46 protein-coding genes (1 of these 46 running past the window's edge) are annotated in these 57,671 nt (G+C 44.8%); 5 read left to right on the plus strand and 41 right to left on the minus strand.

Annotation, left to right across the window (positions count from 1 at the left end; all coding sequences use genetic code 11):
- Positions 1-27: 27 nt before the first annotated feature.
- A complete protein-coding gene (locus CXF82_RS18010) occupies positions 28-207 on the plus strand; it encodes a hypothetical protein (protein ID WP_101089856.1) in 180 nt (59 codons plus the stop codon).
- 68 nt (positions 208-275) lie between these two features.
- On the opposite strand, the gene CXF82_RS18015 is transcribed toward CXF82_RS18010, so the two are convergent.
- The 6 genes from CXF82_RS18015 to pmbA all read right to left on the minus strand — a co-directional run bounded on the left by CXF82_RS18015 (position 276) and on the right by pmbA (position 7,979).
- A complete protein-coding gene (locus tag CXF82_RS18015; RefSeq protein WP_101089855.1) occupies positions 276-1,646 on the minus strand; it encodes an alanine/glycine:cation symporter family protein in 1,371 nt (456 codons plus the stop codon).
- 410 nt (positions 1,647-2,056) lie between these two features.
- On the minus strand, positions 2,057-3,283 hold the full coding sequence (gene arsJ, locus CXF82_RS18020; protein WP_101089854.1) for an organoarsenical effux MFS transporter ArsJ: 1,227 nt from the start codon (positions 3,281-3,283) through the stop codon (positions 2,057-2,059).
- A 161-nt stretch (positions 3,284-3,444) separates the two neighbouring features.
- On the minus strand, positions 3,445-4,452 hold the full coding sequence (locus tag CXF82_RS18025) for an ArsJ-associated glyceraldehyde-3-phosphate dehydrogenase (protein ID WP_101089853.1): 1,008 nt from the start codon (positions 4,450-4,452) through the stop codon (positions 3,445-3,447).
- Positions 4,453-4,638: 186 nt separating this feature from the next.
- Positions 4,639-5,676 (minus strand): ACR3 family arsenite efflux transporter, encoded by a 1,038-nt coding sequence (gene arsB / locus CXF82_RS18030; protein ID WP_101089852.1) that lies wholly within the window; start codon positions 5,674-5,676, stop codon positions 4,639-4,641.
- 33 nt (positions 5,677-5,709) lie between these two features.
- Positions 5,710-6,054, minus strand: coding sequence for a metalloregulator ArsR/SmtB family transcription factor (locus tag CXF82_RS18035; protein ID WP_101089851.1), 345 nt, complete (start codon positions 6,052-6,054; stop codon positions 5,710-5,712).
- Between the two features lie 584 nt (positions 6,055-6,638).
- Positions 6,639-7,979: a metalloprotease PmbA gene (pmbA, locus tag CXF82_RS18040; protein ID WP_102044693.1), complete on the minus strand. Its 1,341-nt coding sequence runs from the start codon at positions 7,977-7,979 to the stop codon at positions 6,639-6,641.
- A 693-nt stretch (positions 7,980-8,672) separates the two neighbouring features.
- Here pmbA and yjgA point away from each other — a divergent pair.
- Both yjgA and CXF82_RS18055 read left to right on the plus strand, forming a co-directional pair.
- Complete coding sequence (yjgA, locus tag CXF82_RS18050; protein WP_101089848.1) at positions 8,673-9,215, plus strand: ribosome biogenesis factor YjgA; 543 nt, start codon at positions 8,673-8,675, stop codon at positions 9,213-9,215.
- Between the two features lie 151 nt (positions 9,216-9,366).
- Positions 9,367-12,225: an Ig-like domain-containing protein gene (locus CXF82_RS18055; protein WP_102044694.1), complete on the plus strand. Its 2,859-nt coding sequence runs from the start codon at positions 9,367-9,369 to the stop codon at positions 12,223-12,225.
- A gap of 158 nt (positions 12,226-12,383) precedes the next feature.
- Here the strand turns inward: CXF82_RS18055 and CXF82_RS18060 are convergent, their stop codons facing one another.
- The 35 genes from CXF82_RS18060 to CXF82_RS18230 form a co-directional block, all read right to left on the minus strand.
- Positions 12,384-13,553: an ABC transporter permease gene (locus tag CXF82_RS18060; protein WP_102044695.1), complete on the minus strand. Its 1,170-nt coding sequence runs from the start codon at positions 13,551-13,553 to the stop codon at positions 12,384-12,386.
- Position 13,554: 1 nt separating this feature from the next.
- Positions 13,555-14,709, minus strand: coding sequence for an ABC transporter permease (locus CXF82_RS18065; RefSeq protein WP_180961230.1), 1,155 nt, complete (start codon positions 14,707-14,709; stop codon positions 13,555-13,557).
- Between the two features lie 34 nt (positions 14,710-14,743).
- On the minus strand, positions 14,744-15,715 hold the full coding sequence (locus tag CXF82_RS18070; protein WP_101089844.1) for an HlyD family secretion protein: 972 nt from the start codon (positions 15,713-15,715) through the stop codon (positions 14,744-14,746).
- Positions 15,705-17,096: a TolC family protein gene (locus CXF82_RS18075; RefSeq protein WP_102044697.1), complete on the minus strand. Its 1,392-nt coding sequence runs from the start codon at positions 17,094-17,096 to the stop codon at positions 15,705-15,707. Before CXF82_RS18075 ends, CXF82_RS18070 begins: the two co-directional genes overlap by 11 nt.
- Before the next feature lie 143 nt (positions 17,097-17,239).
- Positions 17,240-18,688, minus strand: a complete 1,449-nt coding sequence (gene tldD / locus CXF82_RS18080) for a metalloprotease TldD (RefSeq protein ID WP_102038883.1) — start codon at positions 18,686-18,688, stop codon at positions 17,240-17,242.
- Positions 18,689-18,834: 146 nt separating this feature from the next.
- Positions 18,835-19,668, minus strand: coding sequence for a carbon-nitrogen hydrolase family protein (locus CXF82_RS18085; protein ID WP_101089841.1), 834 nt, complete (start codon positions 19,666-19,668; stop codon positions 18,835-18,837).
- On the minus strand, positions 19,592-23,833 hold the full coding sequence (locus tag CXF82_RS18090) for a YhdP family protein (RefSeq protein WP_257982814.1): 4,242 nt from the start codon (positions 23,831-23,833) through the stop codon (positions 19,592-19,594). The genes CXF82_RS18085 and CXF82_RS18090 overlap by 77 nt, the downstream gene beginning before the upstream one ends.
- Positions 23,833-25,299 carry a ribonuclease G gene (rng, locus tag CXF82_RS18095; protein ID WP_374702335.1) on the minus strand — a complete coding sequence of 489 codons (1,467 nt, stop codon included), beginning with the start codon at positions 25,297-25,299 and terminating at the stop codon, positions 23,833-23,835. The genes CXF82_RS18090 and rng overlap by 1 nt, the downstream gene beginning before the upstream one ends.
- Positions 25,300-25,432: 133 nt before the next feature.
- On the minus strand, positions 25,433-26,029 hold the full coding sequence (locus CXF82_RS18100; protein ID WP_102044699.1) for a Maf family protein: 597 nt from the start codon (positions 26,027-26,029) through the stop codon (positions 25,433-25,435).
- Between the two features lie 87 nt (positions 26,030-26,116).
- Entirely contained in the window at positions 26,117-26,605 is a 489-nt protein-coding gene (gene mreD, locus CXF82_RS18105; protein WP_101089837.1) for a rod shape-determining protein MreD, read from the minus strand.
- Positions 26,602-27,489, minus strand: a complete 888-nt coding sequence (gene mreC / locus CXF82_RS18110) for a rod shape-determining protein MreC (protein WP_101089836.1) — start codon at positions 27,487-27,489, stop codon at positions 26,602-26,604. Before mreC ends, mreD begins: the two co-directional genes overlap by 4 nt.
- Before the next feature lie 39 nt (positions 27,490-27,528).
- Positions 27,529-28,578, minus strand: coding sequence for a rod shape-determining protein (locus tag CXF82_RS18115; protein ID WP_101089835.1), 1,050 nt, complete (start codon positions 28,576-28,578; stop codon positions 27,529-27,531).
- Between the two features lie 173 nt (positions 28,579-28,751).
- Positions 28,752-33,392 (minus strand): DUF6701 domain-containing protein, encoded by a 4,641-nt coding sequence (locus CXF82_RS18120; protein WP_257982815.1) that lies wholly within the window; start codon positions 33,390-33,392, stop codon positions 28,752-28,754.
- Positions 33,385-33,903 (minus strand): MSHA biogenesis protein MshP, encoded by a 519-nt coding sequence (locus CXF82_RS18125; RefSeq protein WP_102044700.1) that lies wholly within the window; start codon positions 33,901-33,903, stop codon positions 33,385-33,387. The genes CXF82_RS18120 and CXF82_RS18125 overlap by 8 nt, the downstream gene beginning before the upstream one ends.
- Complete coding sequence (locus CXF82_RS18130; RefSeq protein ID WP_102044701.1) at positions 33,893-34,771, minus strand: PilW family protein; 879 nt, start codon at positions 34,769-34,771, stop codon at positions 33,893-33,895. Before CXF82_RS18130 ends, CXF82_RS18125 begins: the two co-directional genes overlap by 11 nt.
- Positions 34,771-35,385: a type IV pilus modification PilV family protein gene (locus CXF82_RS18135; RefSeq protein WP_102038888.1), complete on the minus strand. Its 615-nt coding sequence runs from the start codon at positions 35,383-35,385 to the stop codon at positions 34,771-34,773. The genes CXF82_RS18130 and CXF82_RS18135 overlap by 1 nt, the downstream gene beginning before the upstream one ends.
- A complete protein-coding gene (locus CXF82_RS18140; protein WP_101089830.1) occupies positions 35,375-35,842 on the minus strand; it encodes a pilus assembly FimT family protein in 468 nt (155 codons plus the stop codon). Before CXF82_RS18140 ends, CXF82_RS18135 begins: the two co-directional genes overlap by 11 nt.
- A 281-nt stretch (positions 35,843-36,123) precedes the next feature.
- Positions 36,124-36,645 carry a type II secretion system protein gene (locus tag CXF82_RS18145; protein ID WP_102044715.1) on the minus strand — a complete coding sequence of 174 codons (522 nt, stop codon included), beginning with the start codon at positions 36,643-36,645 and terminating at the stop codon, positions 36,124-36,126.
- 18 nt (positions 36,646-36,663) lie between these two features.
- Positions 36,664-37,185 carry a type II secretion system protein gene (locus CXF82_RS18150; protein WP_102044716.1) on the minus strand — a complete coding sequence of 174 codons (522 nt, stop codon included), beginning with the start codon at positions 37,183-37,185 and terminating at the stop codon, positions 36,664-36,666.
- Between the two features lie 78 nt (positions 37,186-37,263).
- A complete protein-coding gene (locus CXF82_RS18155) occupies positions 37,264-37,869 on the minus strand; it encodes a pilin (RefSeq protein WP_102044717.1) in 606 nt (201 codons plus the stop codon).
- 73 nt (positions 37,870-37,942) lie between these two features.
- On the minus strand, positions 37,943-38,434 hold the full coding sequence (locus tag CXF82_RS18160; protein ID WP_257982816.1) for a hypothetical protein: 492 nt from the start codon (positions 38,432-38,434) through the stop codon (positions 37,943-37,945).
- Between the two features lie 21 nt (positions 38,435-38,455).
- The gene (locus CXF82_RS18165; protein WP_102038890.1) at positions 38,456-39,676 is read right to left on the minus strand and encodes a type II secretion system F family protein; all 1,221 of its coding nucleotides are present in this window, start codon (positions 39,674-39,676) and stop codon (positions 38,456-38,458) included.
- Complete coding sequence (locus CXF82_RS18170; RefSeq protein ID WP_101089827.1) at positions 39,676-41,412, minus strand: GspE/PulE family protein; 1,737 nt, start codon at positions 41,410-41,412, stop codon at positions 39,676-39,678. The genes CXF82_RS18165 and CXF82_RS18170 overlap by 1 nt, the downstream gene beginning before the upstream one ends.
- The gene (locus CXF82_RS18175) at positions 41,409-42,617 is read right to left on the minus strand and encodes a tetratricopeptide repeat protein (RefSeq protein ID WP_102044702.1); all 1,209 of its coding nucleotides are present in this window, start codon (positions 42,615-42,617) and stop codon (positions 41,409-41,411) included. Before CXF82_RS18175 ends, CXF82_RS18170 begins: the two co-directional genes overlap by 4 nt.
- Positions 42,614-43,522: an ExeA family protein gene (locus tag CXF82_RS18180; protein ID WP_102044703.1), complete on the minus strand. Its 909-nt coding sequence runs from the start codon at positions 43,520-43,522 to the stop codon at positions 42,614-42,616. The genes CXF82_RS18175 and CXF82_RS18180 overlap by 4 nt, the downstream gene beginning before the upstream one ends.
- A gap of 2 nt (positions 43,523-43,524) precedes the next feature.
- Positions 43,525-45,201: a pilus (MSHA type) biogenesis protein MshL gene (mshL, locus tag CXF82_RS18185; RefSeq protein ID WP_101089824.1), complete on the minus strand. Its 1,677-nt coding sequence runs from the start codon at positions 45,199-45,201 to the stop codon at positions 43,525-43,527.
- A 4-nt stretch (positions 45,202-45,205) separates the two neighbouring features.
- The gene (locus tag CXF82_RS18190) at positions 45,206-45,541 is read right to left on the minus strand and encodes an MSHA biogenesis protein MshK (RefSeq protein WP_308303180.1); all 336 of its coding nucleotides are present in this window, start codon (positions 45,539-45,541) and stop codon (positions 45,206-45,208) included.
- The gene (locus CXF82_RS18195; protein ID WP_101089823.1) at positions 45,522-46,178 is read right to left on the minus strand and encodes an MSHA biogenesis protein MshJ; all 657 of its coding nucleotides are present in this window, start codon (positions 46,176-46,178) and stop codon (positions 45,522-45,524) included. Before CXF82_RS18195 ends, CXF82_RS18190 begins: the two co-directional genes overlap by 20 nt.
- The gene (locus CXF82_RS18200; RefSeq protein ID WP_102038894.1) at positions 46,175-46,789 is read right to left on the minus strand and encodes a PilN domain-containing protein; all 615 of its coding nucleotides are present in this window, start codon (positions 46,787-46,789) and stop codon (positions 46,175-46,177) included. The genes CXF82_RS18195 and CXF82_RS18200 overlap by 4 nt, the downstream gene beginning before the upstream one ends.
- Positions 46,786-47,667 (minus strand): type IV pilus biogenesis protein PilM, encoded by an 882-nt coding sequence (locus CXF82_RS18205; protein ID WP_102038895.1) that lies wholly within the window; start codon positions 47,665-47,667, stop codon positions 46,786-46,788. Before CXF82_RS18205 ends, CXF82_RS18200 begins: the two co-directional genes overlap by 4 nt.
- Before the next feature lie 223 nt (positions 47,668-47,890).
- Complete coding sequence (gene csrD / locus CXF82_RS18210) at positions 47,891-49,807, minus strand: RNase E specificity factor CsrD (protein WP_101089820.1); 1,917 nt, start codon at positions 49,805-49,807, stop codon at positions 47,891-47,893.
- A 426-nt stretch (positions 49,808-50,233) separates the two neighbouring features.
- Positions 50,234-51,484 (minus strand): malic enzyme-like NAD(P)-binding protein, encoded by a 1,251-nt coding sequence (locus CXF82_RS18215; RefSeq protein WP_101089819.1) that lies wholly within the window; start codon positions 51,482-51,484, stop codon positions 50,234-50,236.
- A 194-nt stretch (positions 51,485-51,678) separates the two neighbouring features.
- The gene (locus tag CXF82_RS18220) at positions 51,679-52,458 is read right to left on the minus strand and encodes a thermonuclease family protein (protein ID WP_102044704.1); all 780 of its coding nucleotides are present in this window, start codon (positions 52,456-52,458) and stop codon (positions 51,679-51,681) included.
- Between the two features lie 117 nt (positions 52,459-52,575).
- Complete coding sequence (gene rpmE / locus CXF82_RS18225; RefSeq protein WP_101089817.1) at positions 52,576-52,788, minus strand: 50S ribosomal protein L31; 213 nt, start codon at positions 52,786-52,788, stop codon at positions 52,576-52,578.
- A 183-nt stretch (positions 52,789-52,971) separates the two neighbouring features.
- Positions 52,972-53,697 carry a FimV/HubP family polar landmark protein gene (locus CXF82_RS18230; RefSeq protein ID WP_102044719.1) on the minus strand — a complete coding sequence of 242 codons (726 nt, stop codon included), beginning with the start codon at positions 53,695-53,697 and terminating at the stop codon, positions 52,972-52,974.
- Between the two features lie 100 nt (positions 53,698-53,797).
- On the opposite strand from CXF82_RS18230, the gene priA reads away from it, so the two are divergent.
- Positions 53,798-55,993: a primosomal protein N' gene (gene priA, locus CXF82_RS18235; RefSeq protein WP_102044705.1), complete on the plus strand. Its 2,196-nt coding sequence runs from the start codon at positions 53,798-53,800 to the stop codon at positions 55,991-55,993.
- Positions 55,994-56,117: 124 nt separating this feature from the next.
- A protein-coding gene (argS, locus tag CXF82_RS18240) for an arginine--tRNA ligase (RefSeq protein ID WP_101089815.1) crosses the window boundary here: on the plus strand, positions 56,118-57,671 show its 5' portion. The gene runs 192 nt beyond the window's last position; the window shows 1,554 of its 1,746 coding nt (coding positions 1-1,554); the start codon lies at positions 56,118-56,120; its stop codon lies beyond the right edge, outside the window.

The following is a 57,671-nucleotide window of genomic DNA, read 5'->3' on the forward strand; positions in this document are numbered from 1 at the left end:
TAGGTACTCAATTGAGAGGAATTCGTGATGGCTCAGATACTAGATTTTGTGCCCAACGATGCAGAGATGGAATCATTTACAGCGCCAAAAAATAAAAAGGCTGCTGATGATTTAGCGCATAAAAAAGATGTGAAAAAACGCTTAGAAGCGTATTTAGAAAGAACCCAGCTCAGTCGAGCGATGGGCGAAGATGAATTTTGGGCTTAATTCATTGGTATAAGCGCAAAAAAAGCTCCTGAATCAATTCCAGGAGCTTACAAAGCTAATTAGAAAGCTTACTGCTCTGCGGCCTCTGTTTCACGCTTCTTGAGAAAGTATTCTTTGGTCAACGCAAATACCACCGGACTCAGCAATGCCAATGCGATTAAGTTCGGTATTGCCATCATCGCATTCAGCGTATCCGCTAACAGCCAAATAAACTCTAATGAGCTTACAGCGCCTAATGGCACTACCAGTGTCCAAAGAATTCTAAAGGGCTTAATCGCCTTTACACCAAACAAGAACTGCACACACTTCTCACAGTAAAAGCTCCAACCTAAGATGGTTGTAAACGCAAACACACTCAAGGCTATAGCCACGACATAATTGCCTAATGGGAACGCTTGAGAGAAGGCAAAAGAGGTCAATGCAGCCCCATTTTCACCCGAAGTCCAAGCGCCGGACACTATAATCGCTAAGCCAGTAATAGTACAAACGATTAAGGTATCAATGAACGTCCCCAACATCGCCACTAATCCTTGAGCAACTGGGTTATTTGTTTGCGCTGCAGCGTGCGCTATTGGCGCGCTACCAAGACCCGCTTCGTTAGAAAACACACCACGTGCCACACCAAAGCGAATCGCGGCCCAAACTGCTGCCCCCGCAAAACCGCCTTGAGCCGCGACAGGGTTAAAGGCACTGTGGATAATCAGTTCGAATGCTGCTGGGATTTCAGAAGCATAAACCACCAGTACTGCGATGCCAGCGCCTATATAGAATATCGTCATAATCGGCACGAGTTTACCGGCAACATCAGCGATACGTTTAATACCGCCCATCAATACCGCACCAACTAAGACCATCAGCACCACACCGGTAACCCAACTTGGTACGCCAAAATTACTGCTTAACGCATCAGCCACTGAGTTAGCCTGTACGGTGTTACCAATACCAAACCCAGCCAGTGCACCAAACAACGCAAATGCGGTGCCTAACCAAGCCCACTTAGAGCTAAGGCCGTTCTTGATGTAATACATTGGGCCACCGACGTGGTTACCATTGTCATCCACTTCACGGTATTTAACCGCTAATACCGCTTCTGCGAATTTGGTTGCCATACCGACTAATGCCGTACACCACATCCAAAAAAGCGCACCTGGGCCACCAATAAAAATAGCGGTAGCAACACCCGCAATATTACCCGTACCGATCGTTGCGGAGAGCGACGTCATTAGCGCGTTAAACGGGCTAATCTCACCTTTCATGTTCTTATCTTTGTCAGGAATACGACCTGACCATAACAATTTAAAACCAGTGCCCAGCTTTAAAATCGGCATAAAACGCAAACCAACAGTGAGGAATAACCCTACCCCTAGGATCAAGACCAGCATAGGAGTCCCCCACACTACACCGTTAATCATGCCAATAAATTCAGTAATAGCTTCCATTCAGACCTCGTAGATACAGATTATTTATAGTTATTTTTTATAATTTTATTCTAAGTGTTTAGGGCTTTTTGATCTTCCCTATGAGAGCAAGGTCAAAAGGTCCTCACCGATTGCGCTAGCTCAAACAATACGCATCGGGTCAAACAGAGTACAACGAAATGTTAACCTTTGAAAAGGCTACACGAGAGAAAGGCACTTGAAGAAAGTGACAATAGCGCCCAAAGACGCTAGAAGGTGTTGAATTTTATTAATATTTATAATTGTGTTGCTTGGTTTTTTTACCAACGCGGAGGCTATACAGCTTAGTTACCACCCACAAATAGCCTACAAAAAAGCAACAATACCCAGCAGTGCAGTAACAACAGCCAACAAGCGTGGCTTCGGACTTGTTTCAAAACGGCTATTATTTATCACAAAGCAGGATCTGTTCTGGGTAGCTTAAAAGAGATGATATAAGTAAGGAGTAAAAAGATCGTTGAAACCGCCAAACAAGCCCCAAGCCCTGCAATTTGATACACCCAACCAGACAGTATGGTCCCGATAAGCCTACCCATTGCATTCGCCATATAGTAAAAACCAATGTCGAGTGAGACACCGTCATCACCAGCGTAACTCACTATAAGGTAGCTGTGCAGAGAAGAGTTTATGGCAAACACCGCACCAAACAGCATCAAACCTGTGATTAATGCAAACTGTAGATCAGTCCAGCCGGTAAACATCACAACGGCTAATATTGCTGTCACCAATGTCAATAATCCGGCCCATACCGTTGCACTCGCGCCATCAGGCGTCTTTGCGCTATTGCGTCCAGTGATTAACGGCGCCGCGGACTGAACCACACCATAACCAATGACCCACAATGCTAAAAAGGCGCCAACACTACTATGCTCCCAACCTAATTGACTGGCTAAAAACACTGGCAGAGCAATAACAAACCACACATCTCTAGCTGCAAATAAGAACAAACGTGCTGCTGAAAGGATATTAACTCGGCGACTTTTTGAAAATATTTCGGTAAATTTAGGCTTAGACTTCGCTTTACCTAAATCCGCTTTTAAATTGAATATGCTACATAACCAAACAATGCACAGTAGCGTCGCCATGATGGCCACCGCCCCCGTAAAGCCTACAAGTGTTAATAACACGCCACCTAAAAAGAACCCTGCCCCCTTAAGTGCATTTTTAGAACCTGTAAGCATCGCAACCCAACGATACAGCTTATCTTCGGCATCTTTGGGGACTAAGGTTTTAATCGCACTTTTAGCACTCATTTTGTTGAGATCTTTTGCTATCCCAGAAAGCGCCTGAGCAGCCATTACCCAAGGTACCACCAACATAGCACTCGGTAGTAATAACATCGACAGCGCGACTATCTGCAAGCCTAAACCTATGTTCATGGTGCGATTCAGGCCGAGCCTAGCGCCTAGCCAGCCACCGACTAGGTTAGTGATAACCCCAAAAATCTCATAAAACAGAAACAACATGGCAATTGCTAGCGGCGTATAACCTAAATCATAAAAATGCAGCACCACCAGCATGCGCAGCGCGCCATCGGTCAAGGTAAACGCCCAGTAGTTCCCCGTCACCAGCAAATACTGACGAATACTCTCAGGTAAAGCACGATATTTTGCTAACACAGATCACCAACCTAAATATTATCAATACAGCAGAACGCTATCAGGCAAAGCATGCTCTATTACCGCCTTAGCTATTACCGTCTTAGCCATTACCGTCCCAGCTCTTCCCGGCTTTATCCGGCTTTATCCGGCTCTTCCTGCTTTCCCCTGCTTTCTCTGCCTTACTTATCTAGCTTACCGACCATAATTGCCAGTTCAGCAGTGCGGTTGGCATAGCCCCACTCATTGTCATACCACACATACAGCTTCACTTGCGTGCCATTAACTACCATAGTAGAGAGTGCATCGATGATGCTTGAGCGCGGGTCAGTTTTATAATCAACCGACACTAATGGACGCTCCTCAAAACCAAGAATATCTTTCAACTCTCCTGCAGCCGCAGCTTTTAGCAAGGCGTTAACTTCCACTTCAGTTGTTTCACGCACTAACTCAAACACGCAATCTGTGAGTGAGGCGTTAGCAAGTGGAATGCGCACGGCATGGCCATTGAGCTTACCTTTTAGCTCTGGAAAAATATGAGTAATAGCGGTAGCACTGCCGGTGGTCGTTGGTATTAGGCTTAAACCACAGGCGCGGGCACGCCTTAGGTCTTTGTGCGGCGCATCAAGAATGGTTTGAGTATTGGTAATGTCATGTATGGTGGTCATCGAGCCATGCTTAATCCCAATTTTTTCATGGATCACTTTCACCACAGGCGCAAGGCAGTTAGTAGTGCATGACGCTGCCGTCACAATAGGGTGGATATCCTTATTGTAAAGATGCTGGTTAACGCCCATGACCACATTAAGTACACCATCCTCTTTGACTGGCGCGGTGACAACCACTCTTTTGACGCCTTGATCAAGATAAGCTTGCAACAGCGCTTTGGTTTTCATGACACCAGAAGCCTCAATCACCACATCGCAATTTGACCAGTCAGTCGCGGCAATGGTTTTATTGCGAGTGGTCACTATGCGACGTTGACCAATAACAATGTCATCACCTTCGGCGATAGCCTCTTCAGTCCAACGACCGTGCACCGAATCAAATGTCAGCAGGTGCGCTAATGTCGCTGCATCACCTGCTGGGTCATTAATTTGTACAAACTCGACATCCTGATTCTGCCACGCAGCTCTTAATGCCAAGCGCCCCATTCTGCCGAAGCCATTAATCCCAATTTTGATTGTCATTGTCGTTTCCCAACCTTAAATTCTTTAAATACAAATAGACTTTTCACACTAAAAAAGATATTACTTTCGCCTTACAATTGTCATTGATTTTTAACGGTTTTCCATAACCCTTCGAGTGCTTATCAATACTGCTTCTTTAATATAAAAAGAGACCGACACAAACTCAGCAAGAGAGATAAACAGCCCCTAAGTTGCAGATGCTTCGTCCGCAACGAACAAATGTCTATTGCGATTGCATATTGCCACCAGCGATAACATCACTGGTACTTCAACCAACACTCCCACCACAGTGGCGAGCGCTGCTCCTGAGTGCAAGCCAAACAATGATATAGCGACCGCGACGGCCAACTCGAAAAAGTTAGAGGTTGCAATCATACAGGCTGGAGCCGCAATTTTATGGCTTAGCTTCATCTTCTTTGCCGCATAAAAAGCGATAAAGAAAATGCCGTAAGTTTGGATCAATAATGGAATTGCGATTAGAAAAATATCTTGAGGTTGACTCATAATGGTTTCCGCTTGGAAACCAAACAGCAATACCACAGTGGCCAGTAAGCCAACCATAGACCAAGGTTTAAGCTTAGCCACAAATGCATTTAATTGGCTATCATCGCCCTTTCTCTGCAACAAATAGCGTGTAGCCGCCCCCACAACTAACGGCAGCACCACGTAAAGCACAACGGATGACAGCAATGTCTCCCAGGGGACTTGAATGTCACTCACACCTAGCAACAACGCCGTGATGGGCGCAAAAGCCACGACCATAATCAAGTCATTCACAGACACCTGCACGAGTGTGTAATTTGGGTCACCTTTAGTTAATTGGCTCCAAACAAATACCATTGCAGTACAAGGTGCTACGCCGAGTAAAATCATCCCTGCGATATATTCACTCGCCGTTTGTGGATCAACAAAATTAACAAAGAAAACTTTAAAGAACAGCCAACCCAGCGCCGCCATCGTAAACGGTTTAATCAGCCAATTGATCACCAATGTAAGCACCAGCCCCTTTGGACTCTTACCGACATCTTTTATTGCGGAAAAATCTATCTGTACCATCATGGGGTAGATCATTACCCAGATTAAAACCGCAATAACCAAATTGACATGCGCGTACTCAAGCCCAGCAATTTGCGTGAACCCACCCGGCATCACATTGCCTAAAAACACACCCACAACGATGGCTAAGCCAACCCACACACTTAAATAACGTTCAAAAATACCCATAATCTAAAACCTATAATAGTGATCATTGTTTAATTAACAGCAGCGCAATACTCTTTCTGGGCGATCGCCCATTTGTAACAGCCTTGCCAAATTAATCTCGATTAACTCTGGTTGTTGCTGCGCTAGTGTCTGCAAAATATCGCTTGCCCATAACGGCAACTCTGGATTAATACGATAAAAAACCCATTGTCCCTGACGTCGGTCAACTAACATTCCCAGTTTTCTCAATTGCGCCAAATGGCGAGAGATTTTAGGTTGGATGTCATCGAGTGCCGTCATCAATTCACAAACGCACAATTCTGATTCCGATTGGATCAGCAATAAACTGCGTAGTCGAGTATCGTCGGCGAGTGCTTTAAAAAAAGCTAATGGAGTCATATTGTGCTCTTCGCAAAAGGTGTCTATAAAACCAGATTAGCCATGGTTTTTTGCACACATAGGATATATGAAAAATAATATATATGTTTTTCCATATATTCAAGTGGAGATTTAAAAATATTATTCACTCTGAAAAATACGCTGCAGACAGGTTAATGTTTGACTAAGTCATTATAAGTTTAGTATCTGGATGATTTACATAATGATAGGTCGAAAATTAAGGCAGGTGAAAACAATGCAAAAAATTGAAAGTAGCGGTTTGTAGGTAGTAAACCCACTCCACCTCATCTATTGATTTTTGGCTATCAAAATCTACAAAGCTGTGATGGGGTGATTAGCTTAAGCTGCCAATTCAGTGATAAAGCGCAAGCTAATGCCAAGCAAAGTTACGGTATTAATGCCGATCATTTGAGTATTTAAAGTCAGCAACCCCGAGTACAATTACCGAGCACTTTTTTGGCGTGAGTCTGGACTTAAACATAAGAGTGAAGCCGTAAACCATCACTAAGCGGTGACAACGCCGGATAAAAAAACCATAAAAAAGGCTTCCGAAGAAGCCTTATATTAAAATATACGATAGTGCGTTAGCTACCCGCAATCTTCATTTTGTCCATCAAGATCCCACCAGTACGGATCGACGAGCGTAAATCTCTGTCTTTCGCAACCGCAACAATATTGCTATACATATCTTTTAGATTGCCAGCAATGGTGATCTCTTCAACTGGATATAAGATAACGCCATTTTCAACATAAAAACCTGCGGCGCCGCGTGAGTAGTCACCCGTTACGGTATTAACCCCTTGCCCCATCACCTCGGTAATAATCAATCCTGTGCCCATCTCTTTGACGAGCTCATCAAATGTTTGCCCCGTTGATGACAACGTCCAATTATAGATCCCACCCGCATGGCCAGTGTTTGTCAGGCCTAATTTTCTGGCTGAGTAACTCGTTAGTAAATAAGTGGCCAATCGACCATTATCAATAATCTTACGATTTTGAGTCGCGACACCTTCGCTGTCATAAGCTGAACTGGCTAGTGCACCGACTAATTGCGGTTGCTCATCAATACTAAACCAATCCGGAAAAACCTGAGTGTCGATGGCATCCAACAAGAAGCTAGATTTACGATAAATGCTACCGCCACTAATCGCACCGACTAAGTGCCCCATCAATCCGGTCGCTATCTCTGGAGAAAATAAAATTGGTAATTCAGTGGTCGCAATCTTTCGGCCGCCTAAACGGCCTGCCGTTTTTTGGGCCGCTGAAGCTCCAACCAACTCTGGCGCTAACAGCTCGCTGTATTTTCTGGCGATGGTGTAGTCATAATCGCGCTGCATGCCACCATCAACCTCACCAATAGCCACACAACTTAAGCTATATCGAGAACTACAATATCCATGTAAAAAACCATGGCTGTTGCCGTATACCTTGACACTTGAATGCGCACTGGCGCTGGCGCCATCAGAGGTTTGCACCCGCTTATCGGTGTCGAGTGCGGCCTCTTCGGCCAAAATCGAGATGCGAGTTAACTCTTCAGGTGAAATGTTCTGCGGATGATATAGATCTAAATCAGGAAACTTTGTCGCCATCAGTGATTTATCGGCTAGACCATTATAAGGATCTGCTGACGTAAAACGGGCAATATCATCGGCCGCTTTTACCGCTTGTTTAATGGCTGCAGGACTGAGATCTGAAGTCGAGGAGCTGCCTTTACAACCCCCTCTAAAGAGTGTGATCCCCAGTGCACCATCTTTATTAAACTCTACCGTCTCAACTTCTTTCATACGAGTTGAAACAGATAGCCCTTGCTGCTTACTAATCGCAACTTCAGCACCAGAAGTGCCTAAGGTTTTTGCATATTCCAGTGCCATTGAAACGGCGTCTTGTAGGGAATCTAATTCGATATCAATGCTAGGTGAGGACACAAATCTACTCTTCAATAATCGGTAATGACTTAAGCATAACAAACCCAAAAAACAATCACATTAAATAATACCAATCTCATTAAATATCTGGTCACTTCAGAGCCGCTCAGACTTTTCAATGCAAGGCTCACTGATGAAGAAATGCTTATTCCCTTTCAAGTCAATGTAACGCAGAAGTGGAACACCTGAGAGGCTCACGTAGTGCGGCTGATGTTCAATGCGATGGCAAAGCCCTTTAAGCTTCGTTGTGGGCTTTGGATATACGACTATGTTCCATACAAAATAAGACATTCCCGCCCTCCTTGGCGGTCAGATTTAGGAGGTACGAGTCCACGGATGGACGAAGGTAGAATAATGCAGGAGCAATTATCGAGAGCGAAGCACGACTAAAGGGATTTAGGAGGTAGAGTCATGCATGGAGCAATTACCGAAGATGCCAGAGCTGAGAATAACGATTAGCTTCAATCATCCGCTAGCCACATGGATGTGGCGAATGTCTGTATTGCAGGAGCAAATACAATCCTTACCTACAGGGCTTTGAACACCCGCTGAGTGATCACCTATTTATTTAAATTAGTATAATTGCGCCAGTTTACTTATTAGTGTGCTTTCGATTCACCTAGATAAAATATGGCAGGTCAACTGGCTTTATAAATGTTATTATTAAATCAGTATTTGTAAGAGATTTTAGATATGAAGATTGTCGGTGACTCAGAACATTTCCACCAGCCCTATGACAAAGATGATGACTACGAAAGCAGAGCTGAAGCTAAGCGTGGTATCGCCATCTACCAAGAAATTGGTAACGAATTGACTTTACTAAGTAAAAGTCAGATTGAAAGACTCAATCTTGATGAAATTATTTATGACAACGTGTTAAAAGCTAAGACGATTAAGAGCAACACTGAAGCTTATCGTCGCCATTTGCAATATATTGGCAAGTTAATGCGCTACGTTGATATTGAAGAGCTACAGCTCGCAATAAAAAACGTATTGAATAAAAACAGCAATGAAAGCGCCAAGAGTAATGTTGCGGATAAGACTCGCGACCAACTGCTCAACGATGGTGACACTGCGATTCAAGCGTTGATCGAGAAGCACCCAGATTTAGACAGACAAAAGTTGCGTCAATTTGTCCGTCAAACTAAGAAAGAACTCACTAAAAATGCTGATATTGAGCTATCAAAAACAGCAAAAGAGTTCAGTAAATATATACGTAACGGAATCCCAGAATAATCGTTACCAATCTAGATATTAGCTCTCTGCATAAGTCGTTTATTCAGAGAGCTATTTTTTTGATCAATGATAAATACTCATAGTATCGTTGTGATCAAATTAACTAACCCCTTCAAACAGTACTGTTCATACTTGCACAAGGAATTTGTGAATGCGCCTCACCAAGAAGCTGGCCGCCATCCCTTTTACTCTTTTATGTTTATCTCTATTAAGCGGCTGTAATGGCGCCTCTGGTGATAACGAAGACACCGATAATGGAGGCAGTTACAGCCTCGCGTTAAGCTTTAAAACCTTTGAGAATGGAGTATGTACAGCAGCGACCGACGCCCAAAGTTTTGATGCCTCAGAGTCTTTTTGTGCCGTAGCACATCTAAAACAAGATGGCAGTAATAGAAATGGGAAACTCATCGCATTTACGGCCTCTTTTGGTGAATTATCAGCGACAAGTAAGCTAACGGACACTAACGGCTTAGCCGAAGTCATTATCAGCAATGCTGCTGGTACTGAAAATGCGGGCACATTAACCGCCAGCTTTACTGAGGGTGAAACCACAGTTAATAGCAGCCGAAACTATCAATTCACTCCGTCAACTAGCCCAAGCACTTATACGCTAACCAGCGCTATAATCAATGGCGATACCGTCGTGACTCAGTTTAAAGCGGAAGATACCGTAAAACTTCAAGCCAAGTTTATTGACCAACAAGGCCAAGGTGTTGCAGGCCAAATAGTTACATTCACTGCGGGTAGCGCAACGCTAGCACCGAACACTGCGTTAACCGACGTTAGTGGCATCGCACAGGTTAACTACACTCCAACAGATTCAGAGCTTGGTGCTACAACCATGTCAGTTTCTATCAACTACTTGAGCAAAGATTATCAAAGTTCGATGCCATATGAGGTACTCGCGAAAGATACTACTCCAGATGGACCATCTTACACTCTCAATACAGCGATTATTAACGGCAGTACTATCGTCACTCAGTTTAAAGCAGAGGAAACGGTGCAACTGCAAGCGCAATTTTTAGATGAACTAAGCCAAGGTGTAGCAGGTCAGATGGTAACTTTCGCTGCAGGTAGCGCGGCACTAAACCCAAGTTCAGCACTCACCAATGCAAGCGGTATAGCACAGGTAAATTATACTCCAAGTAAAACGGAACTCGGCGCCGCGAGCATGTCAGCTAAAGTTGATTACGCCGATAACACCTATCAAAATTCAGGCTTATATGAAGTTCTAGCCAAAGACGCAGTTGGAGATGATGGCACCTTAAAATTCGGTTCTTTTGATGCTGATAACAATTTTGTCGAAGGAATATTGGCAACCACACTCCTTGCAGATGCCGATGGGGATTATCAAATCAGTGCAGGTGGTAGTTTTGGCGTGACAGCCACTATCGTCACAGAAAGTGCTGATGGCACAGTGGCACGCTTGCAAACGCCATCCAGCATTAGCTTTAGTGCTACTTGTGTTACCAGTAAGAATGCAAGTCTCGATTCTCCAGTGACCACATTATCGGGCAGCGCTAGTTCAACTTTTCAAGACACTAGTTGTAGTGGAAATAGTGAACGTGATGATCAAATAGTGGCAACGACGGTTGCCGGAAACCAGACATTAACCGCTAATTTGCCATTTACACTTTCTCGCCAAACATTAGCTAATTTAAGCTTCATATCAGCTGAACCCGCTTCAATTCGCATCAAAGGAGCTGGCGGTACGGGCTCTAGCGAGTCTTCGTTAATCACTTTCAAAGTATCAAGTGCTAATGGTCAACCAGCAGCACAGCAACTGGTCAGTTTCTCTCTGGATACCATAGTGGGCGGAATTAGCTTTGCGAACGGACTAGCAACTGCAGATAGTTTAACCAACTCTTTAGGCATAGCCACTGTAAGAGTTTTAGCCGGTACCGTACCTACACCTGTCCGAGTGGTTGCAACGGCTATCGATAGCGACACACAAGAGACAGTATCGAGTCAGTCTGAGCAGTTAACCATTAATACTGGTTTGCCGCAGCAACTAGGCTTTAGTGTTTCAGCGGATTTATTTAACCCTGAAGCGGGTGATTACAATGGTGAAAAGGTTGCAATCACAGCCTACGCATCTGACAGTTTTGGCAACCCCGCGCCTGATGACACCACAATTAACTTCACAGCTGAAGGCGGCCAAATAGTGCCTAGCTGTTTAACAGTCAACGGCACCTGTAGCGTGGAATGGACATCGGCTAATGCTCGTGTGCCTAACCACCGCATTACAGTCCTCGCCTATGCTTTAGGTCATGAGACCTTTTTCGATACTAATGGTAACAACGTTTTTGATGATGCTGATGGTGGAGCAATTGCAAAAGCTTGTTTAGACAGCAGTGGTGCAGCGGTTGCCTGCGTTGGTAACGGTAGAGATATTGAAACTTACCATCCTAATGGCTTTAGCGATTTAGGCGATGCGTTTAGAGATGACAATGAATCGGGTAGTCACACCTCAGGTGAACCCTATTTTAATACCGCATCAAGCAGCAGTTACCAAACTGCTGACGGGCTATTCAATGGTCCTCAATGCACCAGTGGCAGCTTATGCGGCACAGGGCAAGCTAATAAAACCTATATCCGTAAAGCGCTTATATTGACAATGTCTGGTTCGCAAGCACATTTTGAAATACAACAAGATGGCATTACCCTCTATAGCGACGGTGATGATGCATCCGCTATCGTGACTAATGCTATAGCAGCTGGTGCTTCATCGACATTTAGCATTCGCTTCTTCGATAGCGCCAATCAGATAATGCCAGCTAATACGAATTTAACCACTACAGCCTCTCAGGGTGAACTTGAGTCTGACACTTTTGTGGTACCCAATCGTAATGGCATTGGTGGCAACAGCACCAGCTTTGTACTGACTAACGATATTGATCCTACCAGCAGCGGTGAACTGAGTAAGACCAGTAATGTATCGATTGAAGTACTGACCCCTAAACCAGTGAAAACCACTATCGGTTTTGGTGTTCAACTTACAGGTACATAATTACTGCAAACTATCGGCACTTAGTTAATGAGTGCCTATACAATTACGTTGAAACAGCAAAAAGCCCGCTGCAATATTATTGCAACGGGCTTTTTATTTGTCGCTCTATCTGTTCGAGGCTATGCAGCCGACGAGCACTCCATTAATTGACTTAACCTCTAAGGTGTTAATTCAGATTGGTGCACATCAGCTTTTAAGTGAGCGGTTAAGCGGGCTTTAGCGCCAACATATGCCAACGCAAAGTAAAATGCTGTCATCGCCCATAACTGTAGCCATTGCGGCATAATACTCTGCCACGACGCGCCCATTTGATTGAGCTCTAACATCGCCATAATACCTGGCACTGCGGGAAAGATTTGCGACACTGCCACAACAGACTCTGGGATTAACGCTGTCGGCCACACAAAGCCTGACACAAACAGAATCGGCATGGAGATCAGCAGTAACACTTGAGTAGGTAGATCGCGTCGGGTAAACAAGCAACTAAAAGCAATACCAGCAGCGGTAGTGGCCAGTAAGAAAGGCAATAGCAATAATGCAACCGTGCCAAAGCTTGCCTGTAAACTCACGTCATACCAATAGTAACAATACCCAACATAGTAACTAGTCAGCAGTGTATAAATCCCCATAAAGGCTACCATGCGACCACACACTAATTTAAGCGGGCTTACCTGCCGCCAATAGCCGGTTTCTTTCCACTGACTAGCACCGAGAATACTGGTCCCAATCAACAATGTTTGATGCAAAATTAATAGGAACAGCCCAGGTACAATATAAGGGGTGTAGCCTAAACTTGGATTAAAAGCGGGAATACTATTGAGTTTAACCACATTAAGGCTTTGATCTGCCGCTTGCGCACCACTGCCTTGAGCCAGTAACCCCAACCGCTGCATACTCTTCCCTGCATCAAGCCCCGTTGAAATAAGCCCCTCTGCAACGGCGGAGTATATTAAAAAGTAACTCGCATCGCCGCCATAACTTAATGTCACTCCACGACCCAGTAATAGATCGCGCCTAAAGTCTGCCGGAATAACCAACAGGCCATGAGCTCGTCCAGATTCTATCCATTTTTTAGCCTCATCAATTGAACCCACTTTGGCGATCACTTGAATTTTTGCATTGGCATCTGCATGACGAATAAGCTGACGGCTTAATGATGAATGGTCGTGATCAACCACCACCAGCTGTTGCTCTGTCGGCACTTGATTAAGATACGGTAGCGGATAAAGAATAGAGTAAAAAAGCACGCCACCAAATACCGTAATAACAATGGTTTTGTCAGCCAAAATAGCTTTTAATTCTGCGATGATAAGCTGCAAGAAACTCATACTAATGCTCCTTAGCTGCGAGTGGTGCAGTTACATTATCTGCTGAATCGAAGCCTTTTGCAGCCAATACGCTAATCGGAATGAGTAGCAATAGGAAGCCCCAATAGCCAGTAAACTGGGGCAAGGTCGCTAACCAACCTTGACCGTAACTCACCACCGCAATATGAGTTTCAATATAATGACTCGATGGCATAATGACGCGCCACCATTGGGCAAGTGCAGGCATCTCATGGGTGGGAAATGTCACGCCCATAAAAGCAAATGCAGGGGCAAACATAGCGGTACAAAAACTAATAACCCTAGCGCTGTCTTTTAGGACGAAGAAGATCAGCAGCACCAGTAACCACACAGCGAGCAACATCAGCAGTTGTGCAACTAACAGTAGCGCGATACTGCCAGCAATAGGCAAACCTAAATACAGATAGATAAGCGCGAGAATAAAGCCACCATGCAGCAGCACAATTGGCGTATAGAAAAGCACTTTCGCCGCAATACCTTTCCACATCCCGAGTGAAACCCATTCAGAGGTGGTATTCCAGCGTAGCTCTCGATTAAGGCTATTAGCAAACACCATCATGGCCACGAGTTGCAGCAACGCTATCAATACTGGTGGCACCAGAAAACCCACATAGTTGTTATTACGGTTAAATAACGCCGTTGTTTGACTGCTCACCGGACTTAAATTCACCGCGACCTTGGCTTTAGGCACGCCCGCAGCGAGTTGTTTCATCGCCGCGAATGGTTTTAAACCATCGGCCATGCTTGCTTGTAGCTGGCTCGACAATAACTTACCCACCAATAAAAACTGGCTATTATAGCGGATATCAATCGTCGGGCTTTTACCTGTAAGCAGGTCACGTTTAAAGCCGTGGGGCAACACTAGCAGCGCATAAACCTCTGCTTGTTGCATTGAGTCGACAGCGCTGGCGAGATCGGTATAACTGATGGGTTGTGTAACAGGGTTTGCTTGTAACTGCCGAGCAAGCGCTCGGGTCACTTGGCTTTGATCTAAATCGACCACAGCCACTGGAAGTTGTCTTGGTAAGCCCGCACTAAATAGTAGCCATAATCCAATAATACCCAATAGCGGAATATAGCTGATAAGCGCCAGCTGCCAAGGATCGTCTAACAGGGCAGCTGTTTCTCTTTTTAGCATATTTATCAAAGCATCAGCCCCGTGCTACAGAGTGTTATAAAGCAAACAGAATAGACATACCGACTCTCAAGTCAGCAATAGCCTCATTCGGGCGTAGCTCGACTTGGAAAGTTCGCATATCAAAATCATGACCGCTTTCAGTTGCACGCCAAGTGGCAAAATCACCCATGACCGCAATATGGCTAACGGTAAACTCAACGTCACGCTCAAGTGCGGGTATGGTTAATAACACTGTTTGGCCTTGCTTGACGTGCTTTAGCTGATCTTCACGTAACTGAAACACTGCCCAAGCGTCACTCATGTCTATTAAACTCACCACTGGGAAACCGCTAGGCGCTAGCTCACCCGCCTGCAAGAGAACCTCGCTAACCTCAGCTGTTTTTGGCGATCGCATCTGACTATCAGCCAATATGGCATTGACTTCATTAACCGCCCCCTCAGCCATTCTAGTATTACCCGCTGCTGCGGCTTTGGTTTCATAGCGCGCACCTTCATCCGCCATTTGATACATGGCTAATGCAGCTTGTTCGGTATATTTTGCAGCTTGCCACTGCGTAAAGGCTTCATCACGCTTTTGTCGCGCAATGACTCCGTCATTAAATAGTGCTTCAATACGATCAAAGGTGGTATTAGCAAGTTTAGATCCCGCTTGCGCCTTCAACCACTCCTCCCTCGAAGCTGAAATTTGCTGTTTACGAGCGCCATTATCAGCCTCTTGCTGCATCGCTTTAGCAGCATCTCGACCACCCTCGGCTTGCATTAATTTAGCTTTTAACTCAGGGCTATAAATCGCATATAGCAGATCACCTTGGCTAACTTTATCTCCACGGCGCACGAGAACTTGCTCTACACGCCCTGGGACTTTAGAGGAGATATTATATTCGCGGGCTTCAATCTGCCCCTGTAATACCTGTGGTTTAGGGCTGTAAGCTAACACGAGTCCGTAAGCTAATATTCCGATTAGTGCAATAAGTGCTATTGCGGCCAAGATACGGTTAGTGCGCATTTTGTTCCCCTTGCTGAAGGCTTCTGCCAATAAATTCATCTAACTGACCGCTAATAGCCATCAGCCTCGCATACGATTGTATATAGCGGTACTGGGCGCCCAGTTGTTGAGTTTCTACCGCGGTGAGTTTAAGTTCGGCGTCCACTTTTTCAATTGAGGTCGACAAGCCCTGCCTGAAAGCGATGTCACGTAAGCGTTTATTTTCTTCAGCTAAGCTAAGTGAGCTATTGAGTGAGACTACCTCCTCTTGCGCCTGAAGTAATTGGCGGTAACTTTGTTCTAACAGTAGATTCAAATCTTGTTGGGTTTGCGCTTTAGTATATCGAGCCTGCAACAGTGCACTTTTAGCAGCTTCGACTTTGCCACTGCGGCCATCACGGCTTAGCAGTGGAATGTTAACCCCAACACCAAGCATCCAATCAGGTTCCATTTTTGAGAACAGACTATCGTCTTCATAAAGGGTGTAATTACCGTAAAGAAAGACCGTTGGGTAGTAACTGCCCTTTTCAACGTTGATAAGCCCCTGCGCTTGTGCCTCTTTGGCTTCAAGTAGCTTTAATGCCGGATGCTGGTTCATCGTAAGCTGGGATAGCTGTGGTAATGACGGCGAATTATTTAGCATAAACAGTGATGAGGTCGCGTCGACGTCACGCTCATGTAACATGCGTGATAAGGCAATCATTGCCATCTCAGATTGACGCTTAGCACTGCCGTAACTCACCTTGGCATTTTCGAGTGCCACTTGCGCATTAAGTCGTTCAACTTTGGCTATTTGCCCCTGCTGTTCAAGTTTTTGGGCGTGTGAAGCATGCAGCGTAAGAGAGTCTACCAACTGCTTTTTAGTTTGCGCTAACGTTTCTGTTACTGCCACTGCATAGTAGCGGTCAACTAAAGTCACAAACAGATCGCGAGTGGTCAGCTTTAACTGTTCCTCTTTTTCTGCAACGTGGGCTTCGTGTATAGCTTGCGCCGCAGTAATTTTACCCCCGGTGTAGATTGGCCACATCGCTTGCAAACTAGAGCGGAAGATATCTTGTTCGGTGAAAGGAGTTACAAATAGCGATCCTGGAATACCTGCCAATGCACCACCTATCGCTGGAGGTAACGCAGCAGGATCCAATGAAGCCAACGGATTGAGATCGCGCAGATCTAACTCAATGGGCTTTTCTAGACGTGTATAGCTACCAGTGAGGTTAATTGAAGGTAAATTCATATCTTCACCAGCATCGCGCTCGGCCTCTGCACGATTGACCTCTTGCGTGCCCGCTTGCAATTTATCACTCACCTTGAGTAATTGATCCCAAGCTTGATTAAACGCAATTGGCTTGGCCTGTATCGACAGCGGAAGAACCAACAAAAGAGCACAGAGCGAACGTTTCATTTACACCTCTAGAGTTATTACTCTAATTATTGAGTGAATAGTACCATTGCTAACCACTGCTCGCTAGGATCTAGCGTAATGAGCTTACCGCTAAATCCTAGTTTACTTTGATATTTTGACCTAAACGACTTTAGGGTAAACCTTTACGCAGTGCCGCCTACTGTCAACTTGTCCAATTTTAATGTTGGTTGACCAACACCTACAGGTACACTTTGCCCATCTTTACCACACACACCAACACCTTTATCGAGTTCAAGGTCATTACCCACCATCGAAATTTGGCTCATTGCCTCTGGTCCATTGCCTATCAAGGTTGCTCCCTTAATCGGCTGGGTAATCTCGCCATTCTCAATTAAATAAGCTTCTGATGCAGAGAACACAAACTTACCGGAGGTAATATCCACTTGGCCACCACCAAAGTTAGGCGCATAAATCCCGTTCTTAACTGATTTGATGATCTCGGTAGGATCTGACTCGCCCGCTTCCATATAGGTATTTGTCATACGCGGCATCGGCAAATGAGCATAAGACTCACGACGACCATTACCGGTAGAGCGCTCCCCCATAAGTCCAGCATTGAGCTTATCTTGCATATAGCCTTTTAAGATCCCGTCTTCAATCAATACTGTTTTTTGAGTCGGTGTACCTTCATCATCAATGCTTAACGAGCCACGACGATCGACCATGGTGCCATCGTCTACCACTGTGACCAATTTAGAGGCCACTTGTTGGCCCATTTTGCCACTAAATGCACTACTACCCTTACGGTTAAAGTCGCCTTCTAGGCCATGCCCGACCGCTTCATGCAGCAATACGCCAGGCCAGCCCGCGCCTAACACTACCGGCATCTCACCTGCTGGAGCATCGACCGCTTGCATATTGACTGATGCTTGGCGTACAGCTTCACGCGCAAAAGCAAAGCAATATGGTAAGCCATCATCACCATTGGCTAACAGCACATCGTAACTATGACGCCCGCCACCACCAGAACCACCGCGCTCTCGCTTGCCATTTTCTTCTAAAATAACACTGCAATTAAATCGAACTAACGGTCTAATATCGGCCGCTAAAGTGCCATCACTTGCGGCAACTAATATCTCTTCATGCACTCCAGACAGACTCACTACTACCTGAATAATTCGTTTATCGAGACTACGAATATAGACATCGGCTTCTTTAAGTAAGGCTATTTTTTTAATCTCTTCCATGGCGGCAATGGGATCTGAACTTATATAAAGCGCTTTATCATGCTGTTGCTTCCAAGCGTTAACGCGTCCGCTACCGCCAGATACTGCAATACTGCGAGCGGCAGTTGCGGCAGCTTCTAATGCTGCGGGGGTAATTTCATCCGCATAAGCAAAACCTGTTTTTTCACCGGTTATCGCTCTAACACCCACGCCACGTTCAATATGGAAACTGCCGTCTTTAACGATGCCATCTTCCAACACCCAAGACTCGTGGCGGCTACCTTGAAAATACAGATCTGAAAAATCAATTTTATGCTCATGAATACGCTTTAAATAGCTTTGTAGATCATCTATCGCCAGTCCATCTTGCAGTAGGCTGTGTCCAACTTGGGTTAAAAATGACATCAATTCTCTCTCTTCGACCAAATATAGTTCTGTTCTAGAAACCCTTATAGATAAGCATCTCTATACGATTTGTGTTTTAGCTTGTTGCTAAGGAATAATGCCAACATAGCGCTAGGTTAACCTAGATTGCCACGACTCGCTTAGCATTACTGCTTAAGTGTTGGCGACTGAAAGCGGTTATGCGTTATTATTGGCATCTTTGCCCGCACGGCATGTAAGTCTCGCATGTTCAGCTGAGCGCTAACCCAACCGGTACCCGTTGGCTTTTGGGCTAAAATATCTCCCCAAGGGCCGATAATCATACTTTGGCCCCATGTCTCACGACCGCCGTTATTGTGAATGCCCCATTGTGCTGCCGCTAACACGAAGCATTGGGTTTCAATAGCTCGAGCTTGCAGCAGAACTTGCCAATGAGCCTCACCGGTAACCTTAGTAAAGGCCGCTGGCAGTGCAATAATTTCAGCCCCTGCTTCACGCAGCGCCCTGAATAAATCGGCAAAACGAATATCGTAGCAAATAGCCAAACCAAGCTTACCAAAGGGCGTATCAACCACGGTAATATGTTTGCCGGGGCAGAATGCATCACTCTCTCGATATTGCTTGGTGCCATCCGACACTTCTACATCGAATAGATGCAGCTTATCGTAATAGCCCAATACGCTTGCATCAGTGTCAAACACATAACAACGATTATAGATGCGACCGTCTTCTGCCAATATAGGAATACTACCGGCCACTAACACTACGCTATATTTATCTGCTAGCGCAGCTAAGTCTTGTTTAAGTTGACTGTGTATTTCGTCTGTTGCGTAGTCGAGTTGTTGGCTCTCTTGTCCACCAAATAACAAGCAACACTCAGGCAATACTACTAGCTGTTGATTATCATCCAGCCGAGGTAATTGCTTAAGCTGCGACTCGATAAATGCGAGATTCTCGATTACGCTGCGGCTGCTCTGACATTGCAGTAGGCTTACTTGCATCTGACTCTCCCGGTATCAATTTCAAAGCAGGCATTGTTTGGCCACTCTCTTTCAAATTGGATTGCTCAATTGTCTTATCAGGCTGACTCGTTTCGCTAGCGCCGTTAGCTTCCATTTTAAGCCCTACTTTCGCTGACGCTATATCTGAAATAGGTTCTAATACCTGCCCCTGTGCTGGGACAATTTTAGACGTTGAGTTTGATACTGGGATTGATACAGCATCCTCAGGCTGCTTCTCTGAAGCGCTGTCTTGTCCACTCCCCTCAGCAGGTTCAACGGCCTTTTTAGGCAGCACCGATTCTGGGATCTCAATCTCTTTACTCTTACGCTCTAACTCTTCAAGTTTAGGCTCAGACATGGTGCCTGTCAGCCTAAAACGGATCTCGGATATCACTTCAATAACAGGTTCAAGTACTTTCGTCAGTGCAAAAGCGCCCAAGCCTAATGTCCAACCGCCGGTACTGAGCAATATCACCGTCGGCACACTTGATGCTAATTGCGGCACAAAGCGAATATCATAATTCAAACTTTCAGTGGTTAAATCGGTATAACCACGCACTCGCATATTACCTGCGACAGCCTTCATCTCAGTATCTGTGGTCTTAACAACCCCGTTATCAAGCATCAAGGTGCCACCAAACGAATCAAAATACAGACCTTTACCAAATACATCGGAGAAGTCCAATGACAATTTACGCAGCAGTGAATCAAGGCTAAATAGCGAGAATATCCGCGCCCCTTTGTCACTCACCTCTGACAAATGCCCTTTGCCTAAATCAAACCTCACTTCACCATCAAGAGTGTCGAGCGAAAATGCGTATGGCGCTCCGATCCAGGAAATTTCACCGACCACCGATGTTGGTGCGTCTTTAAGACCTGGATCTATGCCCAATTTAGCCGACAGGAAGTCAAACTTAGTTGAATCTAGAGTCAAATTAAACGAGGTCAGGCTCTGGCCATCTTCTATCGACCAAGTGCCTTTTCCTTTAAGCTGCACCTCTGGCGAACTTAAGGATAGGGTTTGGATCTGATAAGTATCATCTTTAGGGCTGGCTTGTAAAACGAGGTGCCCCATCGATTTATCAAACAATCTAAAGTCATCCACATCGACCGCTAATGGCGGTAAGTTAGCCAAAACAGTATCGGACTTGAAATGCGCGGTTTCATCAGTCTTCGCCTTTGGCGACATATACAACTTGCTCGCCACCACTTTAAGCCCCTGCTTAACCCAATCAGGATAAAAGTCGATTCGACCATCGAATTGCTCAGAAGTGGCATCGAATCGCCATGAATATTCAGTAGGCCCTGCATTGAAATGAAGGTCATTCAATGGTTGCCCCATCAAATCTAGATCATTAAAGTTAGCTTCAATTGACACTAAAGGCGGGAAAAAACGATCAGTAGCCGTAAGAGACCCACTCTCTACTCCCGTATCGACATCTAACTCTAGCGTCTTTTCTGATTTAGCGGTAAAGCTCTGAATGATGGGTAACCAAGGTGAAAATTCGGTTTTATCGAGATCTATCTGTAGGTGCCCTTTTGTTTTACGTAACTGGTCGCCGGGTTTAAATAAGCGACCGAGTAATAGATCAAAGTGAGCGAGCCCATTACCGGACTCGAGATCAAAACCACCCCAAAACTCTAACTGCTTATCTAGCTTAATCCCCAGAGAGGACTCCTTGTTATCGCCAATAAGCTCTGCCGTAAATTCTGCCGTTTTGGTCGACGCCTTAGTAAATGGGGCTGGCAGAGCCAGTTCAGTCCCAAGAAGATCGCTATCAACCCGTGCTTGAATACGGTAACCAGAGGGGTCGAATATCAGCATCAATCCGCCAGTCCAATCAAGTTCACCGCTATAATAATCACTTAACGGGTTATTGAGTTCATTGGGTAAGTTATCTAGCAGCCAATGCCCCGTCAAGTCGACATTCACCGCATAGTTTTTGTTAATCCGCCCCGTATCAAAGCTAAATGTTAATGGCTGACTGTACATCAGCGCATTAATGTCGCTGCCCGTCACTACATCATTAATAAACTGAATTTGACCGCTGACATTATCTAGCTGAATACCCGGTTCACTGATATAAACTGGCGTATTATCAAAATTAACCGTGCCCTGAATGATTTCATCCACTCCATCAAACAGCGGAATGCTCAGATTTATCTGCCCAGTAATATCACCTGATATTTGTACGACATCAAGCGTTGAGCCCACGGAGTCAGCCAAGGGAGAAGCCTGGATCACCGCATTAGCCGCTTCGGCTTTGGTCGCCAAGTCAGCTTTAATGATGAGCATGCTTTCATGGTTCATGAGGGGAATGCCAATATAGGCGCCATCCGCTGAAACATCCATCAACTGACCTTTATTCACCCACAAATCCATAGCCGCATTCTCAAACAGTGCTGATAGGTTTAAATTGGATACTGCAGGCCAAGTGTCTTGAAATTTAAAATTAGCATCTGCTAAGGTGAATCCCGCTTGAAAAACACCCGCACTTTGTGAATAGGGATAATCTTCAAAAGCCCCTTGCCACACGATGACGGCATCATCTGTTTTTCCTGCTTTTAATGCGCCGGTTAAATAGTCCACCAGGCCAGTACTCATTCCCTTAAGCGGGAAGTAACGATGTGCATTTGCCACGTTATTAATATTAAGATTGGCTAACAATGCCATATGAGTCGCGCCAGAAAACTCAAGTCGAGTGGCGGCATCAACTGAAATATCCGCATTGCTAAAATGCAGTTTAGGTAATGATAGCGCTGAAGTCGCGAAATCGAACTCTCCTGTTAATGCATCGCCCTTAAGATCGAGTGGTGCTTCAAAGCCACCATCAAAATCGACCACATATTGCTGTGCAGGCAACGTAAACTGTAATTCTTTATCGGTAACGATGACCTTAGCATCAATAGCCGAAAGCCCTGGGATAGCACCGTCCGTTTGCCAGCTAATTTGCTGCGCATAAGCGCTAAGTTGCGGCTGGTTTTTGTCGGTATCCCACTGTAACTGGGTATTGGTGATTTCTCCTTGAGGGCTTAACGCCTGCCAAGTCTGTAAGGTGTCGAGCTCAATACCGGGGAGCAGCGGCAGTAGCGGTAATACCGTGGCTAAATCCAAAGTATTTAAATAAGCGTCGATGCTAGCCCCATGTTGCTTGGCACTCAATACAGGGGATGGCCATTGCGCGCCATTGGTTGCAAAAGACAGATCGTGACTGCTTAGAGACCAACCATTGGTATCTGGATGCCAACGCATTGCACCCGCTTGAATTGAAAACTTCTGCGCTTCTCCGTTTAAAAACCACTCTAGCCAGCTAGGTTTAAACGCGACTGTGGCATCATTAATCTCACGATTAGCAAAGCTTATCCACGCCTCTAAATTAACCACCCCTTCGAGCTGCAGCTTTTTATTTGCATCAAATGGATTAGGTTGGCGCGATGCCCACTCGCCGATATCGAGTGACGCTGCCGCAAGATAAAACTGTCCTATTAATGACTCAGGTTTGTGGCCGTCGCCTTTGATATCAACACTTAATGCCAGCAGCTCTATATCTGAAGCTTCTTCATCTAAAAACAACTTACCTTGACCACGGTGACGCTTTTCCGTATTACGCCAATGCATATCTTTAATGAAAATAGGGCGGTATTGGTGTTTTTGGCTTAATAGCTGAATACGGGCATTGGTAATTGAAAATCGCTCTAATTGCTCTAACATCAGCTGATAGAGCCAATCAGTGTTCATCTTTGTACTTGATGAGTTTGAAGTCGAAGTCGATGCCAATCGGTCGAGATCGAGCGCGACGTTTACCCCATCAAAAATAACATCTTCTATTTGCGGTGTTGCGGTCAACAAGGTTTGCCAAAAATCAAATTTCACATGCACTTGTTCAAACAGCAGGGTAACAGGCAGCTTTTCTTGGGAAGGGAGCACAAAGTTCTTAACGGTGAGCGCTGGGCCAAATGCTTGCCATTCGGCTTGTAATTGACCCACCTGCACTTCGACTTGATACTTATTATGAATATAGTCAACTAGCTCTAATCTGACTTGATCAAGCTGGGGCAACAGCCCTCGAAACAAGCTTACGAATAGTGCAAAAAGCACCATCACAATAGCCAGAGACTGCAGGCACACTCTAAGAAAATTAAATTTACGAGTCTTAGATGACACTACATTATCACCACATCAAATTTATTCTGAGCGTACATAGGTTCATTCTGTAAACGAACACGCTTAGCAATATACACTTCTAGCTCGGCCAGAAGGTGGCTTTCGTCACTTTTAAGACTGTGGTAAACCGCTGGCGCGCAATAGACTAAAAATTCATCGGCATCATAGCCTTTGTTCAAACGAATGATCTCTCTAAACATTTCGTATGACACCGTTTCTACGGTCTTTAAACTTCCGGTACCGAGACAAGATGGACATTCGCCACACAAAACATGCTCTAAACTTTCGCGAGTACGCTTACGTGTCATTTCGACTAAGCCAAGACCAGAAAAACCACTGAAATTGGTTTTTACTCTATCAACGGCTAATGCTCCCTGAAGACCCGAAAGCACACGTTTTTGATGTTCGGCTTCTAACATATCAATAAAGTCGATAATGATAATGCCACCTAGGTTACGTAGCCTTAATTGCCGCGCTATCGCCTGAGTCGCTTCAAGGTTGGTGTTAAAGATGGTTTCTTCAAGGTTACGATGGCCGACAAAAGCACCGGTATTGATATCAACCGTGGTCATGGCCTCAGTTTGATCAATAATCAAATAGCCGCCGGACTTAAGTTCCACCTTGCGCCCTAATGCACGTTGCACTTCATTTTCAACATCATAAAGGTCAAAAATAGGCACTGGACCGTTGTAATGCTCTAGCTTATTGGCAATTTCGGGCATGAACTCTTGCGCAAATTGCTGTAACTCGTCATAGGTTTGCTTGGAATCAACTTGAATTTGGTCAAGCTCTGTACCGACAAAGTCACGTACGATTCTAACCGGCAGCGCTAAATCTTGATAAAGTAAAGATACGCCTTTGCGCTTGCGTCGTAAGCTGACCTTGGCCCATACACGGCGTAAAAAAGCAGCGTCTTGCACCAGTTCATCTTCACCGGCACTCTCAGCGGCGGTGCGAATAATAAACCCGCCATCATCATCGACAAAAGGCTCAGTAATTTTTTTAAGTCTGGCACGGACCTCTTCAGTTTCAATCCGTTGCGATACGCCAACATGGCTCGAACCCGGCATAAAAACAAGGTAACGAGAAGGCAGTGTAATATCGGTAGTTAAGCGTGCGCCTTTGGTACCGAGCGGATCTTTAACCACCTGCACCATGATATCTTGCCCTTGCCTCACCAGTTCAGCAATGTCACGTACAACAAAGTTGCCCTTCTCTACATCAGCAACACACTCGGTGTGTGGCACAATATCAGAGGCGTGTAAAAAGGCGGCCTTATCTAAGCCAATATCGACAAAGGCAGCCTGCATACCGGGTAACACTCGGCTGACTTTTCCTTTATAGATATTGCCCACTAAACCACGCTTCATGCGTCGCTCTATGTGTACTTCTTGCAATACACCATGTTCTACCAATGCCACTCTAGCTTCGGTTGGTGTCACATTGATTAGCAGTTCAGAACCTATTTTTCGCTTTACTCTGCCTGGCACGATTCGACCTGTATTCACAACTCACCCCACTTAGGGAAATAGCTAATTTAAAAAGGATTTGGCGTTAGTGACCGATGTTACAACCTAGAATTGGATTTTTATTATCGGGTTATAAAATATTCATCTCACACAACAACGCACGGGTTTCTACCAAAGGTAACCCGACTACTGCGGAATAACTCCCCTCAATAGCTTCTACAAAACTGCCGCCTAAACCTTGGATCCCATAAGCTCCGGCTTTATCCATGGGCTCTCCAGTCGCAATATAAGCCAAAATATCAGACTGTGTCATTGCACAAAACTGTACGCCAGTGGTCACCAACTTAGTCAGGGTTTTATCCCCATCGGTGACCGCGACAGCCGTCATCACTTGATGTGCCTTTCCTGCAAGGCGGGTTAATATTGCCTTTGCATCTGCTTCGTCTGTCGGCTTACCTAAAATAGTATCGCCTAATATCACAATCGTATCTGAGCCCAGTACAACGGCCTTGCCTTCTGCAGCGTATAAATTCAGTCCCGCTATCGCTTTCTCTTTCGCTAAGCGCACCACAAAGGTTGCAGCAGACTCACCAGCATGATGGCTCTCATCAATATCAGTCGCCAATATATCGAAGTCAAATGAGCCATCTTCAGCTGAGCTTAAAAAGCTTAATTGAGCTAATAATTCTTTGCGTCTTGGCGACGCGGAAGCGAGTACTAACTTCATTCTACAATACCTATTCAGAGGTGCTAATCAAGGGAGACCGAGCTAACATGGAAATACATCATAAACTTAAGTCACGACGGCAATGGGCTAGCGGACTTTATATAAACGCCTGACACGACGCAGGATCCAAAATATCCAGGGCCACATGATCAAACTTGAAAATGCGGGATAAAACAGCGTGATATCAAAGTTCGCAGTATCCGTCACAAACTGCACCCAAAAAACAATTAAGTTATAGAGCGCGACCTGTGTTGCCACCAGCAATGCTTGTTGCCACATAGGGAAGTTACGTAGACGTTGAAAATGTAATACCACCACATAAACCACCACCGACATGGCAAAAGCTCTAATACCTAAGGTCGCCCCCAGCAATATATCCAGCATCACACCCAGCACCCACGCCGTTAATATGTTGTACCTGTGTGGCAGCGCCATTGCCCAGTAGATAATCACCAGTAGCAACCAGTCGGGTCGCCATGCTTCGACTAATTCAGGCAGGGGCATAATTTGAAATAGCATCGCGACCAGCAAACTTAACCAAACAACCCAACGGCCATTGGCGACATGTAAACTCATTGCGCGGCCTCCTTATTGGCTTTTAACGCTTCTTCGACACCTTCTGGTGCAACCAGTTCCGCGTCATCGGCTTCAATATCAGGCCAAATTAATAGCAAGTAACGTATTCTGTCTAAGGCTGCCAACGGCTGTGCAATCACAGTGGCATAGTTTTTACCGTCATCTTTCTCGACAGTCATCACTCGTGCAACGGGGTAACCTTCGGGAAAACGTTTTCCCAATCCAGAAGAGACTAACAAATCGCCGGCGCGTACATCGGTACTTTTAGCCACATGACGCAGCTCTAGCTCATCTATAGAGCCCGTGCCGATAGCCATCATTCTGACATCGTTGCGCGTAATTCTAACGGGGATCCCATGCGAGACATCAGACAGCAGTAATACTCGGCTTGTTAGCTCACTGACCTGCACAACCTGCCCGACCACACCTTGTGCGTCGACAACGGGTTGGCCAACATAAACACTGTTACGTGAGCCGCGGTTAAGCACCACATATTGATGAAAGGGATCGCTGGCAACTTCCATCACTTCGGCAACGACTTTTTTAGCGTCCATATAAACAGGAGAGCCTAACAAGCCACGTAAACGATCGTTTTCTTGGCGCAGATGCTCAAAGCGTTGTAAGCGTTCACTCATTAACAACTGATAGCGTAATAACTCTTTATTTTGCTTAGCCAACATATTACGTGTGGCCAAATTTTCTGCGGATTCGTCAAGTAATACCCCTGGGATATTAGCGACATATTGCAGTGGACTTAAGAGGGAGGACAGCGAGTTGCGCACAGGCTCAAGCCGATCATTTGCAACAAGCAAAATCACTGACATGATGACGGCTAGGGTCAATCTGAATTGGTTTGATATACCACGAACAAAAATTGGCTTCATAAAAAAATAGGGCGGTAATCACCGCCCTTTTTAACCGTCTTAATTTTCTTCGGAGAATAGGTCGCCGCCGTGCATATCGATCATCTCGAGCGCTTTACCACCGCCACGAGCCACACAGGTCAGTGGATCATCGGCAATCATCACGGGAATGCCCGTTTCTTGCATTAAGAGACGATCCAAATCGCGGATAAGGGCACCACCACCCGTCAACACCATACCGCGCTCTGAAATATCAGAGGCCAATTCTGGTGGAGACTGTTCAAGTGCGACCATAACAGCACTGACAATGCCAGATAATGGCTCTTGCAGTGCTTCTAAAATTTCATTGCTGTTGAGTGTAAAGCTGCGGGGAACACCTTCTGCAAGGTTACGACCACGTACTTCGATCTCTAACACTTCATCGCCAGGATAAGCAGTACCAATAGTATGCTTAATACGCTCAGCGGTCGCTTCGCCAATGAGGCTGCCGTAGTTACGACGCACATAATTGATGATAGCATCATCAAATTTGTCGCCACCGATACGAACAGATGAAGAATAAACCACACCGTTAAGCGAGATAATGGCAACTTCAGTTGTACCACCACCGATATCAACAACCATAGACCCTGTCGCTTCCGATACTGGAAGACCAGCACCGATTGCCGCAGCCATTGGCTCTTCAATCAAATAAACTTCGCGTGCACCTGCGCCCATGGCTGATTCGCGGATAGCGCGACGCTCAACTTGGGTAGCACCAACGGGTACGCAAACCAAAACACGAGGGCTTGGGCGGAATACACTGTTGTTATGCACTTGCTTGATAAAATGCTGTAGCATTTTTTCGGTCACATAAAAGTCGGCGATAACGCCATCTTTCATTGGACGAATTGCTTGAATGTTTCCAGGAGTACGTCCGAGCATCTGCTTTGCTTCAGTACCGACGGCCGCAACCGACTTCTGACCTGAGCCAGACCGTTCTCCACGGATGGCAACCACTGAAGGTTCGTTCAAAACGATACCTTCGTCACGGACGTAAATTAGCGTGTTAGCTGTACCCAAATCAATCGAAAGATCATTAGAAAAAATGCCGCGTAGCTTCTTGAACATGTAACCAGCCTGTCTCAGTGGAATCGAAGAAAAAAGAAATCAGGTAACTTTATCATGCTTCTTGAATTCCACAAGGCCACAGACGTTAACAATTGCTAATGAAGTAAAGTTTTTTGCAATATCTGCCTTAAAGAGCGAGTCAATATTTTGCCTTGTTCACGGCTTAATGACGCTTAGTTAACTTCTCGCCAATATATGATGCGATCGTGGCCTCTATAGGTGCCAAAGTAAGCTGTCGCTCGTGGATCTTCTAATGCACTAATGTCATACGCCCAATACCACTTTAACCACTTATCCACATTTAACTGCAAAGCGACTTCACCCTCTGCACTAGGTGCAGGGAAATAGATAAAGCTGTTACCTAAACCAACTGTCCCTGCTTTACCTGCTCCACCAGAACGGGTAAAGCCTTCAACCGCTTCAAGCCCAGTTTGCGGTGTTAATGCAAGTCCTGTGTCAGCCGATGCACTGGTGGTATTGGTATCAAATACTGAACAACTATCATCATTGTTCACCACCCATTCTGCATTAGCATTAACATATTCGGTGCCAAGTTCTAGGCGTAGTTCTTCCGATGAAGGTCCATAGGCGTTTTGCATCACTAAACGGCCGTAGCGCATTTCAAATGCGTCATCTTTGGCGATATTTTCAAAAGTCACCCCAATACAGGCTGACGCTGAACTTTCTTGATAGCAAATACCGTCACTGTCTTTTAAGTCGTTAGCAGGAAGGTTAAGTTCAAATACAGCGTCAAAGGGAACAATCAAAGCTGAAGTTCGATTGTACCTGAGCGTCCCCTTCTGAAGATAAGCCGATCGAGCTTTACTAGGGGTTCCATCAAGAAAGACAACTGAACGGCTTGCTGCATCGAGCTCTTCTAATACTGGTAATGTTGAGCCGACCAAGTTACTAAAACGGCGATCATGCCATTGATTTATATATTTCCACCAGTTATCAATCTGGTAGTTTTTAGTCTCGTTACCGTCTTTATCTTTTCCAAGAATAAGCAATTTAGGTTCAGCCCCTGTTTTAAACAAAAAGGGTTCATCCATATAGGTAAAAGAAGGCTGTGTAGCACTAAGATTTACACAAGTCGGTTGAAGCTGAGGTTTATCAGGCGTAACCGTCAAATAATAGGGCGTAAACCGACCCATATTATCCGTAGTGGCTCCGGGAATATCGTAACCAAAATACCCACCAGGTTTAGGTAATACTGAAAAAGTAAAAATACCCACCTCTGACACTGTCTGAGTGATAATTTGTTCGCCTGAAGTTTGTTTATACTCATCACGTCCTAGGTTACCAAGCTCCCCACCCTCAGCAATAGTGGGGCTTATTAATTCATGCGATAACTGCATATTGTCGTGATGGAAATTAGGCGTAGTAACATTGCCGCTACAGATATCGTTATCACTGTCGGATTCCCATGCCATTGCCTTTACTGTGATATCAAACTCCTCCCCCGCTCGCTTATATGGAGCACTTGTTACGCTACAGTTTGTGCAAGCTACAGATTCGAGACAGATCCCAACAGGTCGGCGAACAAAGGTGTTACTGCCATTCATAACAAGACCAGCCTCATCGCCTGAGCCTGTGTATTTAGCATTGAGTTGCATATTTCCCGCATCAGCATAATTAACGTCTATTTTGGCTTCACCCTTTTCGTCAAAACTGAGTATTAATGTTTCTGCTGTAGCCAAAGAGTCCCCAACCTCTTTTTCTGTTGTACCGGACTTAACTGAGATTTTCTTAGTCCCTGTAGATGGGGCAATATAGTCACTCCAGAATTGGAGAGGTTTACTTTGATTTGCAAATGCTGGGATACAAGCCAGACCAGGGTCTCCCTGCTTTACCGCCTTAACAAAAATGTCTGTCGAGGGCTTATTTGAAAATTCATCTGGGATGTCAAAAATAAAACCACTGTCAGCAAATGAGATAGTGCAACTGGCGGTATTCAGTGTTCCAGCACCTTGCCTGCATAAGGTATCACTGCCAGCAATTGTCGATGGAGAGGAGCTAGACACTCCGATAGTGACTGGCGAGTTAGTATTCGAACGTAAACTCACCTTTGCAATACCATCGACAAAATTAACTACATTTCCTCCAACCCAACCACCATTTGACATTCCCGCAGGAGATAAATTAGCGACTACAGGATCAGTAAATAGATCGCAATTGGCATTGCGACAAGCCCGTACTGTCATATCTTCAGCATTACAGGTTAATGGACTACTTGAATAATCGAATTCAAAATGATGTACAAGCTGGCCCACCGGATTTGAATCTAATGCGCAAACCTTAAAATTATCAATTTCGTGGTTATTATTAGCACCGCCTGTAGAACCCGTAATTGAGAGGTAAAAATCTTCTGGTACGCCGCCTTGCCCGGCAATATTTCTAGCATCGAATTCAGGAACCAACACTTGGAATCCATTACCGTCTTTTATATCTCGCTCGACCAAAACCAGTGCCTTACCGGACTCTCTTGAATCTACTGTTATTCTATATTTGTGATTGGGCTCGGCTGTACTTGTTCTTCGTTTATCAATCGTAGGATTTAGATTGGCAGCAGTCCCCGCTAAATACATATAACTTGAATTAACAGAACCTCTTATGGTAACTGACTGCCGCCTAGCTCCAGGGCCACCAACTTTACCTTCACTCGGATTCGAGAAGTTACCATACTCATCTAAGCCAACGCCCATCCAGCCGCCAGCAAAGCCTTGAGTTCCATTATTTCGCTGGGCGTAACCTAATGCACCACCAAAACTACCAGGTTGGGGTGTTATAGAGGCATCAGACAGGATAATGGCAACACCATCACCGCCAGTTCCACTGGAAGGAGACCACGCAAAATAGTCAAACTCGACTTGTACAAAATTATCGGCTGCTGGGAATAGTCGCTGATAAGTACTAGATGTAGCCTGATTACGTGAAGCTGGAGTAATGCGCATTCTATTAGAAACAATCGCTGGGGTGGCTGAATTCCCCAATGTTTTAATCGCCCAATCACTGCCTAAGTCATCACGATTAAAATCATCAGTAAAACACTGTAATTCAGGTGTATCATCAATATAGGAGAGTGCTACGAAACCATATTTTTCAGCGGTATGATTTCGTTCTGAATCTTGATACTGGTCTTCATCAATCACCATACTGACGGTATCATTTGTCAGTATGCAACGTCTTAACCAGCCACCATCGGGGCCATATCTAGAATTTTTTCCCGCAACTAAGATTGGCGGGTTATCAAAACCGATTAATGTATCTAGGTTATCACACTGATTGTTAATGCTCCCAGAGTCGGTCCAAAAGTCACTTCCAAATTGATATTTGGTATCCTTACCATTCAAAGATATGGTACCAGTACCACTTTCTAGAGCTAAATAGGCAATTTTTTCTTTTTGTAATTGGTTGAGTTTAGTATAGCCTGGCCGGCAATACTTGTTGCCAAAACCATTACCATTACCTGCATTAACGACTTCTGATACATCCATCCCGATAGAGAGATCTTTGCCATATCGGCTAACAGTACTGGATAACCAACAATCATTCTCAGATGTTTGAATTTGACTTAGCACCACATCAAAGTTTTGGCTCAGAGATACATTGTCATATCCACCAAGGGATTTATAAAGCACCTCATCGACTTCTTTTATACCCGCTTCAAACTTAGTGCCATCCGAAAATTGATGCTCTCCTGCTGTTGTCGCCACCCAATGAATTTCTGCCATTAGCTTAGATGTGATATCAGTACCTAATGGCGAGCGTTGACTCCAACTAAAGCCGGTATTGGAAATACTGGTAATAAATACTGACGCTGGACCATCGTTAGCGTTTGGGTTATCGCTAGTGATAGTGGGCATCACAAAAACTAAAGGGGTAACACCGTCTTCAAACTTAGGAACGAAACTAACAGTACCAGATGTAGCTTTGCCAAATTTAAAATCAAAACTTTGAGGAGCCGTAGCGCTGCCATTAATCACACTCCCACCGCTCATGGTTAGGTTGCGCGCAGTTACTCTTCCATCGGCAGAGCTAGCATTATTCATTGATACATTAGCATCGGAAAAAATATTGCCGTGTACTATCGCACCACTACTCATCGATACACTGTTATAAGCAATAATCGTTAAATGATGTTGTCCATTCTGATTTACTTTTGCTCCGTTAAAAGAAGTGCCTGAGTTTAAAAAGATCCTAACATCACCTTCCAGTACAATATTACTGTTTAGGTTAAGTGTAAGAGACTCAAACCAGTAATCCCCAGCAGGAAGAACTAGCGTTGCACCGCTACCCAGTGCGAGAGATCTAAAAAAATACTCATCCTGCGTTGATGACATAGTTAATGTACAACTGCTGTATAAACTTACTGGTCCAAATTCGTCAGCTCCATTACTGCCGAGGCTTAGTTGCTGTGAAGCACTACAACTGGTAATACCTAAATCAGAGCCACTACCAGATTGAAAAGCATTGTTGCCATTTAACTTAAGCCCTTTAATATCACTTGTTGTAATAGAGCATTTTCTATCACCACCAGTAGCGGTATCACAACTAGAATTCGATAAGCCGGATCCATCATTACTGCTACAAAATGACAAGCTATCACCATTGGTACCATTAATCCTGCTTTGGCCATTCATTGTTAGATTACTGTCTAGGCCACAATTAGAATTATTATTCCCTCTATGCGCTTGAGCTACTTTTGGAAAAATAGCACTTTCATCTATATCATCAAAAGCATTTGCTGTGCACGGTAATAATACCGATAACAGCAGTAAATGAGGCCATAATTTTATACCTAAATTAATCACGGGCTTCTACCTCCACCGTGCGGTTGACGCGGATGCAACTGGCATCGCTATTGGTGCCGGAATCGCATTGTCCGGTACTGCAGGTGGCTGTGCTGGTAATCAAATATTGAGTCATATTAATCGGCAGATTGGTAGTGGAAATAGCATTACAACTAATGACTACTGAGCAGCCATGAAAACCTACGAGCTTAGTTGTGGTATTAGGAATAGTTTCCGCTTCTATGTTCCAAGTAGTATTTGCGTTACAAGCACCAACGCCCACTTGATCAACAGGAAACAGTTCGGCTAACGCGCGATCGGCGCCGCTGTTAGCCGCCGCAAATGCCCGAGTGCCCCAGACCTCAAGACTGATCTGCTGATCGGCATCGTTCAGTACATTAATTAAGGTCGCTGCAAGCAAAAACATCACAGTGATGATGAAGACACCAATAATAAGTGCACTACCACCCTGTTTAGAGTGACCGATAGTATCTTGGCTGCTAATGATAAAACGGCTGTATTTATGGGACATTTATCACCTGCACTTGATGATGATACTGTAAAGATTGCCCCTGAAAATCAAACAAGGGGTTGAGATGCACCATAGCATTATTCTGTAATGTACCTGGGGTATAAGCCATCGGGTTATTTAAAGCCGTGGTATTAACCACATTTTCCGCCATCAACACGCCAGTATCCATATTTGCTGGGCCTGGCTGCGTGGCTGGGTTATTAAAGTCATAACCAGAGTAACGCTTAAGTACGCTCAATTCATTGGTCACTTTTTCAAAGCAGTAACTTACTGCATCACTAACACCAAAGTAACGTTGTCGAGGCGACATACCATTAAATTGAATATTTCTTTCAAATTCAATTTTACTCGCGTTAGTCGTAGCGCTATTGGTTACCTCTTTTATCTCGAACAACTTTCCAGAGGTACTGGTCACCGATGTATAAACATCAGCGGGCTTTAATGGATAAATAAGCAAAAACTGCTTTTTAGTTAATGGCGCTGTGCTACTCGCTTGCATTACCGTTGCAGTATTTGACGCAGGAAAAGGCGCTATTGGTGCTGTGATGTAGGATGCACTAGATGTAATCGGCATCATCTCAATACATTGCCAATCGTCGTTACTATTGCGAACTCGGATACTGTTAGGGGCTGCATTACGGATATCACGCGTCATTCGCTCTATCGCAAAACGACTTTGACTCATTACCTGCTCTACTGAGGTTGAATCAATAAATATACGGGTGCCAAAAATGAGAAAACTGCTGACTCCCAGCACCAGAATTCCAAGAATGATAATGACAGTTACCAATTCAACTAAGGTGAATCCTTGGCGCTTAGCATTCGAAATCCCTTTATGCCTCAGGGAGAATATTAACGACCGCTGCATTAATAGTTCCTCCTAATCGCATTGTAAGTGATCACTTCACCGCTCGGAGTAGTGACGTTTACCGTGACCAATTTACTGTTTAAGCTAGCTGCGTCGTTGTATTCGACCTTAACCGTTAATGCATAATTGATATATCGGCTAGCATAGGTATCGCTGCTATTAAGCATATTGCTGTTAATGTTCAGCCCCATATAATCATCAACATCGTTATAGTTGTTACGGCTTTCAGTGACACCTGTAGCTACTTCATCCGGTCCAAGTTTATCTTTCGCAGTACAAGCCACTCCAGCCGGTAAACCTAGCAACGGTTTAGCAACTGCGTCGCAAGCAGGGACACCACCGTTGGAGTTAGTATTTTGATCGTAGCGCTTGCCCCAGATCTCATTTAATATCGAATGCGCCAACTCTGCCGAGCGCACTCTATGCAAATTATCCGCAGCTCTTTCGGCTTGTGGAAATAACATGGTACTCATCATCACAAAGGCAATACTGATCACCACCATACCCACAACTAACTCAATGAGCGTGAAGCCCTTATTTATTTGCAAACCATTGCGATTTACTAAACTAGAGTTTTGTCGCAAGCGTTTCTCAAACAATGAGTTAACCCGCATGAATATAGCCCTCCGATTCAATAGCAATCCATTGGGTCTCGTCGGCTTTAACCGTAATGCATTGACCAGAGCAGCGACTGCCGTCAACGATCGGTACACCTTGGCTATTAAATTCAACCTTAAAGCTGGTTTTTACGCCAAGTAACAATGCAGCGCCGCCTTGAAAGGCTTGCGCAACATCAGTCCGCACTGGCGTGCCGCTACAAGCACCAGAGTATCGGGATACTTGATATTGGGTGGGTGTCACCGATAAGCGATAGCAACGGTCTTGGTTGTTCATCGCCATGATCTGCACTTTACGCAGCTCAGCAATAAACTCTTCACGCAGTGTGAAGGCACTGTAACTTGAAGTCGTAAACAGACGTGGAATGACCACCACCGAAAGAATGGCAATAAGAATAATGGTAGTCACGAGCTCAACTAACGTAAAGCCTCTGCGTCGGTACGCTGTATGCATTATCAATCCCGATTGATGCTGTGGTGTCATGAAAAATGTATTGGCGGTTAAAGCCCAAATCTAGATTTGCTTTAGCTTTTCCGGCTTTTCCGGCTTTTCCGGCTTTTCCGGCTTTTCCGGCTTTTCCGGCTTTTCCGGCTTTTCACCATCTTAGCCTGACCTGCTATCTATAGCCCAGATTTTCTAACAGTTTAATAATTATGGCAAATAAATCATCTTTATAAAGGCATTAGTTACAAAAAAGGCCTGCTAAGCAGGCCTTAATCTAAATGTATTATTGACTAGCAACCATCCGCACTAACAACATACTTAGGCGAAACCGTTGTAGAAGTTGCTGGAGTGTAAGTTACGTAGCACTCGATTGCTGTATCACCGACGCGAGGAGAACCTGCCTGATAAATCTCAACGGCTTCAGTACCTATGGTTGCTTTTTCTACATACCAGTCAGCAGTAACAGTCTCAACGTCACTAATATCAATGTCTAAAGCATTTTTCAGCTGCCCTACCGTTGAAATCAAATAACCGTAGTTTGTGGTAGCCTCTTTTCCAGTACCAGTACCTATATCCACCTTGCCAAAATCAGAAGCAGCAGCTCCGCCTTTTTTCTCTTCGCCAGCAATTGCAGCTTTTGAGAAAACTAATGAATTAGCACCTTGAATAGCACCTTTGATGCCCTGGAGTGTTGACGCTCTAGCATCACTTTGCAGATTGATAAATTTTGGTGCTGCGGTGACCGCTAGGATACCCAAAATAATAATAACCACCACTAATTCTATTAGTGTAAAACCACTTTGCTTTTGCATATTCATTTAAAAACCCTATTAACAACCGTTATCTGTAATTACATAAGTTGGTACAGTGTTAGCATCAGCTGCTTGAGTATAAACAAGCTTACAGGCTGCAGCGTCTGCACCAGTAACTTCAGCTGGAGCACCATTCTGGGTAATAGTAATAATGTTAGTACCTTCAACAACAATCCAGTCAGTATCTGCTGTACCGAAGTTCGCATCGATAGCATTGTTGAATTCAATTAGAGTTGCTTGAAGGTAACCAAAATTAGTTTTAGCTAAATTTTCAGCTCCAATATCGACACCTGTTCCAGCAACTCCAGTTGAAGCTGCAGTCCATGTTGAACTGGCTTTTTTCTCATCACCATTTATAGCGGCTTTAGCAAAAACCAGACCATTTGCACCTTGGATTGCACCTTTAACACCTTGCAAAGCTGAAGCTCGCGCGTCACTTTGCAGATTAATAAACTTAGGTGCTGCAGTGACAGCCAAAATACCTAGAATAATAATAACGACCACTAATTCAATTAGGGTAAAACCACTTTGCTTTTGCATATTCATATCAATTCCTCAAAATACGAGTTACAGCTGATGATTGACTCTAATTTCAATCCATCATCAACTACAAAAAATTTAGTTAATAAAGCTTTGAACCTGACCGTTACCAGGGTTGTAAGTTACACCCTTAGCATTGTTAGTATCTTTGTCTGGCGAATTAGCTGGAACGCCCGTACCGTCAGCCAACACCAACGATTCGACTAAATGGTAAACACATAAGTCGATAGCGGTCACATCATTACCGTTCAAGTCGATAACCGTCCCACCTGCGCCATTTTCAACACTTACCGTATAGCGCATGCCTCTTGCATCTTGAGTCAAAAGCACATTACGAGGTGCATTTTGCAAGACCGTATTAAATACTTCACTACAACGCTGCACATTCATGCCTGCCGCATTGTTGTTACCAGCGGTACCCGTAGGAAAACCAAAACGAGTATCTAACTGTACGCGGGCGCCATCGAGTACGACATTGCTGTTACGACGTCCATCAACTTCCCACTGTGAACGTACAAAGCTAACCGCTGTTGCAAGTCCGCCAGCAACACCGTCAACACTGGCGTCTTCTGCATCTTCGGTAACGTTAAGGAAACGTGGTATCGCTGTTGCTGCCAGCAAACCCAAAATCACGATAACAATCACTAATTCTATAAGGGAAAAACCCTTTTGATACTGTTTAATCATTTTAATCCCCATTATTTTATAAGCTTATTCTATCAGTTTGTTAAAAATAGAAAACAGGTAATTTCACTGCTTACCGGCCCCTTGTCAAAAAAATGACCCGCCCAGAGGTCGTTTGGTAGCTAATACTGCCCCCGGAAACGCCAATATATCGGCACACACCCGTATTTGAATTGAACTTAGTGACAATTTGTTGCGTGTAACTCTCCCCCAACAACTCCTCAATTAAATCACGACAGCCAGCAACACTTGTCTCGTCGGGTAATGGCCAGCCCCCAACAGCCATAGAAACATAACTTATTGATTCAATCTCACCGTCTAAATGACTGCGCCAGTCCAGCTTAAGCTGCTCAGGCCTACCTTTGATTAACCATTGGGAGCGAATAACCCCCAATATATTAAGCAACCGATTATGCTCGGTTTTAATACTCTGTTGACCCACCTGTTTGATGCTATCAAAATGACTAAAAGCTAAATAAGACAACACTAACAATAGTATAACTAACGCAAATATCTTCCTAAAAAGCGTTAACAGTTCAATATCAGACTTTTGTTGACTAAGCACTTGCGGCACTCTGTTGAGACATCAGTTATTGCCTTTAACGACATTCAACATGTCCCACATTGGTAGATAAATACCCAGCGCGAGCACCAATACGATACAAGCAACAAAACCGATTAATATCGGTTCTAATTTTGCCGTTAGGTTTTTAAGGTCGTAATCCACTTCACCTTCATAGAAGTCTGCGGCATCGTTAAGTAGCTGATCGATTTGGCCTGTCTCTTCACCAACAGCGACCATCTGTAGCACTAACGGGGTAAATAATTGGCTATTATTGTGCACTCTAAGCATAGAGTCACCAGATTCGATACCACGGCGCATGCCGACAATGCTGTCGTGCATATAGGCATTATCAACAGCATCGGCCACTAAGCTTAAAGCTTGTGTCATTGGTACACCGGCACTCAGCATCATCGAAAAACTGCGGCAATAGCGAGACAGTGTTGAACGCTCAATAATACTGCCCACCGCGGGAATGTTCAGTTTCCAACGATCCCATTGTCGTTCGCCTTTTTCGCTATTATGCCAGTAGCGAATACCGATAAAGGATGCAATTAAGAACACGATCATCGCTGGCCAATAATTGACAAACAGGCTCGATGTATTGATCAGCAGCTTAGTTGCCCAAGGCAGATCTGCACCAAAACGAGAGAACATTTCAGCAAACTTTGGAATAACCATAATATTGAGAATGACCATCGCTATCGAGATAGCAATAAGTACAAATATAGGGTAGCGCATGGCTGCTTTAATTCGTCGCCGCGTCTCTTGTTCACGCTCTATGTATCCTGATAGCTGAATAAACGCATCTTCTAACTTACCGGTATTTTCACCCACGTGGATCATCGATACAAAGAGTGCATCAAATACATCAGGGTGTTGGTTCATCGCCGATGAAAGGGGTCTGCCTGAAGTGAGCTGCTCTGAGATATTATTCAGTGCATCTTTCATCCGTTGTGAATGCGTGGTCTCGGAAAGGCCCGCTATCGCTCTTAACATTGGAATGCCTGAACGGGTTAACGAATACATCTGACGGGTAAAAATTTGCAGTTCATCCAGCGCCACTTTGCCTTTGAAAAGCGATTTAAGAGTAAACTCTTTCACCTCTTTTGCAGGCGATAGCTCAAGCGGAATAACACCACGAGACATCAGCTGGTCGGCCGCGGCACTTTCTGAGCTAGCGTCTAGTTGCCCAGTCACTTGCTCTCCTAGCGCACTGCGTCCGCGATACTGATATGTCGGCATTATGAACCCTCACTCACATTGAGCGTATCATCACTGACATCTTCAACCAGCTTGGCGACCTCTTCAATGGTCGTCATGCCTTGTGCTAAATACTCTAAAGCTGACTCGGCTAACGGGGTAAAGTTAGGACTGTTATAGGCCGCATTCGTAAACTCCTGCGGATTACCTGAACGCATAGCTTCGACCATTGGCTCGTCTAACTCTAGGATTTCAAACACACCGATACGGCCGCGATAACCGCTACCGTTACAGCTTTGACAGCCGGTTCCAACTCTAAAGGTCGCCTTTGAGATGTCAATTTTACTGACGGTTGTTAGCCATACTTTATCTTGTGCGGTTAACGTATAAGGAATAGCACAGTTTTGACACACTCGACGTACCAGACGCTGCGCAATAATCACTCTTAAGGCACTTGCGACTAAGTAAGCCGCCGCGCCCATGTCTAACAGTCTTAACGCACTGGTGACAGCATCGTTAGTGTGTAACGTTGACAGCACAAAGTGACCAGTAAGAGCGCCACGTAGACCAATCTCTACGGTCTCCTGATCTCGCATCTCACCGACCATGATGATATCGGGATCTTGGCGCAAGGTTGTTCTTAATACATTAGAAAAGTCGAGGCCAATCTTGTGATTCACTTGCACCTGGTTAATACGCGGTAGTTGGTACTCGACAGGATCTTCTACGGTGATAATTTTTCTGTCAGCGGTATTAAGCTCACTGAGTACGCCATACAAGGTAGTGGTTTTACCGCTACCCGTTGGCCCTGTGACCAAAAGCATGCCATGAGGACGCTTAATCTGCCGGCGAATACGCGCCAGCATTTCAGGTGGCATACCCGTTTCATTTAATGTCAGCAAACCTGCCGATTGATCGAGAAGACGCATTACTACGGACTCACCATGGTAAATAGGCATAGTAGACATACGCACGTCTATCTTATGGCCCTTGATCTCCATGTGAAAACGACCATCTTGTGGCAGACGCTTTTCAGAAATATCGAGTCCAGCCATCAGTTTCAATCGCAGCACTAGGGCTGCCGCTATATTGACTTCAGGCAGTATATTTTCATGCAGTTGTCCATCAATACGTTGACGGATCCTTAATGCATTCTCACCCGGTTCAATATGGATATCTGATGCGCGCATCTGCACTGCATCTTCAAATATTGACTGTAATAACTTAACAACGGTGGTTTCATTATCACTGTCGCCGTCCGTTAGGCTGGCGAGATCGAACAGATCGTCAGCGGAATACTCTTCTTCGAGCTTACCCGCTATTTGCGCGATTTCGTCCGTACGACGATAAAGGTTATCGAAAGCATCAAGCAGTTGCCTTTCGGTCACCACCGCAATGGAAATACGCTTGGGGACAAGTAAGCCCTCAAGTGTGTCCATGGCTTGTAGATCGGCAGGGTCGCTCATCGCCACCAACACCGAATCACCATTATCTTCCACCACTAAGGCGCGATAACGACGCGCTTGCACTTCTGGTAGTAGTCCAACAACTGCAGCAGCAATTGAACGTTTACTGATATCTAAAAAAGGAATATTGAGCTGATGAGATAAAAACTGTAGCAGCTGCTCTTCAGTGATCGATGAAAGATCAATTAATGTACGCCCGAGTTTTTTCCCGCTGGTACGCTGTTCACTAAGCGCTTGGCCGAGTTGTTCGTCGGTAATAATGTGCTCTTGAACGAGAAGATCACCTAAACGCATTTTTAACTTAGGCTTCACTGGAATGCTCCTAACTGCACCAATCGATTATCAACATAGGCTTGCGCTTGAGAAGAGAGATTCCCTTGGGCCAAAGCTTGGTTGTAGGCATTTTTAGCCTCTGTATAGTTTTTTTGAGCATCAAGTGCGTAACCCAATCCCATCCACCATCGCCCTTGGCTAGGCTCATTTTTGGCAAGTTGCCTAAAGCTCTGCTCTGCAACGGGGAAGTTTTGTTCTTTCTGGGCTAAATCACTTTGCTGATGCCATTTTTTTACCGCTAATGCGCTAGTATCAGGGATCAGATTCAAACTGTTCAAGGCTTGCTTATTTTGCCCCGCTGCCTGCAGTACACGGGCTAACAGCAGTGAATATTCATATTCATCTGGAAATAATAGTTGCCCTTGCTTTAATAGCTGAGCCGATTCCGACAACTTGTTTTGCCCATAATAAAGTGCCGCGGCTTGCCTCCTCGCTTGATGTAAAGCGGGGTTATAAGACAAAGCCGCTTTGTAGTAAGTGAGCGCATCGCTATGTAGCCCCTGCTGCTGGGCGTCATTCGCTAATATCATCTGCTTTTGTGCCAACTGCTCGGAGGTCAACTTGACCTCCTTTATCGCCATATTACTGCTGGTATAAGAAGTTCGAGTCGTTCGCTTAGTGGGCTCAATACTCATAGAACTTGCTTGCTGTCTCAGCGGTTGACTGGTTGGACTCGCACTGGCAGCTGTCATTTGAGCTTCAGGATTACTTATGGCTGTATTTTCATCAGTAACCTCTGCTATCGCTTTCGCCGTGTTAACCGCTGGCTGCACTAATTCAGGCTTTGCAGTTGGTTGAATGCTGCTAACATTGACGGTGCGAGTAGCAGGAGCAGGTGTTAAAGTCTCTTTATCGGTTAAAGGTTCTTGATTATCAACTGCCAGGCTTTGCGTTGTTGCTGACACCATGTTGTCGCTATCGGATAGCGCGCCAGCAATATGATCGGACGTTAATTCGCTTTGCTCAGCAGCCACCACATTACCAATTGCGCTAGGGTTACTCGGCTCAATAACAAAAAAGACAATGAAACCGCCGATAAGTAACGACAGTAAGCTGGTAACAACTAAGGGGAGCTTAGATTGGCGTTGAGGTAACAGCGCATTTTGTGGTTTTGCCATGCTCTCAATACCGTGAGGCTGTTGCCGTTTGTCTAAATCTTTGAGCATTTTATTGATTACGCTCATACAACACCTCCCTTAAACCAATATAAAACCGCAAATACCATGCTGATTAATACCCCCGCAGCCAATGTCCTGCGTAACCATAAATGTCGGCTAAGGGACGCATCTTCTGTGTCTGCGATAGCAGCCTCAACATGTTGCTTCGAAATTTTGCTCGCCCCTTCGCCAAAACAAACTAACAGTGCCTTATGAGACAAAATATTAATCAAACGCGGGATCCCCCGCGCCGCTTTGGCTAGACGCTTAGCATCCACGTCGGTAAATAACTCGTCACCTTTACTGCCAGCCACTTTTAAGCGATGCTGAATATATGCGGCAGACTCATCTAATGTGAGGGCTCGAAGGCAATAACTGAAGGTGATTCTTTGCCTCAACTGCCTAAATTTACTCATGGCAAGACGCTCATCGAGCTCTGGTTGGGCAAACAACACCACTTGCAATAATTTGCGGCTCTCTGTTTCTAGGTTAGTGAATAACCGTAACGCCTCTAAACTATCGTCAGGTAAAGCTTGTGCTTCATCCAAGACTAAAATAATCGAATGACCATGTGCGCTTAACGCCATTAACTGTTGCTGAATTAACCCCGTCAGCTGTTGTTGATCAATCTGGCTAGAGTGTTTAAGGCCCAGTTCCATCGCCACCGCCCACCGAAGTTCGGCAGGCGTAAGATACGGATTAGGTAAATAAGCACAATGAAAACGCTCTGGCAGCTCATTCATTAGTTTTCTACAAATCAAGGTTTTTCCAGTACCGACTTCGCCGGTAACCTTGATAAAACCTTCACCTGTTTGTAACGCAGTTTGTAGCACTTGCATGGCTTCTACGTGCGGTGCTAAGCCAAAAAAGAACTCCGTATTCGGTGTCAGTGAAAATGGCGTTTCAGTTAACCGAAAATGCTGCAGATACAAACCTACTCCCCCTCTGGATACCAACGGTCGAGTAGCGCTTGAGAGCGTTTAAGTTCACTCTCCCAAGTGTCAGCACCCACAACGATAGGCTTCAGTAAGATAACCAATTCTGTTTTTACGGTAGAGTTAGCACGGTTAGTAAATGCCTCACCGATAAAGGGAATATCTCCCAGTAATGGCACCTTAGAAACGATCTCTATGTTTTCACTTTTCATCAAGCCACCAATAACAACCACGTCGCCACTTGCTGCTCGGATAACAGTGTCTGACTCGCGGATTTCACTTTGCGCCAAAGGCAGTTCCAAAGTGCTATCGGAGATCTTAATCGTTTTAGTCTGCTCTTTAATCTTAATCACCGATGGGTGGATATGTAATAACACATTGCCTTCGGCATCAATTTGCGGAGTAACATCAAGTGCAATACCGGAGAAAAATGGCGTCAGTTCAACTTCGGGACTGGTCACTGGCGTGGTGCCAGCAATCGTCGTTGAAGAAACATCGGTGACAAAATATTCGTCGGTACCCACTTTAATCACGGCTTTTTGGTTATTCGACGCCGTCACGCGCGGGCTCGATAGCACGTCAACATCACCCTGCGTATCAAGTAAGCTAATCATGGTGCTAAAGTCAGACCCCTTAAGCTTAATAGAGGTCACCCCGCCTAACGCACTGGTGATCTTGTCACTTAAGCCTGTTGACGGGCTAGTGCCAAAGGAGATATCGGTGCTACCAGCATGCCCTAATACGCTTTCCCAATGGATCCCTTGCTGATAGCCATCAGATAATGTCACCTCTAGTATTTTCGCTTCGATGATGACTTGACGTTGCAAGTGGCTTTCTGCCGTTTTAATAAAATTACGCACCTGTCTAATTTCATTAGGGTAGGCACGGACAGTGACGAGTCCAGCTTGTGGTGTAACCACCACTTGGCGCCCACCACCACTTTCACCCACAATGGAGACTAATGTTTCTTTTAACTCGCCCCAAAAATCAGACTTGGTTTTTGAACGGATAAAAGTGCCATTGGTTTGCTCGCTGCTACTGTTGCTACTGTTTGAATTAGAATCACTATTGGAGCTGTTATTCGAATTACTATTACCGCTATCGCTACTATTACCGCCACTGGAGCTGTTGTTATCATCTGATATACGCCCAGAATTAACCGAGGTTAACGATAAGCCTTCGCGCTGCATGTAGAGGTAATTGAGTGAAAAGGTTTCGGTACGCATACCGGCAGGATAAATACGTAAAATGCGCCCTTCTCGACTCACTTCATAGCCATAAATATCTTCAACAACCTGCAGCGTTTCCTGAAGGGTAACCCCTTTTAATGAAAGCGAAATGTGTCCAGAGACATCTGGATGTACTGCAACACTTAATGACGTACCCTGCACTAAACTAGGGAAAAATACTTTAGCGTCAACTTCATGAGCAGAAACATCAAAACGACGCTCAGCTCTTTTGGCTGGGGTAAAACCAGCAAGTAAACTGTCTGACGCTAGCTCTCTTTGCACTTCCTCTGGCAATATTGCAGGAGGCGGCGCTAAAGTGGCCGTTTCAGCGATCGCGATAGAATCCGCTAACGCTTGCTTAGACGCTACTGGGTTTGGCCTATCAACCGTTTGGCAGGCCACCAGTAACAATGTCAGCAAAGGGGTTATATATAGTGTTGAGCGCATCTGTTTAGTGTCCCTTAATCTCTAATATTGCTTTAAACATTGTCAGTTTACGGCCATCGGCTAATGACACTGTATCCTTGTCAATATGCACGATTTTTACACCTTGTACTCGCTGGCCCTGCTTAAATATTTGATTGTTAATCACTGCAAAAGAACCGCTTTGTTTAATTAAAATACTGTTCAGCACCAATGCTTTATTTACTGATACGGTGGCGGTATTGGTCATGCTTGCACCAGCACCCGGTAACGTTGGATCCCGCAAGCTGGCCGCGCTTAAGTTTGCGCAAAAACTGCCAGCAACGATGAGCAGTGCTAAGCGACTAATTTGTTTTAGCAACACTAATAAAGTCCTTATTTATGCTTAGGGTATAAAGCTCTAACGTGATTGCAGCTTTAGGATAGGCATCCACTTTATAATCCATGCTACGCCAGTAAAGTTTATTTGGCATGCTCTCCACGGCTTCAACAAAGCGTAATACCGAAAAATAATCGCCAGTAAACTCCAGCCGGATCCCATGGCTATACAAGTTCATTTTCTTCTCTTCGCCGACTTCCAATAATGGCGTAGGGGCGATTGAGGTAAAGGCGTTCAATTTAATGCCTTTTATATTTGAAAGTAGCCCTGCAAGTAAGGTTGGCATATGATCTGCTGGCACCATATCAACCATTTGGAAAGACAGCTCTTCATCTATCTGCTTAGTCTGCTGAATAATGTTGGCTAAGCGCTGGCGATATTCGGTGTCTGGATCGGTCGCCAAGCTTTGCTCATAGAGCGCAATCTGCTGCTCTGAAATATCATTATCATTCTTTAAAGAGGTAACCTGCTGACTTAACTGAGTATGTTGGGTTAACAATGACTCCAACGGCAGATAAAGAATCAACCCTGCAATGATAAGCACAGCAGCTGCAACTAACACTCTTTCTCGTTGGCTTAGCACATCAAATTTGGTGGCTAGATCATACCAGCGCTGCTTCATTTTCTACCCTCCGCGGCCTTGGATTCAGTATCGGCATCACTGGTTAATTTGAATGCGAGCGGTTTATCTTCACCTAAGCTCATTGTCATCGATGCAAATGCGTGGCCTTTCAATGTAGTCGTGGTTTTGAGTCTATCAATCCAATTAGGCACGCTTTGTGGGCTAGAGGTGTAGCCTTCGAAGATATAGCGATTCTCGTTAACCTGAATCCGATTCAGCCAAATACTACGATCTGCCACACTGGCTAAATCAGTCATTAACGGCGAGTAACCAAAGCTTGTAAGCGCTTCTTGTTGACTCAACTTACCGATTAACATCTGCTTGAGCTCTAACTGTTGCGCTTTTAATTCGACCTCAGCCACCAAAGACGCACTTGGCTGCCTCTTGGCGAGCTCATCTTCGAGTTCCGATTTGCGTTCATCTAAAGTGGCCTTAGCTTGTTGTAACTCATCTTTATCAGACGCCAGACTCGACACGAATCCATATGCGAGAGCACTGCTTAATAATAAAATTAACACTAAGCCCACCAACACTTGGTTCAATCTTAAAAAAGATAAACGTACTTCAGCAGGGAACAAAGATTCTGAGTAGAGGTTAACCCTTAATTTCATATTGAATCACCTTGTGAAAACTCAGCTAATGCCATCTGCGAAAAAACCGCCTCTACCGACTCAGCTTGATACGGTGTCACACTTTGATTGAAGTTTTCACTCACTAACGCAGCCAACTTGTCACGGGCGCCCAGCATCAATAAGTCAATCGATACCACGGGGGCTTCACGTAACTGGCTTTCAAAAAAGTCCATTGAACGTTGGATCTCTAAACTCAAGTTGTCAGCAAGACCAAAAGCGAGATCTTCAGCGGCAACACTATCAAGCTGTAAAAAGCCTCTCACTCGACGCTGCATGAATAATTCGCCATCCTTTACGACGGCAAGTAAAAGCTCACCGCCAGCGCGATGGCTGAGTAATAGTCTTGCTTGGCTATCACTAAACAAATGGGTAATTGCCATCTCTTCAATGGTGACGCCACACGTTTCCATACCCGCAGCTCTCGCTGCGAGCAGTATACTGGTGAGCTGTTTTTTCTCTGCGACGACGACGCTGACTTTATTGGTCGTTTGCTTAGAGGATTCGAAGTAATCTAAATGGATGTCGGTTACCGCTTGGCTAACGAGATCTTTAACCGACCATAGCAGCGCAGCAGTCATCTCGTCTGCCTCTACATTGGGTTTATCGACCTGTATGACTTGATAAAACTCAGCAGATAAAACGATTTGAATTTTTGCAATGCCGAGCGTCTTGACGATCTGCTCAAAGGCATCGACCCAATCCAGTTTTTTAAAGTTGAAAGTAGAAAAATTGGCGACAGACTCTTCAGTTGCTGCTTGGTATACAAATATTTTATCGGCACACACATATAGCCCCAACTGTGATGTTGGAGCGAGTTTTCGCCAAAATTGGAGTTTACTTAGCAAGCTAGCTTCCATTCATCCATGCCTTAATTACTGTTAGTTCTTACTCGTAAATGTTCATATGATCGAGTTTTCTGATAACCACTTGTGAATTAGATGATGATAATACTGATCTAATTTAGGTTAAAAGGAAAGAGAGCCTTCTTATGTCACTCATTGTAACGACTAATATTTGAATATTATAGAAAAACATCTATAAAGCCATTACATCTTATCGCTTGCCGACGATGGGAACGAGTTATACTTCTTCTATTGGCTCACTAAAAAAGCTACCTTGACCCGCACTCACGCCTAAAATTTGTAACGTCTGCCACTCTTCAAAAACTTCAACACCTTCAGCGCAAACTTGCACATCGGTACGATACAGACCAGCAATTAAACTGCGGATAAAAAGTTGGTTCTCCGCTCGCAGGTGGATTTGACTGACGATAGAACGGTGCAGTTTAATTAACGAGATAGGATAACGTTGTAAATACTCGGTACTCACAACTTGTTGCCCCACTCTGTCGACACAGATCCCCGCCCCCATTTTACTGATCATATCAAGCGGCTCAGTCAGTACATCTTGATGATGCACTAGAATATCTTCATTTATCTCAAAAATGATCCGCGGGACTAAGTGCCGATATTCCAACAATGTGGTTTTTAACCAGCGCACGAATGCTCGGCTGGTTAATGTATCTAAACTCAGGTTAATACTGAACTTAAGGCTAGTATCATTTTGTTTTGGCAACACATCAAACAGCACCATCTCGATAACCTGCCTTTCTATTTGAGGGATGAGGCCGCACTTGATTGCCATGGGGAGGAAAAGGGTAGCTCGGACCAAATTGCCTTGAGTATCTCGCAGTCGACAGGACACTTCTTGATGATGCGCAGTTAAATCACTATCAACAACGGGCTGCGAGAATAAAAAGACTCGCTTGCTAACGAGCACGTTCTCCAAAAAGCTACGCCAACGCACAGAGCCTTTAGACAAATCACCATCAACAGCGCCCTTGTCATACATAAACCAGCTACTACCGCCTTGAAACTGAGCCGAGCGCAAAGCGAGCTCCGCCTCTTCCACTAAAGCATCTTTGTCATCACCGACTTTAAAATAGGCCCCACCTAGATGCAGAAAATCATCAGGTGTATCGAGCAAGCTATCAATCTGGCTCAAACTCACCCGTAACAACTTCGCCGCGACTTGATCCGCTTCTTTTTGTGAAATTTGTGGCACCACCACCGCGAACTGATTATAGGAGCGGCGCGAGAAAATGATGTTAGCTTTGCTCGCTAAAATTTGATTAATAGTGGCGATGATTTGTGACAGTATTTCATTGACCTCTTGCTCACCAATTTCTCGGTTTAATAGATCTAGGTCTTCCATCTCAAACAGATACAACACACCGGGTGTCATCATGCCTGCACTATTACTCAGTGCATCCAAACGGTTTTTTAGGAACAAACGGTTGCCAACACCCGTTTCGGCATCAAGAAAAGTGTTGGAACGTATAAATTGATCAAACCTCGCCCGCTCTTTATGGGCATCATGCAGTTCAAGCAGTAGCTGCGTCATGGCGCGGTTAATCATCCGAGGCCTTCCATGCCCCTTTTCTGCCAATGCTTTATCGCGCTTACCCGTTAAGATGAGGTTTGCCCGTTGCGTGAGATCTTCGATGCCATTAAGTTGGTCCGAAAACCATCGAAAGCCAAATCGAACAAACAGCATGACGGCGAGACACCCCACCAACAGAATCATCCATTCATAAGCACTGACTTCATGCTTATTAAACGGCTGTGGTAATGCCAGTTCCATCATTAGGCCATTTTCAAGCTGACTGCTGTATTGCACACCACCAGGTTGAGGCTTTAGCGCCTTATATTCAAATAGAGTGACATTACCTTTAGTCAGCACAAATGATTGCGCTTGGTAGGCATGTAGCAATGGTGGCAACCAATTATTAAGCTGCCACTTCTCTTCTGGTGCCACAGTGACGGCAAACTGCTGTTGTAACATGCCCTCTAGTTCTGACACTTTTTGCTGTTGAAACGCATAGGTCAGCTGCACGAAACTGAACATAGCGGTTAAAAAACAGATAAAGGCGACACCAACTAACGACATCAGCCAAAAGCTAGTGAGTTTCTTAGTAAGAATTCGAGTGAGTATCATATACCCATCCTACTTGAAGATGCTCGTTTCAGAGGCATTGTGCCAGTTCAATTCTAGGCGCGTTAACATAGAAATGGTTATTCCCTTTTAAGTTAGTGCAACAACGAAGTGAGCTTGCACAACGCCTTCTGCGATGGGTTTTAATGGGCTTTACTCCGTGTTATTGATTTTACTAAGGGAACGACCATTAGTGGCAATCAATGCCTTGATTAAAGCCCATTAAACTCCCACTGAATCCTGCATCTTCAGGCAAGATGGGTATATGTCCGCTTCCTGCAGGATCTTATTTTGATGTAGAAGAATTATCCCGCAAATAGCGGCTTATTTGAGGATTATTAAACAGCAGGTGATAAAAGGCAAAATAAAAACGACAGAAAACAAAAAAGGGGCCTAAGCCCCTTTTCTTATTCACTCGCAAATCAGTGATTACGACTCCATATAACCGATAGGTAACGTCGTAATATGAGCCACACCCGACTCGATGGCAGCAAGGGCTACCGCTTTAGCAACATTCGGTAATAAGCGCGGATCCATTGGTTTAGGAATAACGTACTCGGCACCAAATTCCAGAGAGCTAACATCTGGATATGCAGCAAGCACTGATGCTGGCACGGCTTCTTTAGCTAAGCTTGCAATAGCATGCACGGCAGCAATTTTCATTTCATCATTAATCTTCGATGCGCGCACATCTAATGCACCACGGAAAATGAATGGAAAACACAATACGTTGTTAACCTGGTTTGGATAGTCACTGCGACCCGTTCCCATAATTAAGTCTTTACGGGTTTCATGGGCGATTTCAGGTCTAATTTCAGGATCTGGGTTTGAACAAGCAAAAATCACCGGGTTTTCAGCCATCAAGGCTACATCTTCAGCGCCAAGCACATCTGGGCCAGATAAACCTAAGAAAGCATCTGCACCCTTGATAACATCTTGTAGCGTGCGCTTATCCGTATTATTTGCAAATAAGGCTTTATATTCGTTAATGTCTTCGCGACGAGTGTGGATTACACCTTTTCTATCTAACATGTAGATATTTTCGCGTTGAGCACCACAATTAACCATCATTGTCATACAAGCGATGGCAGCAGCGCCAGCTCCCATACAAACAAATACAGCTTTTTCCATCGACTTACCTTGGATCTCTAACGCATTGATCATGCCTGCGGTAGTCACAATCGCAGTACCGTGTTGGTCGTCATGAAAAACAGGCACATTACAACGCTCAATCAAGGCTTTTTCTATCTCAAAACACTCTGGCGCTTTAATATCTTCAAGGTTAATACCACCGAATGTATCGGCAATCGCTTCAACTATATTAATAAACTCTTCTGAAGTTCTGTGTTTTACTTCGATATCAGTCGCATCAATATTGGCAAAATGCTTAAACAATAACGCTTTGCCTTCCATCACAGGCTTAGATGCCAACGGGCCTAAATTACCTAAACCTAGAATGGCGGTGCCATTAGAAATAACAGCAACTGTGTTGCCTTTACCGGTATAGCGATATGCATTTTCAGGGTTTGCCGCTATTTCACGCACTGGTTCAGCCACACCTGGGCTATACGCCAGTGCAAGGTCCATGCTCGTTTCTGCGGGTTTTGTTAGGCAAACTGCTGTTTTACCTGGTACGGGTAATTCATGATAATCGAGGGCTTGTTGACGAAGATCTGCCATTTTTCTAATCCTGAGTGCGACTAATGTTATCCAAAGCGAAAGGTCGACAGCTAAACGGTTATTGAAGCTGTTTAGGTTGAGGTCGGTATCGTGTATTACCTAAACAATAAACGTAAGCTGATAGCCGCTAAGATACTCGAATATAGGAGCATTTCAAATAAGATCTTTCAAAATTTTAACTTTATCGCTATATATTATTCCAAACTGTCTTTTTCGACGGTTATCTGTGATGGATGAGTGCCATTTATGCGCCATTTACTGTAAGAAAAGTACACCTTACCGCGCACTATTACCTGGCTTTGCAGCAGATTAAGATTCAATATGTTATTAAACTTACTGATATCTTGCTTAGATATCATCAAAACCAACTTATCATCGATTAACAGCGCTAAATCCTGACCTTTTCTTTCATAGCCCGTCACCACCCCTCTGACCTCTCGCCATTGGTTGCTATCGCTTCTTGAAAGGTGTGCAGGTGACTTAGCTTGGTAGTCAAGATGCTGCCATAAACCTCGTTGATTTGTCCGCGCATCATCTTCAATGTCTGCTAAACATTGCCAAAAAAAGTCATTTTGAAACACCTTGGCTTTAGCAAAGCCGTTACTGAGTAGCAACTCCTGCAGATGTTCACCTGCTGCGGTATACACATAAGCAAGTGTACGGCCGTATGGATCCAGTTTTTGCTGCCCAAAAACAAGCTTAAGCGATTGTCCTGGTTTGATTGTACTTTGTAGGAATGATTTAGCCTCGGCGGCGTATGGGTCTGAAAGATCTTTAAACTGGAAATCAATTTCAGGAGTATCAACACCGATGAACCGCACCCGTCGACCATCTTTTAGGGTAATAGTGTCGCCGTCATTGACGTAATCAAGCACCACGGTTTCATCAAAGCTAGTCGGCACACATTGGCTGGCGTGCACTGGCGGAAGACTCAAAACTAATAATAAAGCGCAGAGTGATGTTTTAAAGTCCATTAGGATCCTGTTGAGTCGTCAAATAGACATATATCGGTAAGAAAGATAAAAAAGCTCAACCTCAGAATAGCAAAAAGGCGCCAGAAGGCGCCTTTTTTAAATTCATTGCAGAAGTAATTACTTCTTGCCAAGTGCACCAAAGCGCTTGTTGAACTTATCGATACGTCCGCCAGTATCCGTAACTTTCTGGGTACCAGTGTAGAATGGGTGACATGCACCACAAACGTCTAAATGTAAGTCTTTACCGATAGTAGAGTTAATTTTGATAACGTTACCACAAGTACAAGTTGCAGTGATTTCTGCATAATCAGGATGAATACCTGCTTTCATTGGAATTACCTCAAGGTTAAGGCCATGTCGCTCTTCCAACCCGAAGTCGGACACCACATGCAGTTAATAATAGTTTAGGGCGCAGGATTATACAGCATTTAAGCAATAGATCCAGCTACCCTTCATGAATCACCATAAATAGAATCAGTGAGCGCGCTATCCTACCCTAAGTTGCTGCAATCCCTAGTACATCGAATCAAATAATTTTTCGGCAGCCTTGGCATCAGTATATTTATCTAATATTGCTACAGAAGGACATTTCAATAATGCATCAGCCTTTAAACCATTGATTTTGTTTTTATTAAAAGCACGCGGATTCGCCTCATAAATGGCAAGTATTGCACCATAAGTGTTGACGCCCCACACTTTAGATTGACGTAAACCAATACGCCAGAGTGTTTCGCTACCATTAAAGTCTACAGTACAATTTTCTTCGAGTTTAACCCCGATAGGCGCCGTGCTGGTCGTTAACGAATTTGAAATCGTTTTTACAGCACCGTTTGCTTTCTCATCGACCTTCGCTGGCGATGGAGTGTATGCCGTATGCGGCACATTCTCGACAGGGTTATCACTGAATAAATTAAGGACCGTGACTTCTCGCCAGCGGTTTATTCGATGCTCTTTCACCACCAACACCGCTTCACTATCGACAACATCGTCAACCCCGGTAACTAACACTAGGAAATGACTCAACGGTGAACTCACAAGGCGCTCTTCTCCGGTCGATTGCCGTAAAAAGAACTGCACCTTATTGGGGTTCTTATGGCTTGAAATGATATTCACTTTAAGTTTTGGGTACTCTCCCAGCTCAAATAACCTTTCATTTATGCTGACATGAGAAACTTCAGCTGTAACCGCTGTGCTAAACAGCGCTAACGTCGTTAATGCTAATATTATTATTCTTTTCATCGTTTCCTTTTCTAGCGCATCATAATAAGTTAAATCTGACTGGCTCTCCAAGACTCGCCTCGGTACACTACAGGCTTATCTCCTATTGAAATAGAGTTTTATGCCTTTGTTTGTTGAGGTCGCCCTGCCCGTTCCAATGCGGCAAACCTTTAGTTACCAAGTTCCTGAGCATATCAACATCGTTCCTCAAAAAGGCATGCGAGTACAAGTGCCATTTGGTCGACAGCAGCTTATTGGCCTTATTACAGCCATAACGGATACTTGTAATTTAACGCCTAAGCAAATAAAGCCAATTGTTAGCATTTTAGACGATGCACCATTATTACCAGATTCACTGTATAAATTAACGGCTTGGGCTGCAAGATATTACTTCTGTAGCTTAGGACAAATGCTATCACAAGCGATACCCGTTGCACTGAGAAAAGGGGCGGAGTCGAAAGCGGCGACGGCGTCCTATTGGACTTTAACGGATGCGGGACGCGCTGCAGATATTAATCAACTCAACCGTGCACCCGCGCAACGCAAACTGTTTAACGCCTTAGCTGAACGTGATCTCGAACAGCACGAAATCGCCGCATTAGAACTCAGTAAAGCTGCACTAAAAGCGCTCGATGATAAAGGCTGGATAACGAAAAACTCACGTGTTGTGTCCGTTGATCTCAGCTGGCGAACCCAGCTTGAAATGACTGAAGAGCCGCATAGACTCAACCCAGAACAAGCCATTGCCGTCGCAACACTCACGCTGCAATCGGGCTATCACTGCACTTTACTCGAAGGCGTTACGGGCTCGGGGAAAACCGAAGTTTACTTGGCTTTATTAGAAACAATATTAAAACAGGGCAAGCAAGCGCTCGTTCTAGTTCCGGAAATAGGCTTAACCCCCCAAACCATTAGCCGATTCAGACACCGCTTTAATGTCAAAGTGTCGGTCATTCATTCAGGTTTGACTGACAATCAACGATTAGATGCATGGCGCCACGCCAAAACGGGCGAAGCAGCCATTATTATCGGCACGCGTTCGGCGTTATTTACGCCGATGGCTTATCCTGGGGTGATCATTTTAGACGAAGAGCACGACTCGAGTTTTAAGCAACAAGAAGGTGTGGGTTATCACGCACGTGATCTTGCCGTCATGCGCGGGCATCTAGAAGATATTCCAGTTCTTTTAGGCACAGCAACACCATCACTGGAAACCTTGCAAAATGCACTCAGTGGTCGATATGAGCATTTGCAGCTAGGTCAACGTGCAGGCAATGCAGAAAAAGTGCGCCAAGGCATTGTCGACATTCGTAATCAGCCACTGCGCACCGGTATGTCGCATGCATTGTTGAATGAAATGCGCATCCACCTTGATGCTGGCAACCAAGTCATTTTATTTCTCAACCGACGGGGCTTTGCTCCCGCGTTAATCTGCCATGAATGTGGACATCTACATGAATGCGATCGCTGTGATGCCTTCTTTACTGTGCATCAAGCCTTAGGTGAGATCCGCTGCCATCACTGCAGTAATCAATATGCGATCCCCAAGCAGTGCCATCAATGTGGTAGCACCATGCTTGCTGGCCAAGGTGTGGGTACCGAGCAACTCGCCAGCTTCCTTGAGAAAGAGTTTCCCAACCACCCAGTTGTGCGTATCGATCGCGACACCACGCGCAATAAGGGATCGTTAGAAGCCCATCTCAATGCGATACATAAAGGCGAATACAAAATTTTAGTCGGCACCCAAATGCTAGCAAAAGGCCATCACTTTCCTGACGTGACCTTGGTCGGGCTTTTGGATGTCGACGGCGCTCTCTTTAGTGCTGACTTTAGAGCACCGGAACGTTTCGGCCAGCTTTACACTCAAGTCTCAGGTCGTGCTGGTCGTGCGAGCAAACCTGGAACGGTATTATTACAAACCCATCAAAGCGACAACACCATGCTTCGAGAACTCATGCATAAAGGCTACGGTGAGTTTGCTCGCAATCAGCTCAATGAGCGCAAACAAGCATTACTCCCGCCCGCTTGGCATATGATCCTCATTCGCGCAGAAGCTCACTTGGCTGCGGACGCCGATGCACTGCTGAGTCAAATAGGCGCGCTGCTGCCACAAAACGAAGAGTGTGAAGTGATTGGGCCTATGCCTGCCCCGCTGGATAGAAAGGCCGGTAAATATCGTCGCCAACTACTCTTCCAAACTAAAAACCGCAATCAATTACAACAAGCATTTGAACAAGCACTACCACAAATTGAACAGTTACCTCTGGCTAAAAAATGCCGTTGGAGTCTCGATCGCGATCCACAAGATCTGCTTTAAATCGATTTAATCGTCACTAAAGTAGAAAAAGTTCGCTAGAGGATAGTAATTGGGTACCACAAGCGGCTAAAATAGTCGGTTACCCCTATTACTTTTTCTTTTTGTAAGTGCCGATTAAACGCCAATGAAATCACATACTCAATCTTTACTCGCTGAATCGTTAAATGCCCTTAAACAACAAGGTGTTGTTCCTGCTGATTTTGAAGCTCGCATTCAAGTGGACCGAACCAAAGATAAGAGCCACGGTGATTTTGCTACCAACTTGGCGATGATGCTAACAAAAGCAGCGCGCAAGAATCCACGTGAGATAGCTCAACTCATCATTGATAATCTGCCTGAATCTAGCCATGTCGAAAAGGTTGAGATTGCAGGACCAGGATTTATCAACTTTTTTATCGATGACAATGCGCTCGCCAATCAACTGATGGACGCACTTAACAGCGACCACTTGGGCCTAACGTTGCCTGAGTCGCAAACGGTTGTTGTTGACTACTCGTCACCTAACCTTGCGAAAGAGATGCATGTTGGCCACCTAAGATCGACCATCATCGGTGACAGCGTCGCACGCTCACTTGAGTTTATGGGTCACAAGGTTATTCGCCAGAACCACGTCGGTGACTGGGGAACTCAGTTCGGCATGTTGCTTGCGTACATGGAAGAGTTACGTGCTGCAAATGGTGAACAAGCACAAATGGAGCTTTCAGATCTTGAAAACTTCTACCGTGCCGCTAAAGTCCGCTTCGATGAGTCTGAAGATTTCGCCAACCGTGCTCGTAAACTGGTCGTTGCATTACAATCAGGTGACGAGTACTGCAATAAATTATGGCGTGAATTTAATGACATTTCCTTGAGTCACTGCCACGAAATTTATGAACGTTTAGGCGTTAGCTTAACCCGTGCAGATGTTCGCGGTGAAAGCTCATATAACGCTGACTTAGAGCAAGTCGTTGCCGATCTTGATACGCTGGGCTTATTGTCAGAAAGTAATGGCGCTAAAGTGGTGTTCCAACAAGAGTTTAAAAACAAAGAGGGTGAGCCACTCCCTGTTATTATTCAAAAAGCAGACGGCGGCTACCTATACGCGACCAGCGATATGGCAGCAATGCGCTATCGCTCGAATGTGCTAAAAGCAGATAGAGCACTTTATTTTGTCGATCTGCGCCAAGCCTTACACTTCCAACAAGTGTTTAAGCTTGCTAAAACAGCCAATTTTGTTCGCGAAGAGATGAGCTTCGAACATATGGGCTTTGGCACCATGAATGGTGCTGATGGTCGTCCCTTTAAGACACGCTCTGGTGGTGTGGTTAAGCTTATTGATCTGCTTAAAGAAGCTGACATTCGTGCTCTTGATTTAGTGCGCAGTAAAAATCCTGATATGGATGAAGCAGAGCTGACTGAAATCGCTCGCGTCGTCGGTATTGCTTCCGTTAAATATGCTGATTTATCTAAGAACCGTACTAGCGATTATATCTTCAGCTTTGAGCAGATGCTGAGTTTTGAAGGTAACACCGCACCTTACCTACTCTATGCGTACACTCGTGTTGTGGGTATCTTCAACCGTGCACAAGACGTTGATTTGAGTGGTGCTACCATCGTACTTGAACACGAGAGAGAGAAAGATCTTGGCACTAAGTTAGCTCAGTTCGGTGAAGTGATGAACCGCGTCGTCAATAAAGGT

The sequence above is a fragment of the Shewanella sp. GutDb-MelDb genome (assembly GCF_002836075.1).
Taxonomy (GTDB): Bacteria; Pseudomonadota; Gammaproteobacteria; order Enterobacterales; family Shewanellaceae; genus Shewanella.

Coding starts and splice junctions, on each gene's coding strand:
- CXF82_RS18195 (WP_101089823.1), bottom strand. CDS start 46,178: ATGAAGCAGCGCTGGTATGATCTAGCCACCAAATTTGATGTGCTAAGC.
- mreD (WP_101089837.1), bottom strand. CDS start 26,605: ATGAGTTTACATGTCGCCAATGGCCGTTGGGTTGTTTGGTTAAGTTTG.
- CXF82_RS18070 (WP_101089844.1), bottom strand. CDS start 15,715: ATGCGCACTAACCGTATCTTGGCCGCAATAGCACTTATTGCACTAATC.
- CXF82_RS18115 (WP_101089835.1), bottom strand. CDS start 28,578: ATGTTCAAGAAGCTACGCGGCATTTTTTCTAATGATCTTTCGATTGAT.
- tldD (WP_102038883.1), bottom strand. CDS start 18,688: ATGTCATTTTTAACCCAAGTTGGACACAGCCTACTGCAAGATGGACTG.
- csrD (WP_101089820.1), bottom strand. CDS start 49,807: ATGATACTCACTCGAATTCTTACTAAGAAACTCACTAGCTTTTGGCTG.
- CXF82_RS18060 (WP_102044695.1), bottom strand. CDS start 13,553: ATGAGTTTCTTGCAGCTTATCATCGCAGAATTAAAAGCTATTTTGGCT.
- CXF82_RS18135 (WP_102038888.1), bottom strand. CDS start 35,385: ATGCGGGTTAACTCATTGTTTGAGAAACGCTTGCGACAAAACTCTAGT.
- CXF82_RS18140 (WP_101089830.1), bottom strand. CDS start 35,842: ATGCATACAGCGTACCGACGCAGAGGCTTTACGTTAGTTGAGCTCGTG.
- CXF82_RS18220 (WP_102044704.1), bottom strand. CDS start 52,458: ATGGACTTTAAAACATCACTCTGCGCTTTATTATTAGTTTTGAGTCTT.
- CXF82_RS18025 (WP_101089853.1), bottom strand. CDS start 4,452: ATGACAATCAAAATTGGGATTAATGGCTTCGGCAGAATGGGGCGCTTG.
- CXF82_RS18130 (WP_102044701.1), bottom strand. CDS start 34,771: ATGCAGCGGTCGTTAATATTCTCCCTGAGGCATAAAGGGATTTCGAAT.
- rpmE (WP_101089817.1), bottom strand. CDS start 52,788: ATGAAAGCAGGTATTCATCCTGATTATGCAGAAATCACTGCAACTTGT.
- CXF82_RS18065 (WP_180961230.1), bottom strand. CDS start 14,709: ATGCTAAAAAGAGAAACAGCTGCCCTGTTAGACGATCCTTGGCAGCTG.
- CXF82_RS18165 (WP_102038890.1), bottom strand. CDS start 39,676: ATGCCGACATATCAGTATCGCGGACGCAGTGCGCTAGGAGAGCAAGTG.
- CXF82_RS18215 (WP_101089819.1), bottom strand. CDS start 51,484: ATGGCAGATCTTCGTCAACAAGCCCTCGATTATCATGAATTACCCGTA.
- CXF82_RS18230 (WP_102044719.1), bottom strand. CDS start 53,697: ATGAAAAGAATAATAATATTAGCATTAACGACGTTAGCGCTGTTTAGC.
- CXF82_RS18145 (WP_102044715.1), bottom strand. CDS start 36,645: ATGCAAAAGCAAAGTGGTTTTACACTAATAGAATTAGTGGTGGTTATT.
- CXF82_RS18015 (WP_101089855.1), bottom strand. CDS start 1,646: ATGGAAGCTATTACTGAATTTATTGGCATGATTAACGGTGTAGTGTGG.
- CXF82_RS18055 (WP_102044694.1), top strand. CDS start 9,367: ATGCGCCTCACCAAGAAGCTGGCCGCCATCCCTTTTACTCTTTTATGT.
- CXF82_RS18125 (WP_102044700.1), bottom strand. CDS start 33,903: ATGTCCCATAAATACAGCCGTTTTATCATTAGCAGCCAAGATACTATC.
- CXF82_RS18200 (WP_102038894.1), bottom strand. CDS start 46,789: ATGAAATTAAGGGTTAACCTCTACTCAGAATCTTTGTTCCCTGCTGAA.
- CXF82_RS18175 (WP_102044702.1), bottom strand. CDS start 42,617: ATGAGCGTAATCAATAAAATGCTCAAAGATTTAGACAAACGGCAACAG.
- mshL (WP_101089824.1), bottom strand. CDS start 45,201: ATGCGCTCAACACTATATATAACCCCTTTGCTGACATTGTTACTGGTG.
- priA (WP_102044705.1), top strand. CDS start 53,798: ATGCCTTTGTTTGTTGAGGTCGCCCTGCCCGTTCCAATGCGGCAAACC.
- CXF82_RS18010 (WP_101089856.1), top strand. CDS start 28: ATGGCTCAGATACTAGATTTTGTGCCCAACGATGCAGAGATGGAATCA.
- CXF82_RS18075 (WP_102044697.1), bottom strand. CDS start 17,096: ATGAAACGTTCGCTCTGTGCTCTTTTGTTGGTTCTTCCGCTGTCGATA.
- CXF82_RS18100 (WP_102044699.1), bottom strand. CDS start 26,029: ATGAAGTTAGTACTCGCTTCCGCGTCGCCAAGACGCAAAGAATTATTA.
- CXF82_RS18150 (WP_102044716.1), bottom strand. CDS start 37,185: ATGCAAAAGCAAAGTGGTTTTACCCTAATTGAATTAGTGGTCGTTATT.
- CXF82_RS18205 (WP_102038895.1), bottom strand. CDS start 47,667: ATGGAAGCTAGCTTGCTAAGTAAACTCCAATTTTGGCGAAAACTCGCT.
- arsB (WP_101089852.1), bottom strand. CDS start 5,676: ATGGGTATTTTTGAACGTTATTTAAGTGTGTGGGTTGGCTTAGCCATC.
- yjgA (WP_101089848.1), top strand. CDS start 8,673: ATGAAGATTGTCGGTGACTCAGAACATTTCCACCAGCCCTATGACAAA.
- CXF82_RS18085 (WP_101089841.1), bottom strand. CDS start 19,668: ATGCAAGTAAGCCTACTGCAATGTCAGAGCAGCCGCAGCGTAATCGAG.
- CXF82_RS18035 (WP_101089851.1), bottom strand. CDS start 6,054: ATGACTCCATTAGCTTTTTTTAAAGCACTCGCCGACGATACTCGACTA.
- mreC (WP_101089836.1), bottom strand. CDS start 27,489: ATGAAGCCAATTTTTGTTCGTGGTATATCAAACCAATTCAGATTGACC.